53 protein-coding genes and 1 other annotated feature (2 of these 54 running past the window's edge) are annotated in these 57,671 nt (G+C 50.1%); of the genes, 21 read left to right on the top strand and 32 right to left on the bottom strand.

Annotated features, from left to right (window positions below):
* From LCH85_11715 to LCH85_11680, 8 genes are all read right to left on the bottom strand, one after another.
* Positions 1 to 940, bottom strand: the 5' portion of a protein-coding gene (locus LCH85_11715; GenBank protein ID MCA0352652.1) for a HAMP domain-containing protein. It extends 296 nt beyond the left edge of the window; only the first 940 of its 1,236 coding nucleotides appear in the window; it begins with the start codon at positions 938 to 940; its stop codon lies beyond the left edge, outside the window.
* Positions 941 to 1,021: 81 nt separating this feature from the next.
* Positions 1,022 to 1,261, bottom strand: coding sequence for a hypothetical protein (locus LCH85_11710; protein MCA0352651.1), 240 nt, complete (start codon positions 1,259 to 1,261; stop codon positions 1,022 to 1,024).
* Positions 1,262 to 1,327: 66 nt separating this feature from the next.
* Positions 1,328 to 1,627 carry an AzlD domain-containing protein gene (locus tag LCH85_11705; GenBank protein MCA0352650.1) on the bottom strand — a complete coding sequence of 100 codons (300 nt, stop codon included), beginning with the start codon at positions 1,625 to 1,627 and terminating at the stop codon, positions 1,328 to 1,330.
* Positions 1,624 to 2,310 carry an AzlC family ABC transporter permease gene (locus LCH85_11700; protein ID MCA0352649.1) on the bottom strand — a complete coding sequence of 229 codons (687 nt, stop codon included), beginning with the start codon at positions 2,308 to 2,310 and terminating at the stop codon, positions 1,624 to 1,626. The genes LCH85_11705 and LCH85_11700 overlap by 4 nt, the downstream gene beginning before the upstream one ends.
* A gap of 63 nt (positions 2,311 to 2,373) precedes the next feature.
* On the bottom strand, positions 2,374 to 3,228 hold the full coding sequence (locus LCH85_11695; GenBank protein MCA0352648.1) for an alpha/beta hydrolase: 855 nt from the start codon (positions 3,226 to 3,228) through the stop codon (positions 2,374 to 2,376).
* A gap of 23 nt (positions 3,229 to 3,251) precedes the next feature.
* Positions 3,252 to 4,145: a DUF2085 domain-containing protein gene (locus LCH85_11690; GenBank protein ID MCA0352647.1), complete on the bottom strand. Its 894-nt coding sequence runs from the start codon at positions 4,143 to 4,145 to the stop codon at positions 3,252 to 3,254.
* Between the two features lie 38 nt (positions 4,146 to 4,183).
* Positions 4,184 to 4,735 (bottom strand): TlpA family protein disulfide reductase, encoded by a 552-nt coding sequence (locus LCH85_11685; protein MCA0352646.1) that lies wholly within the window; start codon positions 4,733 to 4,735, stop codon positions 4,184 to 4,186.
* Positions 4,736 to 4,737: 2 nt separating this feature from the next.
* Positions 4,738 to 4,992, bottom strand: a complete 255-nt coding sequence (locus LCH85_11680; GenBank protein MCA0352645.1) for a thioredoxin family protein — start codon at positions 4,990 to 4,992, stop codon at positions 4,738 to 4,740.
* A 71-nt stretch (positions 4,993 to 5,063) separates the two neighbouring features.
* On the opposite strand from LCH85_11680, the gene LCH85_11675 reads away from it, so the two are divergent.
* From LCH85_11675 to LCH85_11665, 3 genes are all read left to right on the top strand, one after another.
* Positions 5,064 to 5,858, top strand: coding sequence for an alpha/beta hydrolase (locus LCH85_11675; GenBank protein MCA0352644.1), 795 nt, complete (start codon positions 5,064 to 5,066; stop codon positions 5,856 to 5,858).
* A gap of 63 nt (positions 5,859 to 5,921) precedes the next feature.
* Positions 5,922 to 6,638 carry a carbonic anhydrase gene (locus LCH85_11670; GenBank protein ID MCA0352643.1) on the top strand — a complete coding sequence of 239 codons (717 nt, stop codon included), beginning with the start codon at positions 5,922 to 5,924 and terminating at the stop codon, positions 6,636 to 6,638.
* Positions 6,639 to 6,747: 109 nt separating this feature from the next.
* Positions 6,748 to 7,386, top strand: a complete 639-nt coding sequence (locus LCH85_11665) for a carbonic anhydrase (GenBank protein MCA0352642.1) — start codon at positions 6,748 to 6,750, stop codon at positions 7,384 to 7,386.
* A 3-nt stretch (positions 7,387 to 7,389) separates the two neighbouring features.
* On the opposite strand, the gene LCH85_11660 is transcribed toward LCH85_11665, so the two are convergent.
* Positions 7,390 to 7,881 (bottom strand): peptidylprolyl isomerase, encoded by a 492-nt coding sequence (locus LCH85_11660; protein MCA0352641.1) that lies wholly within the window; start codon positions 7,879 to 7,881, stop codon positions 7,390 to 7,392.
* 568 nt (positions 7,882 to 8,449) lie between these two features.
* Between LCH85_11660 and LCH85_11655 the strand changes: the two genes are divergently transcribed.
* The gene (locus tag LCH85_11655; GenBank protein ID MCA0352640.1) at positions 8,450 to 11,284 is read left to right on the top strand and encodes an SUMF1/EgtB/PvdO family nonheme iron enzyme; all 2,835 of its coding nucleotides are present in this window, start codon (positions 8,450 to 8,452) and stop codon (positions 11,282 to 11,284) included.
* Positions 11,285 to 11,491: 207 nt separating this feature from the next.
* Here the strand turns inward: LCH85_11655 and LCH85_11650 are convergent, their stop codons facing one another.
* Positions 11,492 to 12,817, bottom strand: coding sequence for an alpha-L-fucosidase (locus LCH85_11650; protein MCA0352639.1), 1,326 nt, complete (start codon positions 12,815 to 12,817; stop codon positions 11,492 to 11,494).
* Positions 12,818 to 13,206: 389 nt separating this feature from the next.
* Between LCH85_11650 and LCH85_11645 the strand changes: the two genes are divergently transcribed.
* Together LCH85_11645 and LCH85_11640 are read left to right on the top strand one after the other, a co-directional pair.
* Positions 13,207 to 13,797: a TetR/AcrR family transcriptional regulator gene (locus LCH85_11645; GenBank protein ID MCA0352638.1), complete on the top strand. Its 591-nt coding sequence runs from the start codon at positions 13,207 to 13,209 to the stop codon at positions 13,795 to 13,797.
* Positions 13,798 to 13,829: 32 nt separating this feature from the next.
* Positions 13,830 to 14,954, top strand: coding sequence for a DUF418 domain-containing protein (locus LCH85_11640; protein MCA0352637.1), 1,125 nt, complete (start codon positions 13,830 to 13,832; stop codon positions 14,952 to 14,954).
* 109 nt (positions 14,955 to 15,063) lie between these two features.
* Here LCH85_11640 and LCH85_11635 read toward each other — a convergent pair whose 3' ends face one another.
* The 3 genes from LCH85_11635 to LCH85_11625 all read right to left on the bottom strand — a co-directional run bounded on the left by LCH85_11635 (position 15,064) and on the right by LCH85_11625 (position 17,854).
* A complete protein-coding gene (locus tag LCH85_11635) occupies positions 15,064 to 16,047 on the bottom strand; it encodes a TerC family protein (GenBank protein ID MCA0352636.1) in 984 nt (327 codons plus the stop codon).
* 524 nt (positions 16,048 to 16,571) lie between these two features.
* Positions 16,572 to 16,778 carry an exodeoxyribonuclease VII small subunit gene (gene xseB, locus LCH85_11630; protein ID MCA0352635.1) on the bottom strand — a complete coding sequence of 69 codons (207 nt, stop codon included), beginning with the start codon at positions 16,776 to 16,778 and terminating at the stop codon, positions 16,572 to 16,574.
* Between the two features lie 11 nt (positions 16,779 to 16,789).
* Positions 16,790 to 17,854, bottom strand: a complete 1,065-nt coding sequence (locus LCH85_11625) for a type III polyketide synthase (protein MCA0352634.1) — start codon at positions 17,852 to 17,854, stop codon at positions 16,790 to 16,792.
* A gap of 329 nt (positions 17,855 to 18,183) precedes the next feature.
* Here LCH85_11625 and LCH85_11620 point away from each other — a divergent pair, with 329 nt between their 5' ends.
* The 4 genes from LCH85_11620 (at position 18,184) to LCH85_11605 (ending at position 22,254) form a co-directional block, all read left to right on the top strand.
* Entirely contained in the window at positions 18,184 to 19,575 is a 1,392-nt protein-coding gene (locus LCH85_11620; protein MCA0352633.1) for a MurT ligase domain-containing protein, read from the top strand.
* Positions 19,576 to 19,596: 21 nt separating this feature from the next.
* A complete protein-coding gene (locus LCH85_11615) occupies positions 19,597 to 20,007 on the top strand; it encodes a cupin domain-containing protein (GenBank protein MCA0352632.1) in 411 nt (136 codons plus the stop codon).
* 220 nt (positions 20,008 to 20,227) lie between these two features.
* The gene (locus LCH85_11610) at positions 20,228 to 20,386 is read left to right on the top strand and encodes a hypothetical protein (protein MCA0352631.1); all 159 of its coding nucleotides are present in this window, start codon (positions 20,228 to 20,230) and stop codon (positions 20,384 to 20,386) included.
* On the top strand, positions 20,383 to 22,254 hold the full coding sequence (locus LCH85_11605) for a hypothetical protein (GenBank protein ID MCA0352630.1): 1,872 nt from the start codon (positions 20,383 to 20,385) through the stop codon (positions 22,252 to 22,254). Before LCH85_11610 ends, LCH85_11605 begins: the two co-directional genes overlap by 4 nt.
* A gap of 50 nt (positions 22,255 to 22,304) precedes the next feature.
* Here LCH85_11605 and LCH85_11600 read toward each other — a convergent pair whose 3' ends face one another.
* The 5 genes from LCH85_11600 to LCH85_11580 form a co-directional block, all read right to left on the bottom strand.
* A complete protein-coding gene (locus tag LCH85_11600) occupies positions 22,305 to 23,315 on the bottom strand; it encodes a GHMP kinase (protein ID MCA0352629.1) in 1,011 nt (336 codons plus the stop codon).
* Positions 23,316 to 23,448: 133 nt separating this feature from the next.
* Entirely contained in the window at positions 23,449 to 23,907 is a 459-nt protein-coding gene (locus tag LCH85_11595; protein ID MCA0352628.1) for a hypothetical protein, read from the bottom strand.
* Between the two features lie 873 nt (positions 23,908 to 24,780).
* Positions 24,781 to 25,482 (bottom strand): SDR family NAD(P)-dependent oxidoreductase, encoded by a 702-nt coding sequence (locus tag LCH85_11590; GenBank protein ID MCA0352627.1) that lies wholly within the window; start codon positions 25,480 to 25,482, stop codon positions 24,781 to 24,783.
* Positions 25,475 to 26,095 (bottom strand): GTP cyclohydrolase I FolE, encoded by a 621-nt coding sequence (gene folE, locus LCH85_11585; GenBank protein MCA0352626.1) that lies wholly within the window; start codon positions 26,093 to 26,095, stop codon positions 25,475 to 25,477. The genes LCH85_11590 and folE overlap by 8 nt, the downstream gene beginning before the upstream one ends.
* Positions 26,096 to 26,156: 61 nt before the next feature.
* Complete coding sequence (locus tag LCH85_11580; GenBank protein MCA0352625.1) at positions 26,157 to 26,978, bottom strand: 6-carboxytetrahydropterin synthase; 822 nt, start codon at positions 26,976 to 26,978, stop codon at positions 26,157 to 26,159.
* A gap of 418 nt (positions 26,979 to 27,396) precedes the next feature.
* Here LCH85_11580 and guaA point away from each other — a divergent pair, with 418 nt between their 5' ends.
* The 5 genes from guaA to LCH85_11555 all read left to right on the top strand — a co-directional run bounded on the left by guaA (position 27,397) and on the right by LCH85_11555 (position 33,697).
* The gene (gene guaA, locus LCH85_11575; GenBank protein MCA0352624.1) at positions 27,397 to 28,941 is read left to right on the top strand and encodes a glutamine-hydrolyzing GMP synthase; all 1,545 of its coding nucleotides are present in this window, start codon (positions 27,397 to 27,399) and stop codon (positions 28,939 to 28,941) included.
* Positions 28,942 to 29,009: 68 nt separating this feature from the next.
* Complete coding sequence (locus LCH85_11570; protein MCA0352623.1) at positions 29,010 to 31,643, top strand: LuxR C-terminal-related transcriptional regulator; 2,634 nt, start codon at positions 29,010 to 29,012, stop codon at positions 31,641 to 31,643.
* A 32-nt stretch (positions 31,644 to 31,675) separates the two neighbouring features.
* The gene (locus tag LCH85_11565) at positions 31,676 to 32,698 is read left to right on the top strand and encodes a hypothetical protein (protein MCA0352622.1); all 1,023 of its coding nucleotides are present in this window, start codon (positions 31,676 to 31,678) and stop codon (positions 32,696 to 32,698) included.
* A gap of 30 nt (positions 32,699 to 32,728) precedes the next feature.
* Positions 32,729 to 33,337, top strand: coding sequence for a hypothetical protein (locus LCH85_11560; protein ID MCA0352621.1), 609 nt, complete (start codon positions 32,729 to 32,731; stop codon positions 33,335 to 33,337).
* Between the two features lie 12 nt (positions 33,338 to 33,349).
* On the top strand, positions 33,350 to 33,697 hold the full coding sequence (locus LCH85_11555) for a hypothetical protein (GenBank protein ID MCA0352620.1): 348 nt from the start codon (positions 33,350 to 33,352) through the stop codon (positions 33,695 to 33,697).
* Here LCH85_11555 and LCH85_11550 read toward each other — a convergent pair.
* The 9 genes from LCH85_11550 to LCH85_11510 all read right to left on the bottom strand — a co-directional run bounded on the left by LCH85_11550 (position 33,689) and on the right by LCH85_11510 (position 46,843).
* The gene (locus tag LCH85_11550) at positions 33,689 to 34,216 is read right to left on the bottom strand and encodes a peptide deformylase (GenBank protein ID MCA0352619.1); all 528 of its coding nucleotides are present in this window, start codon (positions 34,214 to 34,216) and stop codon (positions 33,689 to 33,691) included. The two genes, LCH85_11555 and LCH85_11550, sit on opposite strands and share 9 nt — an antisense overlap.
* Positions 34,217 to 34,235: 19 nt before the next feature.
* Positions 34,236 to 34,517, bottom strand: coding sequence for a hypothetical protein (locus LCH85_11545; GenBank protein MCA0352618.1), 282 nt, complete (start codon positions 34,515 to 34,517; stop codon positions 34,236 to 34,238).
* On the bottom strand, positions 34,517 to 37,267 hold the full coding sequence (locus tag LCH85_11540) for a protein kinase (GenBank protein ID MCA0352617.1): 2,751 nt from the start codon (positions 37,265 to 37,267) through the stop codon (positions 34,517 to 34,519). Before LCH85_11540 ends, LCH85_11545 begins: the two co-directional genes overlap by 1 nt.
* 195 nt (positions 37,268 to 37,462) lie before the next feature.
* Positions 37,463 to 38,086 (bottom strand): class I SAM-dependent methyltransferase, encoded by a 624-nt coding sequence (locus LCH85_11535; protein MCA0352616.1) that lies wholly within the window; start codon positions 38,084 to 38,086, stop codon positions 37,463 to 37,465.
* Positions 38,087 to 38,217: 131 nt separating this feature from the next.
* A complete protein-coding gene (locus LCH85_11530; GenBank protein MCA0352615.1) occupies positions 38,218 to 39,405 on the bottom strand; it encodes an acyl-CoA dehydrogenase family protein in 1,188 nt (395 codons plus the stop codon).
* 411 nt (positions 39,406 to 39,816) lie between these two features.
* Positions 39,817 to 43,302 carry a tetratricopeptide repeat protein gene (locus LCH85_11525; protein ID MCA0352614.1) on the bottom strand — a complete coding sequence of 1,162 codons (3,486 nt, stop codon included), beginning with the start codon at positions 43,300 to 43,302 and terminating at the stop codon, positions 39,817 to 39,819.
* On the bottom strand, positions 43,299 to 44,537 hold the full coding sequence (locus LCH85_11520) for a response regulator (protein MCA0352613.1): 1,239 nt from the start codon (positions 44,535 to 44,537) through the stop codon (positions 43,299 to 43,301). Before LCH85_11520 ends, LCH85_11525 begins: the two co-directional genes overlap by 4 nt.
* 37 nt (positions 44,538 to 44,574) lie before the next feature.
* On the bottom strand, positions 44,575 to 45,513 hold the full coding sequence (locus LCH85_11515; GenBank protein ID MCA0352612.1) for a carbohydrate kinase family protein: 939 nt from the start codon (positions 45,511 to 45,513) through the stop codon (positions 44,575 to 44,577).
* A gap of 16 nt (positions 45,514 to 45,529) precedes the next feature.
* Complete coding sequence (locus LCH85_11510) at positions 45,530 to 46,843, bottom strand: SPFH domain-containing protein (GenBank protein ID MCA0352611.1); 1,314 nt, start codon at positions 46,841 to 46,843, stop codon at positions 45,530 to 45,532.
* 363 nt (positions 46,844 to 47,206) lie between these two features.
* Here LCH85_11510 and LCH85_11505 point away from each other — a divergent pair, with 363 nt between their 5' ends.
* Complete coding sequence (locus tag LCH85_11505; protein ID MCA0352610.1) at positions 47,207 to 48,286, top strand: isocitrate dehydrogenase; 1,080 nt, start codon at positions 47,207 to 47,209, stop codon at positions 48,284 to 48,286.
* A gap of 259 nt (positions 48,287 to 48,545) precedes the next feature.
* The gene (locus LCH85_11500; protein MCA0352609.1) at positions 48,546 to 50,717 is read left to right on the top strand and encodes a tetratricopeptide repeat protein; all 2,172 of its coding nucleotides are present in this window, start codon (positions 48,546 to 48,548) and stop codon (positions 50,715 to 50,717) included.
* 185 nt (positions 50,718 to 50,902) lie between these two features.
* Here LCH85_11500 and LCH85_11495 read toward each other — a convergent pair whose 3' ends face one another.
* The gene (locus LCH85_11495; protein MCA0352608.1) at positions 50,903 to 51,562 is read right to left on the bottom strand and encodes a DUF4386 domain-containing protein; all 660 of its coding nucleotides are present in this window, start codon (positions 51,560 to 51,562) and stop codon (positions 50,903 to 50,905) included.
* Between the two features lie 292 nt (positions 51,563 to 51,854).
* Positions 51,855 to 53,180, bottom strand: a complete 1,326-nt coding sequence (locus LCH85_11490) for an acetyl ornithine aminotransferase family protein (protein MCA0352607.1) — start codon at positions 53,178 to 53,180, stop codon at positions 51,855 to 51,857.
* 343 nt (positions 53,181 to 53,523) lie between these two features.
* Positions 53,524 to 53,681, top strand: a sequence feature (ribosomal protein L10 leader region).
* 18 nt (positions 53,682 to 53,699) lie between these two features.
* Here LCH85_11490 and rplJ point away from each other — a divergent pair.
* From rplJ to LCH85_11470, 4 genes are all read left to right on the top strand, one after another.
* Complete coding sequence (gene rplJ, locus LCH85_11485; protein MCA0352606.1) at positions 53,700 to 54,224, top strand: 50S ribosomal protein L10; 525 nt, start codon at positions 53,700 to 53,702, stop codon at positions 54,222 to 54,224.
* Between the two features lie 85 nt (positions 54,225 to 54,309).
* Positions 54,310 to 54,702, top strand: coding sequence for a 50S ribosomal protein L7/L12 (gene rplL, locus LCH85_11480; protein ID MCA0352605.1), 393 nt, complete (start codon positions 54,310 to 54,312; stop codon positions 54,700 to 54,702).
* Between the two features lie 140 nt (positions 54,703 to 54,842).
* Entirely contained in the window at positions 54,843 to 55,340 is a 498-nt protein-coding gene (locus LCH85_11475) for a hypothetical protein (GenBank protein MCA0352604.1), read from the top strand.
* Positions 55,337 to 56,125 carry a PfkB family carbohydrate kinase gene (locus tag LCH85_11470; protein MCA0352603.1) on the top strand — a complete coding sequence of 263 codons (789 nt, stop codon included), beginning with the start codon at positions 55,337 to 55,339 and terminating at the stop codon, positions 56,123 to 56,125. Before LCH85_11475 ends, LCH85_11470 begins: the two co-directional genes overlap by 4 nt.
* A gap of 46 nt (positions 56,126 to 56,171) precedes the next feature.
* On the opposite strand, the gene LCH85_11465 is transcribed toward LCH85_11470, so the two are convergent.
* From LCH85_11465 to eno, 3 genes are all read right to left on the bottom strand, one after another.
* Entirely contained in the window at positions 56,172 to 56,552 is a 381-nt protein-coding gene (locus tag LCH85_11465; protein MCA0352602.1) for a RidA family protein, read from the bottom strand.
* Positions 56,553 to 56,573: 21 nt separating this feature from the next.
* A complete protein-coding gene (locus LCH85_11460) occupies positions 56,574 to 56,948 on the bottom strand; it encodes a YraN family protein (protein ID MCA0352601.1) in 375 nt (124 codons plus the stop codon).
* Between the two features lie 64 nt (positions 56,949 to 57,012).
* Positions 57,013 to 57,671, bottom strand: partial view of a phosphopyruvate hydratase gene (eno, locus tag LCH85_11455; GenBank protein ID MCA0352600.1) — the 3' portion only. The gene runs 628 nt beyond the window's last position; the window shows 659 of its 1,287 coding nt (coding positions 629-1,287); its start codon lies beyond the right edge, outside the window; it ends in the stop codon at positions 57,013 to 57,015.

Here is a 57,671-nt window from a genome sequence, read left to right as displayed (position 1 = left end):
CGCCGATTAATGGCACCACCAACATGCGCTTGCCAACAGGCAAAATCGGCACACTCATCGAGCGAATAATTGCCCGTTGATTTTGGATGGTGTCGAGTTGGGCGGCGGCATCGCTGCGGGCAATTTCGGCCTCATGGCGAGCTTGATCAACCCGCTCAACCTGATCGCGCAAGGCTTGCTGCTCGTTGTTAATGCTATCGAGCAGATGATTGAAGGCGACAAACACATCGCCAATTTCATCCAGGCGTTTAACTTCGGCCCGTTGGGCATAATCGCCGGCAGCCACAGTTTGGGCAGTTTTTTGCAAAGTGCGAATTGGCTTAAAGATCATATGATGAAATAAGATCGTCATGCCAATCAGGGCAATTACCCCAATCACGCCCAGCACATTCATATAGCGCAATGGATTATTCGAGATATTAGCGCGGCGCTGAACGCCTTCTTCGGTGACTAAATCGCGGTAGGTTTTGAAGCGCGTGTCGAACGATAAATTCAAATCGCGCACTTGATCAAAGCGGCGTTCGATTACGCGGGGGTCGTCGGTGGCAGAGCGATCGATAAAGGTTTGGGTATCTTCAATAATTGATTGCACCGAGCGGCGCAGCGTCACATAAGCTGCTTGAACAGGCTGATTTGTATCATCAGTTAAGCCATCCATCACGCCAATTAAACGCTCAGTTTCGCGTACCCAACCAGTTCGCGAAAGCAGATATTGATCATCTTTGGTTTGCAAAAATGCAAGAGTATTTTGGGTGATGCCTTGGGCACTAGTTTGCAGCCGCAACAATGAATCAAGTTGCGGAATCGTTTGATCGATCAGCGCCTCGACATCAGTGCGATACTTGCCCAGTGACCAGCGAGCAATGATATTGGCACTGCCCACCACCATCACCAGAATGATCAGGCCTAAGCCAAAACGTTGACGAATCGATGAACGCATAATGCCTCAATGTAAATAGTGTTGATATGATCCATGCGATTATGCTGTTGTTGATTCGTTGTTGAGCGTTGCAAGAATGGCCTACAAGACCATTTGGGCAGCTCGCCCGGCAACTAAAAAGCAAAACAGCGCAACGGCGACTGTCCAACCGACTCCACCCAAAACTGCGCCGACGCGAGCACCAGCGCTAGGTCGGGCTTCCACCAAACGCGGGATAATTTCTTTGGTCAGGGTGCGATAGCCAGTGGCTAACAAAATGGCTCCTAGCACAAGGTGCGCCAAGCCAAACCCCAGAATGCCCAAACTGCCAATCAGCTGCATGGTCGTCTCCTTTGTCGATCAAGGATGCTGCTCTTCTATTTTACGGGAGAACTGCCTGCCCTGCAACTAATTCAGCAACAAAAATACGATGAAACCAGCTACGAGGGTTGGTATGACTTGACGTGTATACCAAGCCACGATGATCGCAATCCCCCCAGCGGCCATTTTAGGGCTAAGCAGATCAATCTGGGCATTGTTCAACGCTAATTCGCTGGCAATAATCGCCGCCAAAACCGCTGCAGGCACAAAGCGTAGACCCCGCTTGATGATCTCTGGTACATTGGCGTTGCCAAACAAGGCAATGAAGGAGTAGCGAATTCCGAACGTAAGTAAACCGATAATCACAATTGTGAGCCACTGACTCATGCCCGTTTTCCTTCCAGCCCTAAACCGACCCCAATGCCCACAATCGCTGCCACAATCAAGCCCAATTTATAGGGCAAGCCTGCTGCTAGCACCGCCACACTCGCCCCAGTCACCGCTGCGCCAATCACCGCTCTATCGCGTAAAGTCGGGACTAAAATACCAATGAAGGTCAGGGCTAAGGCGATTTCCAAGACTGGCATTGTGCCAATTTGGCTACCAACCAAGAGGCCAATTGCTGTGCTGAGCTGCCATGAGAACCAAAGCATAAAGCCTGCCCCAAAGAAGTACCAATGGCCATACTCTGAGTCATTGCGGTCTTGATAGCCGGTAATTGCCACAGCATAGGCCTCGTCGGTCAGCAAATAGGCCAAAAGGATGCGCCAAGCGCGTTTAAGTTGTTGCAAGTAGGGCGCAACCGAGGCACTATACAAGGCGTGGCGCAAATTCACCACCGCTGCGGTCAGAATAATCGCTAGGTTGGGTACGCCTGTGCCAAACAATTGAGCCACGATCATCTGCGAGGAGCCAGCAAAAATAATTGTGGACATGGCTTGGATGAGCCATGGCGATAAGCCAAGTTTTAATGCAGTTACGCCGTAAATCACCCCAAATGGCACAACCCCTAAAACGATCGGAATTTCGGCTTTAATTCCGGCGAACCATGCTTGATATTTTGGATGCATACAGCTTCCTTGGCTAAAAAAACAGCAGGCTGTTGAATCAGCCTGCTGAAACATCGACCGAAATTAGAGGCTTTGCAGAAAGGCCTGCACGCCTTGGCTGGCTAGCTCGGGTTGCTCGATAAAATAGCAATGGCCGCTGCCAGGAATTAATTGAAATTCAGCATTGGGAATGATCTGCGCCAGCAAGCGCCCGTTGCCAATTGGCACCAAAACATCGGCATCGCCATGCTGCACCAGCGTGGGATGCTGGAGTTTAGGCAGACGCTCGATTGTGCTGTGGTTCATAATTGCGCTCCATTGGCCCATAAAGCCATGAGCTGGCCCATGATTTTGCATGCCCACCTCAATATATTCCTCGATCACGTCGGGATGAGCTTCGACAAAGGCGGGAGCAAAATTAAAGCGCACACTATCTTGCATAACTTCGTGGGCAGTTTTTTGCGTGCCACTCAGCATCAGTTCTAAAACCCAGGCTTCGGGCGCGAGGTTGCTGGCTTCAGCATGAAACTCGGCGGGCAAGGCGGGAATATTGGCAGGATCGCTGGCGTAATGCGGTAGCGTACAGCCCAAAACCAAGCCTTGTACGCGCTCAGGGTAATTCAAGGCCACATGCTGGGCGATCATTCCACCCATCGAAACGCCCCAAACGTGCGCTCGCTCAATCCCCAGATGATCCAATAAGCCAATCGCATCGGCAGCAAAATGCTCCATGCTATAGGCGGTGAAATCGGTGGGAGCAGTGGTTTGGCCAACCCCACGATTATCGTAATAGATCACCTGAAAATGCTTGGTTAAGAACGGCAGTTCCTTGCGCCACCCATCGATCGTGCCGCCCAATCCCATAATCAAGAGCAAGGGTGCGCCTTGCCCAGCGACTTCATAATTAAGCGTGATGCCATTGATTGCTGCCTGGGGCATGCCAAAGTACCTCCAAAAATCTACTAAGCGACTGAACGTTCCATAATGATCCGCAGCCATGCCAATAACCCAAACTCAGCGGCAGTCATAAAGCTAGCAAAAATTGCTGGCCGCGCCAGTTGGCTCAAACGCACAACTGTATTTTCGCTGCGGGTGATCATGGCGATGATCATAATGTTGACGATAAACATAACACTTAAAATGCCAACCGTGCTGAAAATTGCCAACGGATAGGCGATAAAGGGTGAAGCTAGTTGGGTCAGTACAAACAGACAAATTGCCACCGCCACTAAAATCGCATAATCGCGCCAACTGCCAATAATTCGTTGATCGTGGCGGGCATTGGCTCGCACACTGATGTTGAAGGCAAATAGCAACATCGACCCCATGCTAATGCCCATGGCCAAGCCTGAGAGGATGCGCAAAATTGGCTGCGGTGTGTAGAGATTGTAGTTGCCAATATCAAGCAACAACGAATTAAAGCCGTCGCTGCCCATCCAAGCGACACTCAGCACCAGCACAATCCCAATTGCCAAAGGTGGTAGTTTGGCGGCGCGGCCACGGCCCAACAAACTGAGCGTGATGATTGTAGCCAAGAAACCGCTGTACAAGCCAGTATTACGCTGACAGAGTGGCATCATCGTGCCGCCAAGGCTCAGGGTATGCTCCTTCGAGCAAACTCCATGCACCACCCAACTAAGTTTCTCGGTGAAATTGCCAGGAATTAAAAATAGCCCAGCAATCGTTAATGTGATTAACACCCCGATCAAGCCCCACAAGGCTGGGCGTTCATCGCGTTCGGGCAAGGGCTTGGGTTTACGCGCCTCTTGGATAAGCACTTCGCGCTCGGCTTTACGGGCTTCAACTTGTTGCTTGGCCTTTTCAAGCACTAAACGATTGAGATCACGTTCATTCATGATCGGGCTACTCCTACTACTTAGGGTTGTTTTATGGCTTAGGGTTGCCCAAAATCGCTGATCAGCTTAAGCGTTTGCGAGCGGCTGATTGCTCCAACATGGATTTTCTGGACCAACCCATTGGGATCAATAAAGTAGGTTGTGGGCAAATAGTTAACATTAAAAGCTTGGCTAATGCTGCCATCGCGATCCAGTGGCAATACATAGCTTACCCCAATTTCGCTGGCAAAACGCTGCACAACTTCAGCATTTTCATCTTTGTTCACACCAATAAAGACCACATCTTGGCGTTCGCGGGCGATTGCCTCGAAATCGGGCATTTCGGTGCGGCACGGTACACAGGTGGTTTGCCAAAAATTGAGCACCACAACTTTGCCACGAAAATCGCTCAGCGCGACCTTTTTACCTGCCTGCTCATAGCTTAGCTCAGGAATTTGCTCGCCAATTTGAACTGTGCCTTCGGCCAAACTCAAGTTTTGGGCTAAGCTGACATTGGCGGCTGGCAGGCTTTGTGCTGTGGGACTAGCTTGACTGGCACATGCGGCCAGTAACAAAAGCATACATCCAAACGAGGCTAAACGGCCTATCATTATTAAACTCCTTGATCTGGATTCGGTATAGAGTTGAGTGCATTGCGGATGGTAGTCTCATTGAACGGATAGTACCAAGATTGGGCTGCAATTTGCAGCACAGGTATCTTATACTTATAACGCTCATACACTGCTATATCATCAAGAATATTGATACACACAAGCTGAGCTTGAAACTCCTGCGCTAGCGCTTCAAGCCAATGCTCGGCTTCGTCGCATAAGTGACACCCGGGACGCATATAAAGCTGCCAGTTCATGATGACCCTCCTAGCATGCTATTGTACCGCGTCCACGATCAACGAGTGTATTTTTTGGAAGGAGCTAGCTCATGCCGCCGATTGACGTTCGTGGTCGTAGTTTGATGTACGATGATGGTGGTGATGGCGAGGTGGTGTTGTGTATTCATGGTTTTCCATTCAATCGTTCGATGTGGGATGAGGCTCGCTTGGCCTTGGCTAGCCGCTATCGGGTGCTTAGCCCCGATTTACGTGGCTTTGGCGAATCAAGTGGCAGTGAGAGTTGGACGCTCGATGATCAGGCCAACGATTTAATTGAATTATTGGATGGTCTAGGCATTGATCGGGCTGCGGTGCTTGGTTTATCGATGGGTGGCTATATTGCGCTGAATTTGGCGCGACGCTATCCTGAGCGTTTGTGGGCAATGGTGTTAATTGATACCAAAGCCACATCTGACAATTACGATGCTAAGCAAAATCGTTTGAAAACCGCTGAGACCGCTCTCCGCGAAGGGGCGGCCCCGATTGCCGCCCAAATGTTGCCCAAATTGCTCAGCCCCGCCAATGCTGAGGATCAGCGTTTGATCGAGAGGCTCAACGGCATGATGCTCACGACCAATCCTAAAACGATTGCCAGCGCAGCCCATGCCATGGCCAGTCGCCCTGATTCAACGCCCTATCTTTCGACGATGGCGCTGCCAAGCCTTGTGATCGTTGGCAACGACGACCAAATTACCACGCCTAACGATGCCCATGCCATGGTCGCAGCTTTGCCGCACGCCAGTTTGGTGACGATTCCTGATGCTGGGCATATGAGCGTTTTGGAGCAACCAGAAATTGCTTATGGTGCAATTCGGGTCTTTTTGGAGCAGGCTCAACATGGTTGATTGGCGCAAGCGTTAGGGCTATAATGGGCAAGTTTGATTCTAGCTATCTAAGGAGTAGCACTCATGGATGTGCGCAAACTATCGCGACGACAATTTTTAGGTGTGTCGGGAGTTGCGACGTTAGGTTTATTGGCTGGCTGCGGTGCTGAAGAAACCATCAAGCCTGCGGCAACCGCTGAGCCAACTGAATTTAACGCCGATAGTGCTTTACAACTGCTCAAAGATGGCAATGCCCGTTTTGTGGCCAATCTTACGGTTGACCCCAACCAAGATCCCAATCGGCGTACAACGACGGCCAAAGGCCAAAAACCTTTTGCCACAATTGTTGGCTGTGTCGATTCGCGGGTTGGGCCAGAAGTGGTATTTGATCGCGGGATTGGCGATTTGTTTGTGGTGCGCACAGCTGGCCAAGTGATTGATGACGTGGCAATTGGTAGCATCGAATTTGGGACTGCTGAGTTGGGCATTCCCTTGGTGATGGTTTTGGGTCATCAAAAATGTGGTGCCGTAACCGCTACGATCGAATCGGTTGAAAGCAATACTCCTGCGCCCGATCAAATTGCCTCAATCGTTGAACATATTCGGCCTGCGGTTGAAGCCGTCAAAGCTTCTGGTCAAGAGCCAAGCGATTTAGTTGATGCAGTGGTGCGTGAAAATACCAAATTAACCGTGGCTGCCTTGAAAGCAGCGCCATTGTTGGCCCAACTTGAGTCTGAAGGCAAGGTCCAAATTATCGGCGGCTACTACCATTTAGATAGTGGCACTGTCGAATTTTTCTAGGCTTGGGTCATTAGATACGTATCTTGGGTAGCGGAACCATAACAGTGTTGGAGCCAAGGCTTGATATGCTGGTAGCAATGATGCTTTGCATACAAGGAAAGGTTTTCCGATGGCTCCACCTGTTGTTTTGCCAGATCTGCAAACATTGACCGTTGATGCGGCGGCGGCGCTGGCTTATTTACTGGCCGGGAATGCTCGTTTCGTCGCCAACCTCCCACTCGAGCCTCACCACGATAGTTTATACCGCCAACAACTAACCCAAGGCCAACACCCATTTGCCATGATCCTCGGCTGCGTCGATTCACGGGTGATTCCCGAATTATTGTTTGATTGTGGTTTTGGCGATTTGTTAGTGATTCGCACGGCAGGCCATGCGATCGATGAAGTAACCGTTGGCAGCATCGAATTTGGCGCTGATGTGCTCGAAATTCCGTTGCTAGTGGTGCTTGGTCATGAGCATTGCGGCGCTGTCAAAGCGACGATTAACATGCTTGATCAGCATCAAACTGCGCCCGATCGCATTGCTGTTTTAGTTGATCATCTGCGTCCAGCGGTTGCTGAAATTGATATTCATGCTCCCGACCGCTTGGATGCAGCAGTTCGGGCGAATGTGGTGCATACTGTGGCTGAGTTGCAGCAGATACCATTGTTGGCTCAGCGTGAGCAAGCGGGCCTGTTGAGGATTGTAGGGGCATATTATAGTTTGGTGAGTGGCGCAGTCGAATTATTGACTACGCCACTTGATTAAGCACTATTTTTCTTCAATCGTAACCGTCAAGATCGCATCGCCAGGTGCGCCACCCATATTTGGATCGCGAGGCGTGATTTGATCAACGACATCTTGACCAGCAGTTACTTGGCCGAAGATGGTATAAGCATCAGGGGTCAAGTGCAAAGCTGGAGCCAAGGTGATGAAGAATTGTGAGCCATTGGTATTAGGGCCAGCGTTGGCCATCGCCAAAACCCCAGCCTTATCGAAAAGCAAATTGCTGGTGGTATCTTCATATTCGTTGACAAACTGATAGCCTGGGCCACCCATCCCAGTGCCAGTCGGATCGCCACCTTGAGCCATAAAGCCTGGAATCACGCGGTGGAAGGTCACATTATCGTAGAAACCATCGCGAGCCAAGAACACAAAGTTATTGACCGTGCGTGGAGCATTTTTGGCGTTGAGTTCAATCACAATATCGCCTTTTTGAGTTTTGAGGGTCGCGATATATTGCTTGTTAACATCAATCGTCATGGCTGGTTCGCTGGCATATTGCTTCGGCATGCCAGGGCTGCTGGTGTTGCTACCATCGCTGGGAGCGGTGGTTGGGCGGCCAGTGCTCGCCTCGGTTGGGGCTACTTCAGCAGTTGGGGCGGTGGTTGGGCGCGTTTCGATCGTTGGAATTGTGGTTGATTCAGCTGAACCACAAGCGGTTAATACTAGCGCCAACAGCGCAATCGTGGTTGTTCGTCGCATCGGTTAAGGCTCCTCACAGGACATAAAAAATCACCGTGGGATTATAGCAGGGATTAGAGGTTAGGGATCAGGGGCTAAGTTTTGATCCACGAAGGACACGAAGTTACACGAAGTTTGTTTTTGATCCACGAAGGACGAGGGGTGAGGGATGAGCGTTCAGGGATCTGGTTCATGCAGCGTGTTTCAATTCGCTGACCCCTAGCCCCTGAATCCTGATCCCTCACCCCCTCTGCGCTAAATGCCAGATTGCTAATCCCTCATCCTTCATCCTTCATCCTTTACATAGCTACATCCTTCATCTACAATCAAACAAAGGCTGCCCCACGCTTGAAAGAAGGTTTTGTCTATGTCTGATCACACCACTGGTTCAGTCAATGCTGATGGTTCAGAGTTTCATGGCCCAGTCGTCGGGGTCAATTTAGGCACGATTATCTATGGTCGCCAACCTGAGGAGTTGGAACGTCAGCGTTTGGTGCGCTACTTGGAGCAACTTGCCAATAGCCATCGTAAAATGCGGGTAGTTGGCCTGAGTGCCTCACGCCTCGAATCAGGGATTGAGCTTGCTTCGGTGTATGTTATGCTGGCTATGCAGGGGCACTATCGAGTCGTTCGCGAGTTAACGATTGATGAATTAGCCCGACAGCAACAAGGCACGTTTAAAATCCCTGAAGAATTGGGTGCAGATCGCTGTTTGCCAGATCAGGCAATTGTTACGGTCAACAACAATCGATCGGGTGAAGTAGCATTGTTTCGCGCTGAATTAGCTACCGAAACGGTCGCCCAGCATCAACACTTAGTTTTGTGTGGTGTGCCTGGTAGTGGCAAATCAACCTTTGCCAAACATTTGGTTTGGGCCTTAGCCCAGCGTGGTCTTGATCAGATTAATCAGCAAACCAGCTTGCTTGGCTGGGCTGATAACCTGTGTTTATTGCCGATCTTTATCCCGTTACGCCGATTGACGGGAGCCTTGGCTGGTAAAGATTTGGGCTTGAACGCCGAGCCAAAAATTGGCTTGCTACTCGATGCAATTGAGCACTATCTGCATAACCAATATGGCTTAGATGAGCCGCGTCAACTTTTAGCTGCTGGCTTGGCTCAATCAGCCAAAGTGCTATTTTTGTTTGATGGCTTGGATGAAGTTCCACTAGAAGCTAATGAGCGTAGCCTTGATCGAGCTTCTTTGCTGACATTGCTACGAATTTTTGCCGATTGGAAACCCAATGCGCGGATGCTGATTACCTGTCGCTCACGGGCTTGGACACAAGAGTTTAGTAATATCACTCAATGGCCGATGGTTGATTTAGCTCCTTTTACAGGCGGCCAGATTACCCACTTTATCAACTATTGGTTTCCTCAATTAGTTGCCAATGGGGTAATTGGCAGCGATGATGCCCAACGTTATAGCAAAGAATTATTGCAGGCTTTACACGACCCCAAGCGCCAAAAACTACGCCAGATGGCCGAAAATCCCTTGTTGTTAAGCATGATGATTTTTGTGTTGGCTGAAAATGGCGTATTGCCCCGCGACCGTCATAGCCTCTACGAACAAATGTTGGGCCAATTGCTGGGCCAATGGGATGCTAAACGTGAGGGTCAGAATTTAGGCCAAGCCATTGGCGACGAACGAATTACCAGCCAAGAACTACGCAATCGGGTACTCGATCATATTTGTTATCAAGCCCATTTGCAAGCCACCTCTGAAGATGGTCGTGGGCGGATTCCGAGTCGGGAGCTAAAACTTGAATTGATGGAATATTTCGATTTAGTAAAAGTTGCTGATCCTTATCGCGCTGCCGAGCGCTGTATTGCTTATATCGATCAGCGCAGTGGCTTGTTACAGCCTGAAGATACAGGCAATGTCTATGCCTTTGCCCACTTGACCTTGCAAGAACATAGCGCGGGCCGCCATTTGCTCTTTCATGAATCGATCAGGCAGATTTTGGCCTTACGGCGTGATGACCGTTGGCGTGAGCCGATTTTTTTGGGCGTTGGTTGCCTGACCAGCGAAAGTTTGGGTGCAAGTAAAATCAGCGAATTATTGACGGCCTTGATCGATCAGTATGAATACCATAGCGATCATCGTAAACATCTATATGCGTGGTATCGTGATTTGGTGCTTGCTGCTGAGTTGGGAGCCGACCGCGATTGGGGTTTGTTGAGTGGTGCAGGGATTGATGTTCGGCGGATTAAGCGCATCCTACGCGAGGGGCTAGCTCAATTGCTAAATGACCGTGAACATGGCCAAGCAGCACTCGATTATTACCAAGGCACGCCAATTGAACCATCACCATTGTTGGTTAGAGAACGCCAGAACGCCGCCGAACTCTTAGCTGGCTTGGGCGACCCACGCTACCCCGTGAGCTTGGAGCAATGGCAACAGGAGACCCATCAGCTATCACAGCAATTTGGCCGTGAAGGCAATCACTACTGGCGCTATGTGCCTGCAGGCAGTTATAAAGTCGGCGGCTGGGATGAACAGGAAACTTACACAACTGTTGGGCTTGAACCCTACTGGGTTGGGCGCTTTATGGTTACAGTCGAGCAATATCAAGCCTTTATACAAGCTGGTGGGTATCAAAACGATGATTGGTGGTCGAAGCATGGTTGCGAATGGAATCATAGAAATCAGCAGATAAAGCCATGGGCTTGGGATCGCCAAATCCAAAACAAATATCTGAATCAACCAGTCTATGGGGTGAGTTGGTATGAGTCAGTGGCCTATTGCAGTTGGCTTAATCAACAACTTAAGCCTTGTCTGCCACAGTTCTATCAAGTTTGCTTGGCCAGTGAAGCTGAATGGGATGTTGCTGTATTTTACAATGATCAAGCCAATCGCCAAACTTACCCATGGGGCAATCAATCAGCAACCCCTGAGTATGCAGTTAATAACCAGAGCGATACCAATCGACCACTATCTGTTGATTTAGGGCTGATAGGGCAATCCGCCTGTGGAGTTGCTGATAGTACTAGTGATTTGTGGGAATGGTTGACAACGCCTTACAGTAAGAATTTCGAGTGTATCCAACAAATACTGAACGATAGCCTAAGAGAAATGGTGCTAAGGGGTATTTCATACAATGACAATAGTAGAACCGCTTTAGGTTTGAATCGAGTTCGATCTCATCCCTTTGGTGATATATATCATGTTCGTGGCTTTCGATGTGTTATTGCGCGGCGTTGAGGGTGCGTGAGAACATAGAACATAGAACATAGAGCATAGGGGCGAAACCACGAAGAGCGCGAAGCTTATGTTTGATGCACGAAGGACGAGGGACAAGGGATCAGCGGTCAGGGATCTGGTTCATGCAGCGTGTTTCAATTCGCTGACCCCTAGCCCCTGAATCCTGATCCCTCACACCCTCTGCGTTAAATGCTTGGTCCCTAACCCCTAGCCCTTAATCCCTGATCCCTCGTCTAACTCCAACGCCACGACGGTCGCGGTTTGGTTGGGCAATTGAGCCGAGGGCCAGTTCAAAAATACATCGTCGGCATAATCTTTGGCAATCCACGGCAATTCGAGTTTAACCTCGGAGTTATCGGCGATTAGTCGAGCACGTTTGACCTTGCCATTCAAGCCGCGAAAATTAATTGGGCCAATACCCCGCTCGTAAATATGGGCATAAATGGTGGAGCCACGTTGGGTATAGCGCCCCCACTCCGGCTTTTCCAGTTGGCTCCGACCACAACCATAAATACTTTCGCTATGCTCGGCCATCCACAATCCAACTTCTTGTAAAATCTGCTGGCACTCAGCCGGAATACGGCCCTTGGCATCTGGCCCAACATTCAGCAGCAAATTACCATTTTTGCTCACGCACTCAATCAATCCATGCACGACTTGGCGCGACGATTTGAAATCGCGGTCGCTGGCCGAATAGCCCCAATGCTGATTGAGCGTGATACAGGCTTCCCAAGGCACCGAACGCCCAAGCTGATCGACCAAACCAGCTGGCGGAATCAACTGTTCAGGACAGGCAAAATCACCAGCATAGATTTCAGGATTTGGTGTGCCAAAACTATTGTTGCCTTCGCCACTAGCCGCCAAACGATTATCAATAATTAAATCTGGTTGTAACGAACGGGCTTTGTTGATCAACTCGCTGGCTCGCCAAGCCTCACCATGCAGATCACCATACGAAAAATCAAACCACATAATATCAATTTTGCCATAGTTGGTCAGCAATTCGGCGATTTGGCCATGCATGTAGTCGAGGTAGCGCTGAAAATCACGTGGCTGATCGCGATAGGCCTCGTTGCCACGCATCGGATGATATTCATCGTCGAAGGCGGGATAATCGGGGTGATGCCAATCGAGCAGCGAATAATATAAGCCAACCTGCAAACCCTCAGCGCGAAATGCCTCAACATATTCGCGCACCAAATCGCGCTGAGCTGGGGTATTTGTCGATTTATAGTCGGTTAGTTGACTATCGAAAAGGCAAAAGCCATCGTGATGCTTGGCGGTCAGCACTGCATAGCGCATGCCAGCTGCCTTGGCCAGCTTGGCCCATTCGCGTGGCTGATACTCAGTTGGGTTAAATTGCTCAAAGTAGGGTTGATAGGCTTCGTTGCTGATTTTCTCTAGGCTGCGTACCCACTCGCCCCGCGCCGGAATGGCATATAACCCCCAGTGGATAAACATGCCAAACCGCGCTGCTAAAAACCATTCAGTGCGCTGATTTCGCGCCGTAATAAGCGGATGTTCATGGGTCATCACGATTGATTCCTTTGCTAAACTTATTCGTGTGATAACGTTATCATAGCGATTTTTGGCCCTGCGCCTAGCCCAAAACACGCAGAAATTCTTGATAAAGCCAGAAGGCAGAAATCAAAAGGCAAAAGGCAGAAATCAAATAGTAGGGATTAGGATTCAGTGGTCAGGGGTCAGCAGCTTGAAACACGTTGCATGAACCTGATCCCTAACCGCTGATCCCTAACCCCCTCGTCCTTCGTGCAATTCGTGGCTAAAAACTTAACGTTGCGACCTTCGCACTCTTCGCGGTTTTGATTCCTTCGTTGATTACTCTAGACAAAATAGATTCTTTCTTATAAAATGCGAATGAACGTTCATTCGCATTTTCCTAGCTAGGAGTTAATTTGGTTATGGCTACAAAAGCTGAGGCTCGGCAGCGCGAAATTTTAGATGCAGCAGCGATCTGTTTTGCGCGGCGCGGCTTTCATCAGACCACCATGGACGATATTTGTCGCGAAGTTCAGCTTAGCCCAGGCTCAGTCTATCGCTACTATCGCAGCAAAGATGAAATTATCGCGGCTTTTGTTGAAGACGATAGCCGCGATCTGAGTGACTTGTTGCGTCAAGTTGGTGCTCTGCCAAATTTATGGCAAGGGCTGGATTGGCTGGTTGATCAGTTGGTGGCAGCCATTAGTTCGCCGCTGTATGCAGAGCTAAGTGCCGAAATTGGCTCGGAAACTATGCATAATCCACGGATTGCCAACTTGGTTCGGCAGAGCGATCAGGCCAATCATCAAGCATTGCTTGAATTATTCAGTCTGGCGCAACAGCGTGGGCAATTAGCAACCAATTTAGATTTGCCGCAGATCGCCGATTTAATCATTATGCTGATCGATGGCCTAACTTGGCGCAAGGGTTTGTATCCGGAACATGATTTAACCCTATATGCCACTGGTCTCAAACACACGATTAAATATCTGTTGTCTGGCACTCGATTTTAATTGTGGGAGTTTGTGGCAATTGGAGAGGTATTATGGCAATTGTAGCTCATTACAAGACCACAAATGTGGTCAAAGATTCGCAACGGATTGTTGGTTATGACGTAGCACGGGCTTTAGCAATTTTGGCGATGGTGATTGTGCACTTCGCATTAACCTTCGTCAACATTGAACAACCGACAACCAATGGCCTGCTCAGTTTGATTGTGCAGTTTTGCGAGGGTCGTGCCGCAGCCTTGTTTGTCGTTTTGGCGGGAGTTGGCTTGAGTTTGATCGCCCGCACCCACGCCAATCCTAGCCCTGAGGCAATTCAAGCCAAACGCTGGACGTTGACCAAACGTGGCCTATTTCTGCTTGGCTTGGGCTTGCTCAACCTCACAATCTGGCCAGGCGATATTTTGCGGGTGTATGGGGTCTCGTTTTTGCTGATTGCTTGGCTGTTTCAAAGCTCAAATCGGCGCATTTTGGGCTTGGCCTTGGGCTTTATGCTGGCCTTTGTTGGCCTGATGCTGCGCTTCAATTTCAACCAAAACTGGGATTGGACAACCCTCGAATATACCAATTTATGGACGATTAAGGGCGGATTGCGTAATCTGTTTTTTGATGGCTTCCGCAGCGTGTTCCCTTGGACTAGCCTGATTTTCTTTGGTATATGGCTTGGCCGCCAAAACGTACAAGTTGCGCAAGTGCGTTGGCGCTTATTTTGGCTTGGGCTAGGCGTGGCACTGGGAGCACAAATTGGATCGATTGGGTTAACCTACGTTTTTAGCAACGTTTGGCCAATATTGGGGCAAGCAGATGCCGAATTATTGTTCAGCACTGGCTCAATTCCACCAATGCCCTTATTTTTGCTCTCGGCAGGTGGCGTGGCCTTGGCAATCATTATGAGTTGTGTACAGCTAAGTGAATTATTTGGTGCTAGCCGCATCATTCGTGGCTTGGCGGCAACTGGCCAATTGGCGCTGACATGGTATATCGGCCATGTGGTAATTGGCTTGGGTGTACTGACCAGCCTTGGTCTGTATCAAAATCAAAGTCTGGCAACCGCGCTATGGTTGGCCTTGGGCTTTTTCGGCTTAGCAGTTGGCTGCTCAGTTTGGTGGAAAGAACGCTTCAAGAATGGCCCATTGGAAACAGTGTTGCGCTGGGCCACCAGCTAAAATCAACAATGCCAATGGCCCATTGGAAACAGTGTTGCGCTGGGCCACCAGCTAAAATCAACAACGCCCCCAATCTTGCCATCGATCGGGGGCGTTGCATCAACTTGGATTAGACTTGGCTATCGGGTTTGATTACAGGCTTGTTAGTAACTGGGTTATCCAACGGCGTATCGACCCCTTCGAGGCGTTTGGCACGCATCAACGAAGCGATGACCGAAATTGTCAACACACCGAGAATCACGCCTAAAGAAATATAGGTTGGGAAGTGATAGAACTTGACAATCAACATCTTTACACCAACGAAGGTCAAAATCACAGCCAAACCATATTTGAGGTAGTAGAATTTATCGACCACCCCAGCCAACACGAAGTAGAGCGAACGCAAACCAAGAATCGCAAAGACATTCGAGGTATAGACCAAGAAGGTATCAGTGGTCACAGCAAAGATCGCTGGAATCGAGTCAACCGCAAAAACTAAGTCGCTGGCTTCGACCAAGACCAAGACCAAGAATAATGGCGTGGCCATCAATTTACCAGCGTGGCGCGTAAAGAAGTGCTCACCATGATATTCTGAGGTAACTGGGAAGATTTTACGCACTAATTTGACGACTGGATTGGTATCTGGGTCGAGGTGAGTTTCGCCTTGGCGAGCCATCTTAATCCCGGTGTAAATCAAGAAACCACCAAAGATGTAGAGAATCCAATTAAATTCTCGAATTAGGGCGGCTCCGACGAAGATCAGGATTGCCCGCATGAGCAATGCACCGAACACACCCCAGAATAAAACGCGGTGTTGATATTTGGCGGGCACTTGGAAATAGGAGAAGATTAGCACAAAGACGAAGATATTATCAACGCTGAGCGATTTCTCGATCACATAACCAGTCAAGAAATCAATTGCGACCTTACCACTTTCAAAGTAAGCTAAACCGCCAGCAAACGCGAGCGCCAGTGAAATCCAGACGACGCTCCAAATTGCTGCTTCTTTGACTGAAACTTCGTGTGAATTGCGATGGAACACGCCCAAGTCGAGCGCCAGCATCGCAAATACAAAGATCGTAAATCCAACCCACGGCCAAATTCCAATATCCATCGAATGCGCCTCCGCTGCTTGTTTTGGCCAGTGGTGCGAGGCATAAAAAAACGCCGCGCAAGACCACACGGCACGAATAAGAAAGAAACGTGTCGTGATGGTCTTGCCGACGTGAACATTCATTGATCACGTGCAAATAGCCGGGAGCGATGAACTCCGTACTGACGACTATTTGCCCCGAAAGGCGGGTGGCTACTCCCCATGCAGTTCGTATTTTGCTACCCATCAACTCTACATTGAGTTAGGTTTGATGTCAAATAGTTTTTTGCAAGCAACGTGCCATGAATAGAGCAAAGACTGTAGGGATCAGGGGTTAGGGGTTAGGGGTTAGTTTTTGTAACCACAAAGCAATAATCATTTTGTGCCGCTTCGTGGTTATATAGAATAGGCATCAGAGATTGAGGGCTAGGGTTAAAGCCAACAGCGCTATAATTCACCATTTTGAATCCTGACTGCTGACCCCTAATCCCTCGCTCTTTGTGCCCTTCGTGTTCTTCGTGGTTAAAAACTGACCCGTGATCCCTCTATTCTGCCGTAACCAACTGCCCATTGATAATTTGCTGGACGCGTAGCTCGGCGTTTTGTAACAATTGATTGCACTGGGCTGCCAGAGCCATGCCGCGTTCGTAGTGGCTCAAGGCTTGTTCCAACGGCAAATCACCAACTTCGAGCGCATTAACCGTTTGTTCCAACTCATGAAAGACCGTTTCATATGCTGGCTTGTTTGACATAATTAATCTCCTTATTGACCACGAATTAAGCCCAATTCGGCACTAAAGCCAGGCCCGAACACCGCCAACAAGCCTAATTCGTCTTTGGCTAGTGGTTGGGCTGCTAAGGCTTGCTGCATCACAAAGAAAATAGTGGCCGATGACATGTTGCCATATTCGCGCAAGACTGCCCGTGAAACTGCCAAATCAGCGTCAGCTAGCTGCAGCGATTCTTGGTAAGCCTGCACGACCTTGGCCCCACCAGGATGCAATAAATAGCGCCCAAGATCAGCTTGACTCAGACCATGTTGGGCCAGAAATTGCTCCAACAAAGGCCGGAATTCCTCGCGCACGATCGAGGGAATGCGCGAGGAGAAAACGACTTCAAACCCCGAATTGACCACATTCCAGCCCATAATTTCGGCACTATCGGGATAGAGATGACTCAGTGTGCCGACAATCTGGCCCAAGCCTGGCTGGCGGGGAGCTACTTGATCGCCTTCGAGTAATACGGCGGTTACGCCATCGCCAAACAGCGACGTGGCAATCAAGTTGCGCTTAGAAAAATCATCGGCGAGATAGGTCAGCGAGCAAAATTCAACATTTATTAACAAGACCCGCTGGTTTGGCTCAGCGCGGAGATAATCGAAGGCCGTGTTGAGACCGCCCAAACCGCCAGCGCAGCCCAAGCCCCAAATTGGCGTGCGGCGCATTTGGCGCGGCATGCCAAGCCGATGGATCAAAAGGGCATCAAGGCTGGGTGCGGCCAAACCAGTTGTGGTCACCACAACCAAATGATCAATATCGTTTGGTGTAAGATCGAGCGGTTGCAAACAGGCTTCAATCGCTTGGCAACTCAAGTTTAGAGCTTCTTCAATAAAAACATTGTTGCATTCAGCAAAACTACGTGGTTCATGCCACCATTCCAAAGGTCGTACCAAGTAGCGCGTATCAATTTGGGCATGCCGAAAAATCGTCAGATAGCGCTGAATTTCGGGAAACGCCGGGGCAAAGCGTTGGGCAACCAACTCTTGCACCGCTCGTTGCGGCACGCAATACTGGGGCACACCTAGCCCAATTGCTTGGATTCGTGGCATCATCGTTCCTATCTACTAGAGGCTGCTTACCCGCTGAAGCAGTTGGCCGTTTAACTATAGCATGGGCTGAATCAGAACACAGAGCGTAGCGCATAGCGTTCAGGGATCAGGGGCTAGGGGTCAGGGGCTAGGGGTCAGTTTTGAAACCATGAAGATCGCAAAGCTATGATTCAACATCCTGAATCCTGACCTCTGAACCCTCATCCCTCGCCCTTTGCGTCCTTCGTGGTTTCGGCCCTTCGTGTTCCTTCGTGGATCAATCGTTTTCTTCATGGTTTTATGCTACTCTATGCACAGCAAATATGGGCTGGTTGGGATCGAGGATAACCATGACAATACGTGAGCATGTTGGATTAAGTGTTGCCCAGTTGGCACAATGGGCCAGCCGCCAATTTGGCTTTGGTGGCGGCACCAATTTACCTGGCCGAATCGCTCGCTGGGTTGCGCCCGATGTCTTACGCCATCAAACTAAGCGCTTAACTGGTGGGGTGGTTTTGGTTTCAGGGACTAACGGCAAAACCACCACGAGCCGAATGATCGCGGCAATTTGTAGCCAACAGGGCCAACCAGCCTTGCACAATCGGGCTGGGGCAAATCTAATTACTGGGCTAACTGCGGCGACACTTGATCTGGGGATTTGGGGTCAGCCTGATTATCAACGGGCCTTATTTGAGGTCGATGAAGCGCATCTGCCTGCGGCGATTGCTGAAACTCAGCCCCGAGTCGTTTTGCTGCTTAACCTCTTTCGTGATCAGCTTGATCGCTATGGCGAGGTTGATACCTTAGCCGCTAAATGGCAAAAAGTGTTGGCTACCTTGCCAAGCACAAGCACTGTAGTCTTGAATGCTGATGATCCTGCCGTCGCCGACTTGGCAACTGGGTTGCAAGCCAAGGTGCTCTTTTACGGCCTTGAAGATGTTCGCCATGGCAATGATGCTTTGCGCCATGCTGCCGATTCGATTTTCTGTCGGCGCTGTGGCCAGCCCTACCACTATGAACCAGCCTATTATGGACATATTGGGCGTTATCATTGCCCGGCTTGTGGCCATCGGCGGCCTGAACCCCAAATTAGCCTACGCCAATTGGAATTGGATGGGACGCGCGGCAGCATCTTACGAGTCGTCTTGGAACAGAATCAAGGCCAGCAAGCACTCGAATTAAATTTGCCCTTACCTGGCCTTTACAATGCGCTTAATGCCTTGGCGGCGATTGCGGCAACCAGTGCCTTGGATATTCCTTTGTTGACGATTCGTGCCGCTTTGGAGCAATTTAGTGCCGCCTTTGGTCGGATTGAACGCTTCGAATATCAACAAAAACAGGTCTTGATGGCACTGATTAAAAATCCAATTGGGGCCAGCGAAACTGTGCGCATGATTACTAGTGGTAGCCAAACGCCGTTGAACTTGCTGCTTGCAATTAACGATAAAATCGCCGATGGAACTGATGTTTCATGGCTTTGGGATGCTGATTTTGAGGCCTTGGTTGGGCATACCCAACGCATCGTTGTTAGCGGTACGCGGGCCGCAGATATGGCTAATCGCTTGAAATATGCGGGAATTGAGCCAGCGCAATTGCAAGTTGAGCCAGATTTGGCCCAAGCCTTTGATCTGGCAATTGCCAACGATGCTGAATTAACCCTGCTGCCAACCTATACGGCCATGCTCGAAATGCGCGAGGTTTTAGTTGATCGTGGTGTGCTTAAGCCATTTTGGGAAAGTTAATCATCAAGGTGGGAGCTGTTTATGCAGGAACAAGCGAATTGTGTGATTATTCGGCCAACTGAACAAAGCGCCTTTGCTGGCAAGCAAGGGCTGGATTATTTTGCGGGGATTGCTGCTGAAACTGCTGGTTCTCAAGCAATTTGTATGCATATGCTGCGCATGCCTGCGGGGGCACGTGCCAAAGCGCATCATCACGAAAGCCATGAAACCGCCATCTATATGTTAAGTGGCACCGTCGAAATGTATTATGGGCATCAGTTGGAGCAGCATGCGGTGGTTCATGCTGGCGAGTATGTGTATATTCCGGCTGGAATGCCCCACTTTCCCTTTAACCCCTACGAGGCCGAGGCCGTGGCGATTATCGCCCGCACCGATCCCCACGAACAAGAAAGTGTGGTGCTGCGCCCTGATCTAGAACAATTTAGGGCTTAACAATTGGCCTCAGAGTACATGGCCTAAACATCGTTATGGGTTGATATTTAATCTCTGACTTGTGAAGCCTATGTTCTATGCTCTATGCTCTATGTTCTATGGTATAATAGCCAGTACCGCATCGCCAAGATGGGGTCATAGCCATTTGCGCCTACTGTAATGACTCTTGATTAGAACCACGCCCTAGCAATTTGGGGCATGGTGGAGAACACAGACCGATATGCCAATTGATGTTAAATCAATTCGACTCGGTGAAACTGGCTTGGAACGTCTGATCCAATGGTTGCGGACATCCAACCAGCCTCAAACGTTAGAAGCGATCACCGCGAAATATGTCGAAATTTTGCGCTCGCTGGTGGTTGAGGAGGAAGGGCGATGAGTAACCCAACCAATGCACCAGCTCAACCAACATGGAATGGCAGCAGCGAGCAGCAAACGCTGGCCGAACGTGCCTTCAATGTGATGATGCTGCAAAGTGCCTTTTTTCCCGAAAATGTTCCGGTTCGTCAAACTGTAGCCAATTTGGCCGCATTTATTGCTAGCCAAGATGGGGTTGATGCAACAGCCTTAGAAGCAAGTATCAGCGCCGCGCTTGAAGCCAATAGCCAAATTTTTCGGCGGATTGACGATGGCGAACGTGTGGTTTATGCCACTACCCGCCTCGGCTACTATACCGAACCGCAAATTGATACACGCCATACGTTTGCCAAACGGCTGCACGAGCCAGAAAATCCCTTGCCAATTGATGATTTGAGCGTGGTGATTACCCGTACTCGCCCAGCTTTAACGACGATTGAGCCAGTGTTTATCTCGGATTACTGGCAACAACGCTCACCAACGACTGGTGAAGAAGGCGAAATTATCAACGTTGCGCCTATTTCTACTAGCAGCGATGTTGAGCTTGACGAAACCTTCGAGGATGAAGTTGAACCAGTTGCCGTAGCACCAGTTGTGGTTGCTCCTGCAGCTGTGGTTGAAGCCCCAACTCCGGTTGTGGCAGCTAATTCAACCACCTTGGTCTTGCCTGGTGGCGCTGCCCTCGATTTTGCCCAATCGGTCGAACATATTTTGGCCGCCCATGGCAGCACATTCCAAGCAGCGTTATCGGCAGCAATTGATAATGACCCACTGCGCCGCATCGTGGCCTTTGGTGATGAATATTTTGCTGAAGAAAACATCCCAACGCTCAGCAAAGGCGATCTGCGCCGCATCCGCGAGTATATCGTGGAGCAAGGCGAGCCAATGCCCGATACATCAATTCTCAGCGATGTCTACTATCGAAATCCCCGCGATAACGATTATGTGACTTTCCGCTTTGCTTTGAACTATCGGCTGAATCGCGAAAAAGATTTTGAATTTGTTGGGGTGCAAGGCGCACGTTTGTGGAGCGCCAAGGGCTTACCAGCAGTTGGCACTAAACGCTTGAAAACCAGCGAGCTTGGTCAGTTTTATAGCTTCCTCGAAGAAACACCTCACTTCGATGATAGCTTGAAGCAAACCAGCCCCGATGATATCAAACAAAACCGCCAATTGAGCCGCTTCCTGAGCTTCTTTGAATGGGAATATGGCGTGTTGCCCTACGATGCAGCAATGAAGGCGCTTTTGCCACAGCCATTGTTGCCCGAACAACGCACCGCCATTTTGCGGATCGAATCGCCACAGCACTATAGTTTCTATTTGGCTGAATTGCGTTACCCAACCGCCAACCGCGGTGGTTGGTTGCATGGCCTCGAAGATTTCTTCAAGGAACATTTGGTGCCAGGCGCATTGATTACGCTTTCGGCGACCGATGACCCAAGCGTTTGGACGCTGCAATATGAAGAAACCAGCGGCGCTGATGTGAAGTTGCTGCAACAAGACGATAAAAAAGGCCGCTATGCCTTCGTCAAGCACACCTTCTACTGCGATGCTGATAACGATTTGATTGCCAGCCAAGAGCGCTTGCCACGGCTCAAGAACATGAAAGTGCTGACTCCAGGTGAACGCCGCCGCTTAGCTACCACTGCTGGCTATGTCTTGGAGCAAGTTGGCCAACCTCGCCCAGGCGATCGGGCTGGCTTCGAGCTGAGCATCGACGATCTGTTCTTGGGGGTCAATGTCCAACGTCCGGCAACTCGCAGCTATTTGCTGGGCGAATTGGCCGAGGAGCAAGATTTCCTCGTCGAGGAAGCGGCAGTTATCTACTTCCCGCCACCCGAAGATGAAACCAGCGTCGAAAACAAAAACTTCGTTGAAGACGATGAATAAAACAAAAACGGCTGAGGCAACCACCTCAGCCGTTTTTTGATCGATCACGATTAATCGTCTTCTTCAACACTCCAAGCATGCACGCCTTGCTTGGTGAATGAGAAGGGTCGTACAGTCACGCCAGCTTCAATCAAGGCCGCTTCGAGTTGCAACCGCTTGCTGAATGGCACGCAGAAACACATAAAGCCACCCCCACCAGCGCCCGATAACTTGCCCCCCCAAGCCCCTTGGCGTAAGGCTAAATCATAAATTTCGTTGACGATTGGCGGCGCGATATGTGGTGAGAAGGCTTTTTTAATTTCCCAAGCATGGTGCAAGAGCTTGCCAAATTCTTTGATCTGGCCACGCCGCAAGAGCTTGGCCCCTTCATCGACCATGGCTTTGGTTTCATCGTGCAGACGCAAGGTTTCGCCCTCGGTCACCCGCCGCACTTGGTCTTGTACCAAATTATGGGTCAAGAGCTTGCGATCACGCACATAGCCAATAATTAAGCATGATTCTAATTCCAACAGGGCATCTTCGCTGGTCGCAACCCGTTCGATAATTACCTGCGAACCACCGAAGTGCTGTACGGCCATGCCGCCAAACACCGCCGTATATTGGTCTTGGCGACCACCTGGAATCCCCAAATCGACTCGTTCGATGCGATAGGCCAGTTCGGCCATTTCGTAGGCATCGAGTTTGAGATGGTAGGCAGTATCGAGCAATTTGAGCATGCTCACCACCAAGGCCGAGGAAGAACCTAAGCCTGAACCTGGTGGCACATCGCTGAACATGGTAATTTCCACGCCATTGATCTCAGGATGCGCATCGATCACTGCTTGGGGCAATGAGAGCTTGCCATCCCATTCACGCCCAGTTACCGCCCGACTAACGGCACTCAGATCAAGTGAGCGAATCGTAATTCCAGGCTGATCGATCGGCTTGAGCATACAGCGCACATATTTATCAATCGTACAATTGAGCACCTTGCCGCCATGTTCTTCGGCATAGGGGCTAACATCAGTGCCCCCGCCGAAAAAACCAATCCGCATTGGTGCTTTGGCTTTAAACAATTTCACACGCTACTCCTTGAGCTATGCCAGAACCGAGCGGCACAGCGATGAGGGTTGGTTATTGGCACAACAAAACGCCATCGCAAGCAATGGCGCTTCATGGTAGCAGATTTTGGCGATCTGCAAGTTTATTCGGCAATTAGCGTAAGCGTTTAGCCTCGTTTAAACCGTGTGAATAGAGATATTGTAGCCATGTCCGGGCATTCCACGCGCCAAAATCGTTGTGCTCAACCACATCGCCAGCTGGTTGCTCAAGCGCAAAGCGTTTGGCTAAGGCGATCGTTTCTTGGCGGGTTGCCTTAAAATCTGCCAGCAACTGAGGCCATGAACGATCCTCGGCTGGCGCATACACATCATATTCATCACGACTAAATGGCTCACCAAAACAAACTTTGAGCCGTTGTGATCCCCAACGTTCGATGCCCACGATATGGCGTAATTGTTTGCGATTTTCGGGTAGATCAGCAGCATTACTCGCTCGCTGCTCAATCGTTGTGCCACTTTCAGTCAAGAGCTTCTCGTAATCGCCATAGGAACGTTGTTTGGATGGACGGATGAAGAACAAATAGGAAACCACCTTCAGAATCAAATTTCGCATAGCACCCTCATTGCATAGGATTTGGGGCTAATAGTAGCTTAAATTGAGAACATAGAACATAGAACATAGAGCATAGAACATAGAACATAGGAGTTGGGGATTGGGTGTTGGGGGTCGAGGCAAGGATTCAGGGGCCAACTTTATAACGCAGATGCGCAGAGTGATGGAGGGGCCAGAGATCGGGGATCAGGGGTCAGGAAATGCGGGGGTGAAACAGGAAATAGCTAGGGCATAGCAGAATAATCACATCCATCTGTGTCAATCTGTGGCCAAAAGCTCAACTTCGTGTCCTTTGTGGTTTCGGCTCTTCACATTCTCGACATCCCAAACCCAATCCTTACGTACCACAATAGTACTTTATGGCTACATCCCCCCTTTGTTTAGGCAGATTGTTGAGGCGAATGACGAAATTGTACGCTATAAGCCACTAAAACGACGAAAAAACTCGACTTATTGAGTAAAGTGTTGGAATTGAGGCTTAAATGGGTGATTTATTAAAATTTTTTGATGACACATATGGGGGAAGCGGGGTGCTATCAAGCTATGGACTGTCGCTTGATTGAATCAATGGAATAAGCTTGGTATGATACATCCAGAGTAATCGAACTGAACATCGTAGTCGCCCAGCAACCTAACATCGTCGTAGTACACATCATCGCACATCGTCGCACCAACCAAACTCGTTGCAGCACTCATCGCACTACTACATTGCAGCACGACATTCCAGCACGTTGTCGCATCGTTCTAGCTCATTGCACTCGACATCGCACTACCATCGCACATCGCAGCCTTTCAGTTTGATGCTCGACCATTCTCAATCTGGGACTTCCAGAGTAAGCCGAGGCGGCATTTACCGCCTCGGTTTTTTGTTGTTTACAATTTCCCGACCACATGGCCAATACTGATCTCGTCGATCAGCACATGGCTGGGTTGGCTCAAAATATGGGCGACCGCGTTGGCAACTTCGCTGGCTTGCAACATATTTTGGCGGTTCCAACTGCCCGCCACGTCGTTCCACAAGGCAGTATCAACCGCCGCCGAAACGACTGCCGTGACTCGTACTCCCTGCGGGCGTAGCTCCTCGCGTAAAGCCTGTAAAAAGCCCATCAAGCCAAATTTGCTGGCTGAATATGCCGCCCAACCTGGAAAACCACTCTTGCCAGCAATCGACGAAATCGCAATAATTTGGCTGCCAGCCTTGAGATAGGGCAAGGCCGCTTGGCATACCAAAAAGCTAGCAGTTAAATTTACATCTAACGATTGTTGCCATTGTTGCAAACTTAACGTGCCAACATCGGCCACATGAGCCACGCCAGCCGCCAAAATCAGCCCATCGATTTGGCCTTGGCCTGCTTGCTGCGTCAGATCAATCGCCTGTTGCACAATCGCTGGATCGCTAGCGTTGCCAACTACCACCTGCGCCGTGCCACCAGCCCATTGGATTTCAGCGGCAACTGCTTGCAATTCAGCTGCGTTGCGTGCCAGCAAGATCAGCTGGTTATTGGCAGCACAAGCCAAGGCAATTGCGCGGCCAATCCCACGGCCAGCCCCAGTAATCACAATTGTTTTAGTCATCGGAAAAATTCGCCGTGATATGACCCATAAATTCAGCGCGAATTTGCGGATCGGTTTTAAACACACCTTGCAACGATTGGGTGATCATGCGAGCGTTGGCCTTTTTAACGCCGCGAATCATCGAGCACATATGCGCACCTTGTACCACCACCGCTACGCCGCTCGCATCGATCGTTTGCGCCACAAAATCGGCGATCTCGCGGGTTAGGCGTTCTTGCACTTGCAGCCGTTTGGCAAACATATCGACAATCCGTGGGATTTTCGAAAGCCCAAGCACTTTGCCATTCGGCACATAGGCAACGTGGGCTTTGCCCCAAAATGGCAGCATATGATGTTCGCACAGCGACGAAAACTCAATATCACGCACCAAGACCATTTCGTTATATTCGACCGTAAAAATGGCATCGTTAATCAACGCCACCGGATCAGTATGATAACCAGCGGTCAGCTCGCTAAACATTTTGGCAACCCGATGTGGGGTGCGTTGCAAGCCCTCACGATCAACATCCTCGCCGAGACCTTCGAGAATGGTTCGCACGGCGGCTTCCATATCTTCGCGCACTGCTGGTGCTGAGTTGCCATTGAGTCCATTGCCAGAGTAAATAAGCGTCATCTGATCCATCCTTTGCATTAGTAGTTCCAGAACCTCATCCACGATTCAGGGTTGCCGCTGCTCAATGCTGGCTGAGCGGATAATCAAACACATTATTGGCGGTTTCCCATAGCCGCAAATGCTTTAATTGCGAGCCAAACAAGGCTTCGAGGCGTTGCCACAGCACCACCACAATATTTTCAGCAGTCGAGGGCTGTTCGGCAAATTCGGCAACCTGATAATCAAGATGACGATGATCCCAGTTGTCAAGCACACTCTGCACACGCCGATCCATATCCACCAAATCAATCACCATGCCGGTTTGGGCATCAATCAGACCATCAACTGTAACCTCTAGTTGATAATTATGGCCATGACCATTGGGATTATTACACTTTCCATAGATTTCACGATTGGCCTCATCGGTTAAGCCTTGGGCATGCAAGCGATGCGCCGCTGAAAATTCATAGCGCCGATTAAATGTCGCTTGCTGTTGCTGCCCAAAATATTCAGCATACAAATCGCTATTTTCATACAAACGTAATTTAGCTAAACGTACTCCTTTAGGCAATTGCGGCTCGATCAAGCCCCATAAAACCCGTACCAGATTTTCGGTTGTCGGAATCACTTCACGAAAGTAGGGGGTATCCTCATTGAGATGTTTATGATCAAACTGGTCTAACACCGTTGTTACCAGGCGCTTCAACTCAACCATATTCATAACCATCCCAGTGATCGGGTCAACCGCCCCAGCAACCGTCACAAATAACTCGTAGTTGTGACCATGACCATAGCGATTGGTACATTTGCCGAACACCGCCTCATTTTGTTCTAGGCTCCACTCCTCGCGCCAATAGCGATGCGAAGCCGAAAAATTAAAGCGCCGTGTTGCAAAAACATCCATGGGCAATTCATCCTTATTTTAACTACCAATCCCCCAGCTAACGATCACGTAGTTTTTATTATGCCATTGAAATTCATACGTCTCAATGTTTTTTAAGGATGAACTTGTTACATAGAGGGATGAGGGGCCAGTAGTCAGGGATCAGTTTTTGAAACCGCAAAGGAAAAGCATTGATCCACGAAGGATACGAAGTAAGACAAAGGGCCGAAACCGCGAAGCACACGAAGCGTGCGAAGGCTGCTTATGCCAAAGCCCTAGCCCCTGATCTCTAGCCCCTGATCCCCGACCCCCAACAACCGATCCCCTATCCCCAACTCCTATGCTCTATGTTCTATGTTCTGCGTTCCTATGTTAAACTAGCCGCATCGTATGCTCAACCAAAATAACAACGCCGTTGTTGTGCCAAACTGAGGAAACAATGACACAGAACGAAGCAATTGTGGTGCTTGATTATGGCTCACAATATAGTCAATTGATTGTGCGGCGGGTTCGTGAAGCGGGCGTTTATAGTGAGTTAGTGCGGTTCGATGCCGACGAGGCTGCGGTTGCTGCGCTCAATCCCAAGGGCATCATTCTTTCGGGTGGGCCGAATAGCGTCTATGCCGAGGGTGCGCCGCAACTGCCAGCATGGGTTTTGGCCAGCAACCTGCCTGTGTTGGGCATTTGCTATGGTTTACAATTGCAGGCCCATCATTTGGGCGGCAAAGTCGAGCCTTCCAACGACCGCGAATTTGGCCATGCCGTGATTACCATTACCGCTGAATCGCCACTATTAGCCGATATTCCGACCGAACATTCGGTTTGGATGAGCCACGGCGATCGCTTGGAAACCCTGCCTGCTGGCTGGCATCCAATCGCGGTCAGTCCTAACTCGCCGTATGCCGCCGCTGCCGATGAAGATCGACGCTGGTATGGCTTGCAATTTCACCCTGAAGTCGTGCACTCACCCTATGGCAAGCAAGTGTTGCACAATTTTCTCTACCGCATTTGCGTGTGTGCTGGTAGTTGGCAGCCCAGCCACTTTATCCAAGAAGCAGTTGAGCGAATTCAGCAGCAAGCGCCCAGCGGCCAAGTGATTTGTGCGCTCAGCGGCGGGGTTGATTCGGCGGTAGCGGCCTTGTTGGCGCACCAAGCCATCGGCGAACGCTTGACCTGTATTTTTGTCGATAACGGGTTGTTGCGCCGTGGCGAGGCCGAGCAAGTTTCACGCACCTTCCGCGATCACTTCCAGATTGAATTGATTACGGTTGATGCCGCTGAAGAATTTTTGGCAGCCCTGGCAGGCGTGACTGACCCTGAGCAAAAACGCAAGATCATTGGCGAAAAATTTATTCGAATTTTCGAGCGCGAAGCCCGCAACCTCGATGACGCGGCCTATTTGGTGCAAGGCACGCTCTATCCCGATGTGATCGAATCGACAGCGCCAGATCGCAATGTGGCAGTCAAGATCAAAACCCATCATAATGTTGGCGGCTTGCCCGACGATATGAAACTCAAAGTGATCGAGCCATTACGCATGTTGTTTAAGGATGAAGTGCGAGCAGCTGGTTTGGCCTTAGGCTTGCCCGAAGATTGGGTCTGGCGGCATCCCTTCCCTGGGCCTGGTTTGGCGGTGCGTTTGCTAGGCGCAATTAGCTTTGAGCGCTTAGAAACCTTGCGCCATGCCGATGCGATTTTCCTTGAAGAATTGCGGGCAGCAGGTTTGTATCGCGCTACCCAACAAGCCTTTGCGGTGTTATTGCCAGTGCAAAGTGTCGGGGTGATGGGCGATTATCGCACCTATGCCGATACCATTGCGATTCGTGCAGTCAGCACCGAAGATTTTATGACCGCCGATTGGGCACGTTTGCCCTACGAATTGTTGGCCAAAGTCTCGAGTCGCATCGTTAACGAGGTGACGGGAGTCAATCGAGTGGTGTATGATATTTCATCAAAACCACCAGCCACAATCGAATGGGAATAATCTAAAAGCCCAGTCATTCTAGCAGCAGCATCGGCCACTTCGGTGGTCGATGTTGCCAAAAGAGCACTATGAGCGATTTGCATCAATTAGTTTTATTAACCAAGTTGGCAGCTCCCCAAATTCCTAGCACGTTGGTTGAGCGCCAGCATGTGCTTGATCGCTTGGCCTGTCGTGGGCGAGTGAGCTTAATTACCGCCAGTGCTGGTAGTGGCAAAACCACCTTGCTCAGTAGCTTGGCCAATGCTCGCCAGCGGGTGGCTTGGCTCACCCTCGATAGCAACGATAATGATGCAATTCGCTTTGCTCGCTATTTAATTGTGGCCCTGCAAACGCTAGAGCCAATGCTTGGCCGTAATGCAATGGCGCTGTTGAATGGCTTACAACAACCAGCGATTGAAGCGGTTTTGACCTTATTGATCAACGAAATTAGTGTGGCCCAGCCTGCCCCGATGCTGCTCGTGCTCGATGATTATCATTGGATTGATGCTCAGGTTGTGCATCGTGCCTTGGCTTGGCTGATCGATCAATTGCCTGCCCAACTCCACCTGATTATTGCTAGCCGTAGTGTGCCGCCCTTGCCCTTGGGTCGTTGGCGCGGCAAAGGCTATTTGACTGAGCTTGATGCCAGTGTGCTGCAATTCAATTCAGCTGAAACTGCCCAATTATTAGCGCAAACCCTTGGCGATTTGCCTGATCAAAGCACAATCGATTGGCTGACTGAACGCACCGAGGGCTGGGTCGCTGGCATTCAATTAGCCGCACTTTCGGCCAAGGATCGCGCCAATGTGCAACAAATATTGAGCGGATTTAGCGGCAGCCATCGTTATATTTTCGATTATTTGGCCGAAGAAGTGCTTGATCAGCTTGATCCAGCGACGCTTGAATTTCTGCTGGCTACCAGTATTGCCGAGCGTTTGACTGGAGCTTTATGCGACCAACTGCTGGATTGGCAGCCAGGCACTGGGGCGCAGATGTTGGCGCAATTGGCCGATGCTCAGCTCTTTTTGGTGGCGCTCGATGATGAGCGACGCTGGTATCGCTATCACCATTTATTTGCCGAATTTTTGCGTTTTCGGCTCCAGCAGCTTGATCCACAAGCGCCTGCCGAATTTTTGCAACGTGCCAGCGCTTGGCATGCGGCCAACAACGATCTAAACAGCGCAATCAACTATAGCCTTGCGGCCAACGATCATCAACAAGCCGCCAACTTGATTGCCCAGTTTGGCCGTGATGCCTTGATGCGTGGCGAAGCTTTGAGCGTGCGCAGTTGGCTCACGCGGTTGCCAGCGATTCAGCTTAGCCAATCGAGCCATTTGGCCTTGATTGCTGCTTGGTCGCAACTATTGACAGTTGATATTTTAGGGATTGAAGAACATCTCCAACAGGCTCGTGCCCATCTCGAAGCCTTGCCCCAAGCTGAACAAGCGCGAGCCAACGCCGAAATTGCCACAATCGAGGCGGTGCTGTTACGCTTTGGCGATAACATCGAGCATTCGATGCAGCATTCGCAGGCCGCGCTCGAACTAGTTGAACACGACGATTTAGTATTACGCGGGATTTTATTGGGCAATTTGACGGTTTCGGCGCGTTTGACTGGCAACTTAACCATTGCCGTGGCCGCAGCTAGCGATGCAGTTGCGATCAATCAGCGTAGCGGCAACACCTTTGCTATGCTCTTGGCAATCGCCGATCTTGGCCAGATTCAGGCCCAACAAGGCCATTTACGCAAAGCTGCCGCGACCTATCGGCGTGGCATCGAGCTAGCCAGCGAACGTGGTTGGCATCAAGTGCCAGCCTTGGGCTTGATTCATGTTGGCTTGGGCGAAGTTTGCTACGAATGGAATCAGCTTGAGGAAGCCCAAATTCATGCTGAACAAGCGATTGCCATTGCTCAAATTAATGGCTATTTGGATATTGCCACCGATGGCTATCGTTTGCGGGCGCGAGTTGAGCATGCCAACAACGAGCGGCGCAGCAGCCAAGCCTCAATTGAGCAGGCCTTGCATTTTGCCCAGCGCAACAATGTTGGACGCTTTATCAACGAAGTTCAAGCCTCGCAGGCGCGGATGGCCTTGATTTTGGGCGATGTAGCGACAGTGCGGCGCTGGGCGCAGACCGTGCAGCAAACGACATGGCAATGGCAGCAGGTTAGCGCGGCCAATACCTACGCCCGCTGGTTGATTGCCAATAACGATCCAGCTCAAGCTTTGCAATTAGCCCAAGCATTGCTCGAACAAACGCTCAAATTTGGGGGCAATCGGCTTGAATGGCTGCTAACGTTGGCCCTCGCCTATGCCGCCCAACATAATCTCAAGCCTGCCCAAAGCCAGCTAGAGCAAGCCTTGGCGATCAGCGAACAAGAAGGAGCCTTGCGCACATTTATTGATGCTGGTGCTGGCTTGGCCCAATTGCTGCGAGAAGGCACAAGCTATGCGGCGCAACGCGCGGCGATTGTGGCGGCAATGCTGCAACAAAGTAGCACCGCCAGCGCCGCCCAAAGCCTCAACGAACCACTGAGCGAACGTGAAATCGAAGTGCTGAAATTATTGGCTTTAGGCCATAGCAATGCTGAAATTGCCGAGCGCTTGGTCATTGCTATTGGCACAGTTAAACGCCATGTCAACAATTTGCTGGGCAAACTGAATGCCCGCAGCCGCACCGAAGCCGTAGCCATCGCCCGCGACGAAGGCTTGCTGCATTAACAAATCAAGACAATGAGTGAAGGGAGAACACTATGGGGCATCGAGCCAATTTAGTTATCGTGACCGAAAACGGCTATGAGCTTTACTATGATCATTGGCTCGCCAATACCTTGCCGTTTCAGGTTTTTTGGGGGCCAGAGCATGCGCTCAAGTTGATTCGCCTGCAAGCCCAACGCGAGCCTGATCAATGGACAAATCCTGTGTTTGCTGAAGGCGGAATCTTAATTGATCCGTTCGAGAAGGTTGTTCTGCTCTTTGGTGGCACGTATATTTCGTGGGATCTCTCGTTCCAAGCAGTTTTTATCGAATGTATGGGTTACCGATGGCCTGGCTGGACAATTCAATGGGCACATCGTGAACTGTATGATATTGCTGATTATCTTGGAATTCTATACGATTTTTGCCAGCGATTCCCGCCTAAAGAACTAGCTGCCACTTTTTTCGCTAATGCCAAAAAACCAACGTTTGGATTAATTTCACTGGATGAGCGCTATTCTATTTTATTAAGTATCCGATTTAATGATGATAAGGTATATTTCTTTCCTTTAGACGACCGTATAAACGATTTGCTCTACAGTAATCTAGCAGATTTTGATGTTTTGCAACAGCATTTAATTTATCAGGAATTTGATCTGGCAGTGAAGTATGAGGAGTTGGTTGACTGTTTGCATCTTGATATGCAACAACAACAAATCCATGTATGGGACCCATCACTGGATATAAATCTCCATTTTCCACCACATCATTGGCAAGGCTGGAGCTTACAGCACCATGGCGGTGATTTTAGCTCCTATGCATCCATCGTGAGTCAACGAGTAAAACTACCAAATATCGACTATGCTCATCGTTTCGAATGGCTACGTTATGAACTGTTACAAGACCAGCGTAACGGAGCATATTACTCGATCTTGCGTGATCTTAGCCAAGATCATGATCAGTCGATTAAATTACATGCTAATACCTTGTTGCATCGCGAATATCACTTGCCCTTGGAACAACGCGAGATATTATTGGCAGAGACCGAAGCAGTATTTCGCCAAGCACATGGTCTATAATACCAATGTGATTAATCGGAGGGCTTGGCGATGCGAGCGGCTGTATTAACCGGATTTTTAGGAACTGGCAAGACGACCTTGTTGTTGGCGGTTGCCAATGCCTTGGCCGATCGTGGCGAGTATGTGGCGATTATCGAAAACGAGCGTGGTAGCGTCGGCATCGATGGGCGCTATCTGCAATCGCAGGGCATGACCGTGCGCGAGTTGCGAGCGGGCTGTGTTTGTTGCGATTTGGCCTTGCCCTTGCAAATTACGGTGCAACGCTTGAGCGAACATTATGAGCCAGATTGGCTGCTGCTCGAAGCTAGCGGCATTGCTAAGCCCGAATTGCTCAAAGCCAGTTTGCAACACCCGATGATTAGCCAGATCAACTGGCGCTTTATTGCTTTGGTCGATCCGGTGCGCTTTGGTAAAATGTGGCACGATAGTTATGGCTTGGGTCAATTATTGCGCGGCCAAATTAACATCGCCGATGTGATTGTGTTGCCCAAAAGCGATTTAGTTGAGCCAAGCGTGCTTGAGCATGTCGCAGCCGAGATTCGCAGTTTGCGCCCCGATGTGCCAGTAATTCCGTTTACCGCTGATGATCCGGCGGCCACAACCTTGATGGTGCGGGCATTTAGTGAGCCACTGCGCTAGAGGAGCCAGAGCATGCTAGAAATTGGCGCGGCAACTATTGTTGCTCAACTCGCAGTTTCGCCAACAACCTCAATTCAAGCGCTATTTGAGGCCGCCTTACAAGCTGCCGATGAGTGCATTTGCACCGCTGCGCCTGAGTGGTTGGGCCATTGCAAATTGCTGTTGGATACAGGTGATCAAGTTTGTTATGTTTCGCGAACTGAGGCCAACGGGCATAATTCGTGGAGCAACCCACCCAAACCCTTGGATGCTACGACCAAGGCTGAGGTTACAATCTATATTGCGGTCTATGGCATTGATGATCGCCATGCGCAACTAGCGGCTCAAGCAGCCCAAACTATGCTCACCGCATTAATGTGATTCGCGTTCGCGGCTAATATAGCGTTTTTCATATTCTTGGGTGGTGCAGAGGCTGTGCAAATCAGGGCCACGATCAAGCCAAACGAAGCCATCAAGATGATCCATTTCGTGCTGAATAATGCGTGAGAGGCTGCCACTCGCTTCGATCCGTTGTTCCTCGCCCGCCAACGTATAGGCGACCACGGTTACCCCAAGTGGGCGTTGCACCAACCCCCAAATGCCAGGAAAGCTAAAACACGATTCATAGCGCTCATCTTCCTCACGGCTCCAGCGCTCGAAACGCGGGTTAACTAGCACTAAATTGGTGTCAGGGGTATCGATCAAAATCAAGCGTTTGAGCACACCAATTTGGGGTGCGGCAATACCTCGGCCATAGCCAATTCGTTGGCGCATATCGGCCAAGGTATCGCGCATATCATTCAAAATGCGGGCCACTTCGGGGCTAGTTGGGTCGGCAAATGGAGTTGCTGGCTGGCGTAACAACGGATTTCCAAGCTCGATCAGTGGGACAACCGCCATAGCAGGCTCCTTGATTCGGTTAAAAAAGTTTGAAACGGCTAAACGCCCAGCCTTGAAACAACAATAAGCCCCCAACCACCGCAAACACCAAGGGATAGGCAATTTTGACAATATCCATGGCGATTACTACACCCGCCCAAAGTAAAATAACCGCCCCAACGATCAGGCTCATTCGGCCAAACAAACGGCGTAGGTCGGTCACGCGGCCTGTTTTGTTGGATAAAAAGGTGGTGGCTGCGGCCATCCAGATGATGCCGCAGCACATGAATACTGCTGGAAGTGCCAGAATAATTGGTCGCATTACTTCATCTTATCCAAAATAGTTTGCAATTCGGATTGATCAACATAGGCCACTGATTCTAACCCATCTTGCAAAACTTGGCGAGCCTCGTCGATATCGCCTTTGGCTTGATAGCAATAGGCTTTGCCAATATAGGCATTTTTCAACGAGGGATTATAATCGAGCGCCGTACTATATTGATCGATCGCTGCATCATAATCTTTGTTATTGTACAAGATATTGGCTTTGCCGAGGTAGGCCGTTGCATAATCGGGCTGGAGATTAATCGTTTGTTCGTAGAGCTTCAACGCTTCATCGTAGTAGCGCGTGTCGTAGTAGGTATCGGCTAAGCCAGCAATCGCATTTGGATATTCAGGATCGCGTTCCAAGGCCTTTTTGAAGGTTGCGATGGCTTTGTCAGTATCTTTGGTGTCGTAGAGATAGACATAGCCCAAATCGACATAGACTGATAGCCACGATGGAGCTTCGGCTATCGCCGCTTCATAATCGCGAATTGCTGCTGCATAATCGCTCTGTGGGTCGCTAGAGTTGTTACGACCCAGCCACCAGTTGGTCAATGCTCGTCCATTCAAGGCGTTGGGGTCACGCTGGTTACGCTCAAGCGCTAGGTCAAAAAACTGCTGAGCTTCTTCATATTTACGCTCGTAAATTTGCGTCCAACCCTTGCCGGCAAAGGCCAAACCATAATTCGGGTCAAGCGCTAGAGCATCATCGAATGATTGATAGGCCTTTTCAAAGCGCTGAGCTGCGGTTTCATCTTCGCCGAGGTGCAGGGCAACCCGCGCTTGTTCGGCATAAAAATAGCCAATATTATTACGCAGCAACGGCAATTGCTCTTGCAACCCAATCGCCCGATTGAAATTATCAATGCCATCGACGACAAATTCTTTGCCAGCGCCAGCGTCGCGGCTGGTTTGATCTTGGTAGGTGACCCATTGAACATAGCCTTTGGCGCTGTAGGCCATCGCTTGCTCAAAGCGCGAACGATTGGTCGCAAGCTCAATCGCTTTATTGGCATCGGCCAAGGCTTCGGCCAGCAAATCTGCATCGCCTTGCTCGTTGCCGACATCAGCTCGTGCAGTAGCTCGTGCCATATAGGCTAAAGGATGATTCGCATCCAAACGCACGGCTTCTTCGGCTTCAGCCAAAGATTCATTAAATTGACGATTATCGGAATGCACTTGGCTGAGCCAAGCATGAGCGCTAGCTTGGTTGGCATCAATTGCAATTGCTTGACGAATTGCTTGATCCGCATCAGGCGTTTGGCCACGCATCAGATAGGTAATGGCTAGTTTTTCGTGGGCCTCGAAGCTCTCATCATCAGCAGCGGTTGCTTCTTTGTAGAGATTGATTGCTTCGATCAAGCCGCCACGGCGTTCAAAGGCAGCATCGCCTTGCGCAATAATATCTTCGGCATCACTGCCAGAAGCCAAAATCACCCCAACTACAACTGCTACCAATAGCAAAACCCCTACACCAACCCAAATCGTCAATTTTTGTTTGTTACGCAGAACTGAGGTAGCACCTGTATAGGCAACTGGGCTGGGTTGGCTAATTGGCTGTTGGTTATATTGCGCTGGCTGGGCTGCATTTGGCATGATTGCTGGCCGAGTAGCTTGGGTATTGGCCGCGACATAGCCATCATAGGGCGATTGGCTATGAATCACCACTTGTTGATTGCTGGGATTGGTCGGTGGATAATTCGGCATTACCTGCTGATTGCTCACTGGCGTTGGCGGGTAATGTGGCGCAACTGGCTGTTGATTGCTCAGCGGCGTTGGCGGGTAATGTGGCGCAACTGGCTGTTGATTGCTCACTGGCGTTGGCGGATAGACCTGTGGGCTACTCGGTGGCGTTGGCGCATATTGGGCTGGCTGATTTTGGGCAAACGGTGTTGTCGCAGGGACATTTGGCCGTGCACCATTGCTTGCTTGCCGCAAAGCCTCGAAAAAAGCCGCCGCCGTTGGATAACGTGCCTCAGGCGTGCGAGCCAACGCCTTCATCAAAACATCTTCGACCGCCGATGGCATGGTCGGAATCAGATCGCTGGGAGCGCGTGGTGCACGAATAACCCGCGCCAAAAGCACAGCCTGGGCATTATTGGCGACAAATGGCATCTGCTTGGTCAGCATTTCGTAAGCCATAACCGCCAAGGCATAAAGATCGCTGGCAGCGCCAACCGTCAAGCCCTGAGCCTGCTCAGGCGACATATATTCCGGCGTGCCCATCACTGTGCCAACTTGAGTTAAGCCCGAATCGCTGCTCCCACCACGAGCCAAGCCAAAATCGGTCAGGTAAACCCAGCCTTCTGGCGTGAGCATCACATTCGAAGGCTTGATATCGCGGTGAATGACACCCTTGCGGTGGGCATAATCGAGCGCCTTGCCAACTGGCTCAAGCAACTCCAGCACCCGATGAACCGACATTGGGGCTTCTTGCTCGATATTTTCCTTGAGCGTATTGCCCTCAATATATTTCATGACGATGTAGTAAAAGCCTTCAGCTTGGCCAACTTCGTAAATTGGCACAATATGGCTATGTTCAAGCCCTGCGGCGGCCCGCGCCTCTTGCTGGAACCGCGCAATATAGCTTTGATCAAATGTCATCTCTGGTGGCAACAATTTGAGCGCCACAGTACGATTCAGGTTTTCTTGGTAAGCACGATAAACCATGGCCATGCCGCCTTGGCCAAGTTTATCGACAATTTTGAAATGATTAAGCATGCGCCCAATCAACTGGGGATCTTGCATATAAAAAGACCTCACAATAACTCATTGTGTCGGCTCAGTCTAGACGATCTCAGGGCTTTTGTGAATAGTTGGGCTGGCTTGGCAAGCTGAGATTCTGCTGAGAGTATGTTGGCGCTTCTACGTGATTGCGCATAGTGACGTTGCAAGCGCTGCAATTAAATGGTGATTGCTAGCACAATCTCTGCCAGCGTTCGCTTATTTGTGCCAACTCAGCGTTAGCAAGCGTGGCGCTTGATTGGCATCATCGGCATGCCAATATTCGTGCAATTGGCTGAGTTGTAAGCCGTGCTTCGTGGCAGCTCGCCCAAAATCACTGATATGATGAGTAAACGCTGGAACTTCAATTTGGCCGTGCTGGCCTTGAAAACGCGCCTGCGAGCCTTGATATTGGCGAAATGGATGTAGTTCGGAGATCAATAATTGACCATTAGTCTTGAGCACTTGGCTGGCTTGGGCAAAAAAGTGATCGAGATCAGCTAAATGTTCAAGCACCAAATTGGTTACGACTAGATCGAAATAAGCACTGGCAACGGGCCATGCTTTGGTTAAATCAGCTTGCTGAAACTGCACATGCTGAGCATTAATTTTGCTGCGTGCTTGCTCCAACATGCCGCTTGAAAAATCTAGTGCCACAACTGCTGCGCCAATTGTGCTAAAAAACTGGGTATTTTTGCCAGTACCACAGCCCAACTCCAAAATTGCTTGATAGCGCTGGCCTTGCAAAAGCTGTTGCATCACCTGTTGATCAAGGTCGCGAGTGCGGTTGTGATCGCTATCGTAGCTGCTAGCCCATTGGTTATAGGCCTGTTGAATTGACATTGCTTTGCTCCTGTATCAAGCCTTGAGCATAGCAGTGGCAATGATCTACAACATCGGCCCTATGATGCACTTTAAAGCCCAATCGCAGACCTAGTTGGCCTGCGATCAGAAGCTTGGAAGGCAATTGTAATTTAGACGAAGGCTGGTACGCCGGTAATTTCGCGACCAACGACGAGGGTATTGATTTCGTTGCTGCCTTCGTAGGTATACACCGCTTCCATATCGGCAAAATGGCGGGCGATATGGTTTTCGAGCAACAAGCCATTGCCACCAAAAATTTCGCGGCCTAGGGCTACAATTTGGCGTGCTTTGGCTGAATTGTTCATCTTGGCTAGTGACGATTGACCATCGGTCATCAAGCCTTGGTCACGCAAGACGCTCAAGCGCCAAGTGGTTAATTCCATCGCCACCACTTCTGCCAGCATTTTAACTAATTTTTCTTGAATTAATTGGTAGCCAGCGATTGGCTTGCCAAACTGTTTGCGTTCTTGGCTATAGCGCAAGGCCATTTCATAGGCAGCTTGAGCGTGGCCCACGCCTTCCCATGCTACGCCAAAACGGGTGTTGGCCAACACAACCGCTGTATCTTTGAATGATCGCGCTTTTTCGAGGCGATTACTGGCCGGAATTCGACAATTTTCGAGCTTGATTTCGGCATTCCATAGGGCGCGTTTGGCAATTTTGCCATGCATCACAGTTGCTTCAAAGCCTGGAGTACCTTTTTCGACCAAGAAGCCCGTCACTTGGTTGGTGGCCTCATCGCGTGCCCAAACAATAATTACATCGGCAAATGAGGCATTGCCAATCCAGCGTTTTTGGCCGTTGAGCACATAGTGGTCGCCATCCAGCCGTGCAGTAGTTTGAATATGCGAAGCATCTGAGCCGTTATCTGGCTCGGTCAGGGCAAATGCCCCAATTTTTTCCATCGAAGCCAATTTGGGCAACCAATGTTCTTTTTGGGCTTCCGAGCCGCAATAATAGATGCTCGACATCGCCAAGCCGCTGGTTACGCCAAAAAAGGTACAAACTGAGCCATCAACTTTGGCCATTTCGGCAGCAACCAAGCCAGTTGCCACGCTCGATAAACCTGGGCAGCCATAGCCCTGAATCGTGCCGCCACAGACTTTGAGTTCAGCTAACTTGGGAATTAACTCGAACGGAAATTCGCCCTTCTCCCAATATTCGTTGATGATCGGCTTAACTTCACGCTGCATAAAGCCACGCACCCGATCACGTACTTCACGCTCTTCAGGCGTTAACAGCAAATCAAATTGGTAGAAGTCCAAGGCGGGGTCGGCGGTGTGCTCTTGCATCGTCATTGATGGATTCTCCTTATATGATCTTGCGTCGGATCGAGGATGACGCACTGCGTTATTTACTATACCACACTTTTTGAAAATCAAAAGGCAGAAGTCAAAAGTCAAAAAATGACAGGAATGAGGAGCTAGGGGCCAGGGATCAGGTGCTAGATAGCGAAGGATCATCCATCAAATCTGTGGCAAAAAAACAAACCTTCGGGCCTTCGTGTACTTCGCGGTTTCAGGCCTTCGTGCTCTTCGTGCTCTTCGTGGATCAAGATTTTAACGCAGAGGCGCAGAGAGATGGGCTATAGGCGATTGGCTATTGGAAGATCAATTTGTGAAATTCGTGCAATTCGTGGCAAAAAAACAAACCTTCGCGGCCTTCGTGGGCTTCGCGGTTTCATTCCTTCGTGTCCTTCGTGGATCGGCCTACTGACCTAAATCGCGCAGACGTTCTTCGGCTTGTAAGCGCCAACGATCATCGGGGCTGGCTTGTTGGCTGATCAAGCGATAGGCTTCACGCGCTAGATCGATTTGGTTGGCTTCTTCGGCAGTTAGGCCTTGGTAGTAGCGGGCCTCATGAAAATTGCCATTCAAACTCAAGGCTCGTTCAAACGATTTAATCGCATCATTAGTACGGTTTTGGGCGCGATAGGTTCGGCCAAGCCAATACAAAGCGGTTGGGTCATTTTGGTTGCGCCGCACCGATTGATCGAGCGCTTCTTCGGCGGCTTGTAGGTTGTTTTGGCTGAGATACAGTTTGCCTTGCAAATATAATGCTTCGCTATTTTGCGTATCCAATTGGGCAGCCCGACCATAATCGCTAATCGCGGCGGCCATTTGGTTTTGGCGCTCGTTGAGTTTACCGCGCTCAAACAAGGCCCGCGCATCGTTTGGCCGATAATTCAAAGCTCGATCAAGCAAACGCCGCGCCTCAGCATCGTATTCAGCAGCCTGCGCTGGATCATAGGCATAGCTGTTAATCGCCATGTTGCAATAAGCCCGGCCAGCCCCAAACAAGGCCTCAGCATTATTCGGGTCAGTCGCCAGCACCAGATTAAATTCATCAAGTGCCCGTTCATAGAAACCTTGCTCAACCAAGGCCTGGCCCAGCCAAAAATGGGCATTAGTGCTATTGGGTTCGCGGGCGAGGGCTTGATTATAATAGCCAATCGCCACTTGCCACTCGCCCCGATCGGCGGCAGTGCGGCCTAAACCAATGTACGCCGGAATAATTGTCGAATCGTTATCCAAAATTTCGTTGTAGGCCGTAATTGCCTCATCAAATCGCCGTTCGCGCCGAAAACTCTCGGCTATGCCAAGCTGCGCTTCGATGTAAACGCCATCGGCATCACGGGCAATCGCTGCGCGTTCTTGTTCACGAGCTGCTTCAAAACGGCCTTGTTCAAGGTAGGCTTGGGCCAAATAATGGCGCGATTCTGGCACATTTGGGTTGAGCCGCACCGATTGTTCCAAGGCATCGGCGGCCTCGCTATAACGCCCAATCTCCAAAAATTCGCGGCCCATATCCTCAAAATTGCGTGGATCTTCGCCGCCAGCGTCGATTGCGCGTTGGTAGGCCGCAACGGCATTATCCGGCTGATCGAGATACCGCGCATACAATTGGCCTAAGGCCAGATGTGCCTCAACATAGCTAGTATTAATTTCAGTTGCAACTTGATAGGCTTTTTCAGCTCCAGCATAATCGCCACGGTTTTGGCGCAAGCGGCCAATCTCGTAGGCCGCGCTAGCATTGCTGCCATCAACATTCAACGCCCGCAAGAAAATATCTTCGGCTGATTGATCTTGGCCTGCTTGAGCATAGACCTTGCCTAATTCAACTAAGGCTTGGCTGTTATTTGCATTCGCCAAAGGCAAAAGCGTCACTTCAGCATCGGCCAATGCCCCAAGCTCGCGCTGAGCAGTACCTAGGGTAATCCGTGCGCCAAGGTTATCAGGGCGATTAGCCACAATCCATTGTAGATAGGGCAACGCGGCGGCCCATTGTTTATCGCCAACCTCTAAGCGAGCAGCCAAAATATAGCCAGGCGTAAAATTTGGGGCAGCAGCAATGGTTTTTTGCAAATAATCACGCACTGCTTGGTTGCGCTCAGGGCTTGGGCCTTCGGTATTAAAACGGGTGATCGCCAAGCCATACCAGCCCTCAGGCCGATTGGCATTGAGTTCGCTGGCTTTGGTGTAGTAATCCATGGCCGTTTTCGGCGCACCCAAAATTCGATGCACCCGCCCCGCCTGAACTAAAATTGGATAATTCTGGTCTTGGGCTTTGGCTAGTGGGTCGATGACATTTTGAGCTAATTCCAGCGGCGGATCATCACCAAACATATCATCCCACATGCTGCGCAAGCGGCCTTTTTGCTCGACCGAGGCGGAAATACCCTCTTCGGTCATTGCGACTGCTTGCCAATAGCGCACCTGATTGAGCAATTCAAAGGCTTGGCGCGAATGAGCTTCGTGCACCCGACCCGATTCTGGCAAGCCTGCTGCATCATCACGGGCGGCAATTTGGCGTTGCTCGGTCGAAATCGTTTCAAGCGTAACAACCGCACTATCAAGCCGTTGGCGCACAATCGTCAGGGTGTCGCGGGGCAATGGCGGCACAATCTCCAATTCCCACAGCGGCTGATCGCCATTGTTGACCAATTGAGCTACTTGGACTCGCGCTGTCATCAATTGCACCAATGGATCAGCACTCGCATAGCTATTCAGATTATTGATGGTTTCGATTGCCTGCGCCAATTGATTGGCTTGTAATTGCGCCTCGACCAAGGCTAATTTATTGCTGATACCGTTGGGATTGAGCTTGACCGCTAAGGCCAACTCACCAACCGATACCGCTGGATCAACCCCACGCAACGCCAACAAACCACGATTCAAATGTAGCGCCGTGAGATCGCTATTTGTGCCCTTGAGCCGTTCTTGGGCGGTGTTGAAGGCTTGAGTTGCCTCAGAAAAACGGCCCTGTTCCAGCAAGACAACCCCAAGGTTATTCCAATATTCGGCTTTATCAGCTGTTTCTAAGGCTCGCCGAAAATCGCCCTCGGACAAGCTCCATTGCTCTTGCAGAGCGGCAATCGAGCCACGAATCCCTAAGAGCAAATCAGGGCGTAACGGTCCATCCACGGCATAGCGATCAAGCAAGCTATTGATCGCTTGGATCGCTTGATCGTATTCGCCCATTTGATAGAGATCGATCACGACCAAAATTTCACCGAGCACAGCTTGGGCATTAAATGGCTGGTCGGCTAAACGATATACAAGCGGCAAACTCAAGCGCTCGCGTAACCCTAACGAGCGATCATGCGGCAAGGGTTGGCGCGGAGTCCAGAGCAATTGCGGCTCGATGCTAGCACTATTGGCATCACCACCAGCGACAATTGTGCCCCAAATCACCAGATCATACTTAGGTCGATCGGCCAAATTCCAAGCACTTTGGGCATCGGCAATCGGAGTTTTGAGCACGGCAAATTGCAAATCATTGGCGCGTACTTGCCAAGCCTCAACCATGGTAGTGGCGGCGGCAAAACCTTCTTGGGCTGGTTGGCCTGCGCTGCTCGTAAATGGCGAAAGAATCACCTTAGCGTGGACAGTTTCAGCAACTGGGCTACCAAAAAGGCCCAATAAATTCAAACTCAGAAAAAAAGCAATTAAGATAATCAGGAAGAAAATAACCACACCCATACTGCCGCGCGATTGAACTTCATCGCGAATACGGACCGCCCACGAGCGCTGGGTGCGCAAATCGCGAGCACGCAAGGTTGGAGCAATGGCTCCAGTTGAGCGGGCAGACGGGCGGCGCTGGCGAATCGCAATCAAGCGCTGCACATGGCCAGTCCGATACAAGTTATAGCCAAATAGCCCACACAACAAAATGACAAAAATCCATCCGATCATCGAGCCTCCAGCCGCACCAAGTGCAAAGCCAACGATAGATACTCGTGAATAGGAATGGTCGGCTTCAAACCAGTCTGAATTTGAAGCTGGGCAAAACCTTGTTCATAGCTTGATTGATTGAGTTTTAACGTAATTTGTGGCAAGCTCTGCCAACGTTCGGGTACATGCGGCACGACATCGCGATAGCCTAACACCAAAGCATCCGGCATAATTTCGCTATCGGCCTCGATTACAAATAATGATTGTTGCTGGAGCAAATCGTTCAAGATATCGACTAGGCCAAAATCTTGGGCAATAACCCCAATTGTTGGGCCACGTTTACGCCGATCTTGTTCGATCGTCTGTTTTTGCGCCCGCCGATCAACCACATAGACGCTGCCAGTTTGTTGTTTGGCAACCCGCTTCATCTCGGCAGCGGTGCGACTCAGGTCGTGATAGGTTTGTTGCATATCTTCGCGATGCAGCACCACGCCAACCGAGAGCGTCTGGATCGGCACCGGTTTGTTGCTACTATTGGGATCGTACAAGGTCAAAATCCGCTGATCAAAGCGCCGAATCAAATCTTCGCAGAGGGCATTGACATGTTCCGATGCCATAATCAGGGCAAAATCATCGCCGCCAATATGGCCAATAAATAGCCCTTCATCGTTGTACTCAGCCTTGATTTCGGTCAAAATTGTGGCCAATAGCTTGATCACCAAATCGCCACGGGCAAAACCATAGCTATCGTTATAGGCTTTGAAATTATCCAAATCGAGGTACAACAGCGCAAAGGCTTGTTGTTGGCGCAAGCGATGGTTAACTTCTTCTTCGATCAAAATATTGCCGGGCAAGCCCGTCAATGGGTTGAGTACAGGGCGGCGAGTCGCCCGCAACAATTGAGCACGAACTCGCGCCAGCAGTTCCGGCATTTGAAACGGCTTGACGATATAATCATCAGCGCCCAATTCAAAGCCCGTCACTACGTCCTCAATCGCAGTACGCGCAGTGAGCACAATAATTGGAATATGCGCCAGCCGCGTATCGTTGCGCAGCTGGCGAATCGCCTCATAGCCATCGATGCGAGGCATCAAAATATCAACAATCATCAAATCGGGAATTTGCAGTTGGGCCTTGGCTAACAGGTCGCCGCCATCGTTGGCAAGAGTAACCTCATACCCATGCTCAACTAGAATCAGTTCAAGCAATTGGCTTAGGGCTTCGTTATCGTCAGCAACGAGAATACGTTCAGGCATACTGTTCCCAAGGCAGCACCTAGCAAGAATACTAGGCTCAGATTAACAACTGGGCGTACAAACTCTCTAGGCTCAAATCGCGGCGCACGGTGTCGGGCGAGGCCACGGTTAATGCGGCGGCACTTGCTCCCAAGCGCACAGCTTCATCCAACGTCAACTCATTCATCAGGCCAAATAAGACGGCAGCAGCCAAGGCATCACCAGCTCCGGTGGCATCGACAACATCGCGCACCAAGGTTGGAATATGGCCATGACCATCGGCTGTGGCATATACGAGGCCTTCACGGGCTAAAGTGATAATCGCAATTTCCACGCCAAGCCGCACTAATTCTTTGGCCGCAGCCGTCGCCTCAGCGGGCGAAGTTACGGGCAAGCCAGTTAATGCTTCAGCCTCACGCTCGTTGGGCGTAATTAAATACATGCCGCGCAAACGATCACGGTAGCGACCTGCTAAGCCATAGGCAACTGGCTCGAAACAGACTGGAATATCTTCTTCGGCACAAATTTGCAAAATTACATCGGCAGTTGCCCGCGCCAAATTAGCATCAATAAAAACTGCATCAGCGGCCCGTAAAAGCTGCACATTATCGTAAATGTAATCGGGCGTTAATGCCCGCGCACAGTGGCTATCATCAAGCGCCGTATACAACAAGCCATTGCAATCGAGCAGCGCCAAATAGGCTGCCGAATGTTGATCCTCTAAAATCATCATGGCATCGGTATCAACGCCAGCATCTTCAGTTTGTTGGATGATTAAGCGCCCAAATTCGTCGTTGCCGACGGCGGCAATCAGGCTGCTTTGCGCCCCCAAACGGGCCAAATTTTCAGCAATATTACGGGCAACGCCGCCAACACTAATTGTTAAACGGCCTGGATTCGAGGTTTTTTCAATCAATGGCTCCAGCAAACGCCCTTTGATATCCAGCCCTGCGCCACCAATAACCACCACGCGCCAATCTGTATCCAAATGTTCCATGCCAGATAACTCCTAACTAGCTTGATTTTTCGTGTTCGGTCAGATTGTGATCGCGATAGGCTTTACGTTTTTCGTGTTCATCAAGCGCCACTGTCAGCAAGCGCTTCAAATCATCGGGCTTCATGTCAGGGTTATCACCAATGATCGTATTCATCCAATCTTGCAGCATTTGCAAGCTGGCAGCATTATCAATTTCGCTGCGTTGACGTTGAATTTCGAGTTCAGTTTCGGCCAATTTCTTGCGTTGATAGGCTTCGGCATCGGCCATTGCGATTGTGCGTTTGGCTTCTTGTTCAGCTAAACGATTGGCTGTTTGAATTTCCAGATCAGCCGTGATCGCCCGATAGAAGGCCTTAATCCGATCGGGGTTAAGCACAACTTGGGTAATGCCAATATCGAGTACTTCAATACCCCATTGTTGTACTTTTTCTTGCACCCGATTTTTCAATTGGGCGGCAATTTCAGCACGGCGGGCCGAAATATCTGCCGGTGCAAGCTTACCATAACTGCGTTTTTCAGGATTATAAAAGGTATTATCGTGAATAATTGCCCGTAAATCTTCTTCAACATCGCGGCGTAATTGCGATTGAATCGCTTCGATCCAAAAATCGGCACTCATGCGCACTTGCATCACGTCCATATTACGCCGATCGGCAATTTCTTTAAAAATATGGTCACGGTTGGGATAGTTGTAGGGTAATTTTAAAAAGCCTTCATAGCGCATTTCGACGGGCATGCTTTCGCCCTCTTCAGGAAAGCGCTGAATAATTCGCGATTGGGTATCAACCATAATTTTATCGACAGTATGCAGCGAAGCAGTATCGACCATTTCAATTTCAACATCGGTTTGGATGTTGTAGGTTGGCATCACGGCTACGCCAACTTCGAGGGCGGGCACAATTGGCGAATGCAAGCCTGGCGGGCGAATAATGTGCTGATGATCCATGCGACGTTGAATCAGCAACACTTCGCCTTCTTCAACATGCTGGCCAATTCGCGCGGTCATGGCCAAGAAGATCATATAGACCCCAGCCAAGAGCACTGGAGCGCACATTAAACCTAGTAAATTACCATTTAAGGCTTGTTGACCAAGCAAGGCTGCACATGAAACAGCAGTAATGCCAGTTAATGTGCCCAACATATTGCGAGCTGATTCACGCTGGGCCACAGAGCCGCCACTAAACGCCAAAAAAAGCCCAATCAGGACAATTAACAACAGAATTATCCCAACCAGACCTTGATTTGCTTGATTTTGCGCTGGCCCAATATAAATAAATAAACAGCTTACCAGCAGGATAATCACGAGGACAGAGGGCGATAAACGGCTCATCGTTGGCCTCCCATGCAGTTAAGCCGCAAGCCAGTAGCAAGGCTCAAAAACTATTAACAACTATTGCGGCTTATTATACACGATGCTTGCAAGCAGGCGTAAGCGAGCGGTCAGGGGCTAGTTGGCAACCGTGAAGAACACGAAGGTTCAATTTTTAGCCACAGATTGTCACAGATTGTTGTGATTATCGTGGATTACCAAACGCCTGAATCCTGACAACTAGCCCCTGATGGCTGATCTCTATGTTTTATGTTCTTTGCTCTATGTTCTTTGTTGTAAGCAGCTTTTGACAGCAGTGACTCAGACTTGTATCCTTAGGTGAAACAAAGTTTTGCACCAAAACCTACTAAGGAGTTAAGTTTAATGAGTAAGCCAACGATTGTTGTCCTTGAGGGCGATCAAACGGGGCAAGAACTGCTTGAAGAAAGTCTGCGCGTCCTTGATCCTGCGGTGACGGGCGTTGATATAGAGCTAAAGCGCTACGATTTGAGCCTCGAATCGCGCCGAGCAACCAATAATCAAATTGTGTTGGAAGCAGCTCAAGCCATGAAGGAAGCTGGTTTTGGCTTGAAGGCGGCCACAATTACCCCTGAAAAAGCTGGCGATGTTGGTAGCCCCAACGCGATTCTGCGCGAACAAATCAATGGTACGGTGATTGTGCGAACAGGCCGCCGGATTCCAGGTGTGCGCCCAGTTGGTGGTGCGTATGCGCCAATCTCGGTCATTCGTATGGCGGTTGACGATGCCTATGGTGCCAAAGAATGGCGCGAAGGCGAAGGCGATAATGAAGTTGCTTATCGCACTGAAAAAATTACCCGTGGCACGTGCCGCGCCGTTTCAGAATATGCCTTTATGCATGCTCGCCGCATGAAAGCCAAAGTTTTCGGCGGCCCCAAATACACGGTTAGCCCAGTGTATGAAGGCATGCTCAAAGAAGAAATGGATGCTGCCGCCAAGCGCTATGCCGATGTGCGCTACGAACCACAATTGATCGATGCAACCTATGCCTTGCTCTTGACCAACTCTGGCGATCCAATGGTGATTCCAGCCCTGAACCGCGATGGCGATTGCTTGAGCGACTTGGTATTGCAAATGTTCGGCACGATTGCTGGCGCAGAATCATTGCTCTTGGCCTTCGACAAAGATTTCAAAGTTAATGTTGTGATGGCTGAAGCGCCCCACGGCACGGCTCCCAGCTTGGAAGGCAAAAACGTTGCTAATCCAATGGCAATGATTTTGGCTTCGGCGGCCTTGCTTGATTATATTGATACCCCTCAAGCCAACATGGCTGCTCGCGCGATCAGCGAAGCCACCTTGGAAGCTGTTTACGATGGTGTGCGGACTGCCGATTTGGGTGGCCATACCACCACCAGCGATTTCACCGATGAAGTGATTCGTCGCGTAAAAACCAAAATGGAAGTTTGGCCATCGCTCGGTAACTAAACCTAAACCGTTCGCTGCCAGAAATTGTGGTCAACTTGCGCATTAGAAAGCACACTGCAACGGCGGAGTGTGCTTTTGTACTATTCGGGGATCAGTTGTTGGGGGTCGAGGATCGGGCTTGATCCACGAAGAGTAGGAAGCTGAGGCTATAGACTCTTGGCTATTGGAATGGTTGCAATCCCACACCATGTTCCGTTCGCCCAGAGCCTTTCGCCAATAGCCCACGATTCTCTGTCTTTTGACTTTCAGAGGAATTGCCATGACCAACAGCATTAGCGATTTTTTTGGCTCGAACAATGCTGGCTTTGGTGATGTGAATATTGATGCGGTGGTTGCGGGCAATAACAATCAAATTAATAAATATTTGCAATTGCCAGCCCAAACCGACCCTTTGCCAGCCGCTTTGGCTTGCTTCGCACTCTTGCCCTTAGATCATTTGCCTGAACGCAGCCAATTGCCACCACATTCGGTTATGCCCTATCAACCGCTGAGTGATTTTGTGGGGCGTGAAGCTCAGCTCTATCAATTGGCCCAAGCGATGTTACGCCCCGACCCAACCCTAATTACGCCAACTGCTTTTGCCACAGGCATGGGCGGGATTGGCAAAAGTAGCCTAGCCCTAGAATTTGCCCATCGCTACGGCAATTATTTTGCTGGCGGGGTATTTTGGCTGTATGCCGCCACCAACGAAACCCTGCAAGCCAGCCTTGAGCGTTGCTGGGATAGCCTGAAACCAGACGAGTGGCGTTATGAAGTTAAGCCTGAAACGCGGCTGCAAGTGGTGCGTGAATTATTTAATCAGCCGATTCCACGCTTGTTGATTTTCGATAATTGTGAAGATCCAGCCTTGTTCGCGGCCTATCGGCCCCAGGCTAGCAGTGGTTGCCAAGTCTTGGTTACTAGTCGGCGCAGCCAATGGCAAGGGGCAAATTTAATTACACTTGATACCTTGCCACCACTCGAAAGCCGCCAATTGCTACAACAACTAGCCACCCAACCGAATATCAACAACTATCTCAGCGATGCCGATGCTGATCAGTTGGCCGAATTGGTGGGGCATTTGCCTTTAGCTTTGCATTTGGTTGGCTCAAGCTTAAAATTTTATTTTCGCAAGCCTGCTGCTGAGTATATTGCAGCCCTGAAAAACCAACGGATTGTCAGCTTGCAAGCGATGGTCAAGCCAACTAGCAAGCTCCAGCAAAACTCAATTAACCATTTTTGGAGTGTGCGCGATACAGTTGAAGTCAGCTATCGCCTATTGCCTAATGAATCCAGTCAAGCTTGTCGGCGTTTATTGTTGATGATGGCCTATTGTGCGCCGAATGTGCTGATTCCGTGGGAGTTATTGCAAGCTGCTAGCAGCTACGACGATGATAGCTTAACCGAATATCTGTGGGAATTAGCCCAAGCGGGATTTTTTAATGACCCAACTCAACCGCGTTTACATCCGCTGATGGCTGATGTAATTATTGATCTTGATGCGGCGAATGAGCCTGAATGGTATGCGGCGGTTGAGCAAGCATCGATCACGCTTAGCAAACGTTATCATGATCAATGGGCAATGCAGGAAATTGAAATGTTGCTGCCCCATCTTGAATACGCGCATCAGCAAGCGCTGCACCGCCCAACCTACGATGGACAATTGGCCTATCAAACCGGGCTTTGTTTACAGCGCCAAGGTAAATATCCTCAGGCAGAGTTATTGTATCGCGCGGCACTTGGGCGGAAACAGCAAGCTAGCGAAACATTAATCATTAAGTATAGATTCAATTTAGCCAGTATTCTTGGCAAGCAAGGCAGCTATAATGAAGCTAAGCGACTATATCGTGAAATTTTAGAACTCTATGAACAAGTGCTTGCAGAAAACCATCCTGATAGCATCATTGTTAAACATAATTTGGCTGGTATTCTTGGTGAAGAAGGTGCTTATGCTCAAGCTGAATTGCTGATTCGCGATATCTTGGCGGTTCGTGAGCAAACGTTTGGTCGCAATCATCCCGATACTTTAGCCACTGAACATTCTTTGGCTTGGGCAATCGGCCATCAAGATCGTTATCATGAGGCTGAGCAACTTTATCGTAAAGTCTTAGTGCTGCGTGAATTACTGCTTGGAGCTAACCACCCTGACACATTAGCCACGAAACATGGCTTGGCTTGGGCGTTGGGATACCAAGGTAACCATGCTGAGGCTGAACAAATCTATCGCGAGGTACTCATGATCCGTGAGCAAACGCTAGGCATGTTGCATCCTGATAGCTTAACAAGTAAATATAATTTGGCCTGCGCACTCTCTAATCAAGATCGTTATCGTGAAGCTGAGGCATTGTTCAAACAGGTCTTAATCGAGCGTGAAAAGGTTTTGGGTAAAAATCACTCAACTACCCAGGCAACCCGAGAGTGGCTTGAGCTTGTGCGCAGTAAATTGGTTTGAGGCTATAGGCTAGAGACTTTTGGCTATCGGAATTATTCCAGTTCTACAAAACGTTCCGATAGCCCAGAGCCATGTGTTCTCTACGTTACAAATATGATCCACGAAGGACACGAAGCGCAGGAAGCGTTATTTTAGTTACAGATTATGCTGCGCTGCCCTATCGCCTGATCCCCGATGCCTGATCCCTATGTTCTATGCTCTATGTTCTTTGTTCTAACTAAAACTACTCCAACCCACAAAAACCAGCCGATCATGCCGATACCGAAGAGCGTGCCGACTGCGGCGATCGCTGGAATTGTCATTGCAATGCCCGATGCGCCAATCAGTAAGCCAAGATAATTGAGCGCTTTGGGTAGGCGTTTGGTTTGCAAGGCTGCAATACTGATTAAGCTGACCCAAACGCCGCCAGGTAATTCGATTGCTCCACCCAGCCCGCTGGCCACCGCCGAAATTGCCGTCGAAACAGCGAGGGTTTGCTCGGGGTTCTGCTGCTGAAGCTCGGCAATAATTTTGATATTGTTGACCAACAACATACCACTGGAAAGAATCGTGGTCGCCCAAATGATGCCCATTGCTGTGGTTACCTGGATCAACAGCGAATTTGCTTGCTGCAGCCGATGATGCAGGGCGATTGCCAGCGGAACCATCCAAACTCCGGCGACCAAATAAATAATCAGATACCACAGAGCCATCAAGTTTTGATGTTCGATCAAAAAGGTGATCTTTTCAGCTTGGCTGGCTTCGAGGAAGGGGGCTAAAAGGGTGAAGACCATGCCAATGCCGATAATATAGGCAAACCCGTTGATCAAGGCGGCAATGCCACCCCATTTTTGTGTGCTATGCATCGCGTACTCCAACTAGAGGCTAGATTTCTGCGGTTGAGCATACAAAAAAGGGTTAGATGCAATCAGACACCAAAGTGTTGTTGTGCGGTGTTTATCGTCGGCGAGGGGGCGAGAGTTTCCACAAAATGATCCACGAAGGACACGAAGCGCACGAAGCACTATTTTTTAGCCACGAATTACACGAATTGCACAAATTGATCTTCCAATCGCCGCCTCGTGCCAATAGCCATCTTTTCATCTATAAAAAGACCCCTTGCCTGCAATGAGACAAGGGGTGGGTAAAAATTAGGGCTTATTTTGCGCCCAGCGCTTGCAAGGTGTCGTTCAACAAATTGATGCCTTCATCAACTTGGTCTTTGGTCAGCACCAATGGCGGGCAGAAGCGAATGGTCGATTTGCCACAGGTCAGCAGCAACATGCCACGGCGGAACGATTCTTCCATCACGGCGTTGGATAGATCGCCATGGGGATCTTTGTTGACGTTATCTTTGATGAATTCCATGCCGATCATCAAACCACGGCCCCGTACATCGCCGATACATTCGTAGCGATCTTCGAGTTCGTGCAGCCGTTGTTTGAAGTAGCCACCAACCTCGTTGGCGTTAGCCATCAATTCTTCTTCGGCGAGGCACAAGGTTTCGTAGACGGCTCGCATGGCCAAAGCGTTGCCACCATAAGTATTGCCGTGTGCGCCTGGTTTCCAAACGCTGCTAATTTCTTTGCGAGCAACCATCGCGCCAACTGGCACGCCTGAGCCAATGCCTTTGGCGCTGGTGATGATGTCGGGCACGATGCCTTCGTATTCAACTGCCCACATCTTGCCCGTTCGGCCAACGCCGCTTTGCACTTCGTCGGCGATCAACAAAATGCCATGGCGATCGCAGAGGTCGCGCAAGCCTTGCCAGAAGCCTGGAGCTGGCACAACATAGCCGCCTTCACCTTGAATTGGCTCGGCGATAATTGCCGCTACATCGTCGGCAGGGGTGGTGGTGGTAAACAAGGTCTTTTCGATAAAATCCAAGCAGATTTCGGCAACGCGCTCTGGCTCAACGCCCCAAGGTGTGCGATAGGGGTTGGGATAGAAGGCGTGGAATACACCAGGCATCAAGGGGAAAAAGCCTTTGCGTTGGTAAGGCTTCGAGGCGGTGATCGATAAACTACCATATGAGCGGCCATGGAACGAGCTATAGAAGCCGATTACATTTTGGCGTTTGGTGTAATATCGCGCCAATTTGATTGCTGCTTCAACTGATTCGGTGCCGCTATTGGCGAAAAATACTTGCCACTCGCCAGAGCCAGGCATCAACGACGTGATTTTTTCGGCAGCCTTAACCATTGGCTCATTATAAAAATCCGTCCCAGCCATATGAATAAACTTGGATACCTGATCTTGCAGAGCTTGCACCAGCCGCGGGTGGCTATGACCAGTTGAAACCACCGCAATCCCCGCATTCAAATCGAGATAGCGATTACCATCAACATCCCACACTTCACAACCAAGGCCACGATCCATCACAAAAGGATAGACCCGCCCACTACATGGGGCCATTACCGCCGTATCGCGATCAACTAGGGCAGTTGCGCGGGGGCCAGGAATCGTCGTCAGCAGATCAGTCACGGGGAACTCCTTAAACAGGTTGATAGGCGACATTGCCAAAATACCCACCGTTGGCACAGTGATAGGTATTACTACCCATTCTATCCGAGCCATTCTAGCGCGTCAAAGGTAAATCAAAAGTCAAAAGGCAGAAGTCAAAAGGCAAAATGGGGGTCAGGGGCTAGGGGTCGGGGATTGGGCTTCTAATCGCAGAGAGGGATGGCACTAGGCTCTAGGCTAGCGGAACATTTTTTGGAATTTCCAAGGATCTCTCAATCCAATAGCCAAATCTTCGTGCCCCTTCGTGTCCTTCGTGGATCAACAACGTTTTGACGAAACCTGCAAAGCCTGCTATAATCTCGCTTCGGTACAAGAAATACCACCGTAGACAGCAGGTGCGTTCACGCTTAATGATGCCAAGCATCGCCCGCCGAGGTAGCTGATAGATTATTGCAATCTTCCACACATTTGTGTGCTACTGCCTCTGCGTGTCGTTACACTCAGGGCTTTTTTATTTGCCTGTGAAAGGAGGTGAACGGAATGCCAACACAAGCTAAGGTTGCAACCGTTGCCGAATTAACCGAACGCCTAAACCGCGCTCAAATGCTTTTAGTTGCCGACTATCGCGGCTTGACAGTTGCCGAATTGAACGAACTTCGCAAGAAGGTTCGTGAAAAAGGCGGCGAGGTGATTATTGCAAAGAACACCTTGACCCGCTTGGCAGCACGCGAAGCAGGTAAAACTGAAATTGAAGAATTCTTGGGTGGCCCAACCGCACTGGCATTTTCATACGATGATATTCCAGGTGTGGCCAAGGCAATTGATGATTTCTTCAAAGCATCGAAGAAAGATATTAAGGTCAAAGGCGGGATCGTCGGTACCTCAAAAATCACTGGCGCAGATGTCGAACGGGTGGCCAAAATGCCAACCCGCGACGAAAGCTTGGCCAAGATCTTGGGCGGTATCAATGCTCCAGCAAGCCGAATTGTCGGTGGCTTGAAGGGTGTTATGCGCAATATTGCCTACATCCTCGGCGCACACGCACAAAAAGGTGCTGAAGGCTAATCGCATTCGTTCGGCGAATCGCCTAGCCTTTTCGCCAAATCAACTTTGAAATCCCTATTTTATTGCTTTGGAGGCAATTACACTCATGGCTTCAGAAAAAGTAACTGCATTGTTGGAAGAACTCAAAGGCTTGACCTTGGTTGAAGCTGCTGAATTGGCGAAGGAAATGGAAGAAGTATTCGGTGTTTCAGCTGCTGCTCCAGTAATGGTTGCTGGCGTTGCTGCTGCTGGCGATGCTCCAGCCGCTGCTGCTGAAGAACAAACCGAATTCACCGTTATCTTGAAGGGCGCTCCAGCCGACAAGAAAATCGCGATCATCAAAGCCGTTCGCGAAGTTGTCGCTGGCTTGGGCTTGAAAGAAGCCAAAGATTTGGTTGAAGGCGCTCCAAAACCAGTCAAAGAAGGTGTCAGCAAAGAAGAAGCCGAAGCTGCCAAGGCTGCTTTGGCCGCTGCTGGTGCAGAAATCGAAATCAAGTAAGTTTTTACTTGGCTTCCAGCCGACGTTTGGGGTTTAGCCCTCAAACGTCGGTTTTTTTGTTAATTTCAGGTGTGTCGCCCGCCATTCTGCCAAAATTGGATTAAACTGAGGAGAAGGCTTTTTTTCAGTTGTGAGTTGCCATGCTTGTTGTTGTTCAACTTATCAAAACGCGTTGGACAGTGCCCCTCGGCCAACGTCCGCCGCAGTTGTGTCAAGGCACACCTGAACGTTTAAGTGTTATGCCGCTTCCCCCCAATGGTTTTGTCCAAGGCGCTGTGTTGCATCACGCCGAATTCGATGAAACGAATGCCTATACCCGCCCAACCCGGGCCAATTTGCGCACCTATAGCGATTTGCGCCATTTGTACCATAATGGTTTGGGCTTGCGTTTGAATCCAATTCCGCAGCTTGAGGTGCTGTTGCGCTTGCCTGAACAAACAATTTCAACCAGTTTGATGCAGTTGGCGATTGGCGAATGGGGCCAGTTGAGTTATAAAACCCGTTTTGGCTTGGAACGTGAGGCCACCTACACCAAATATGTCTTCAATATTACCTACCGCGCCTATCTCGACCCGTTTGTGTTTATGCGCGGCAGCCCACAGCATACCATTCACTTGCCGTTGGAGCAGACTCCATGAGCCTTGAGTATCTGTTGATCGGGGCATTAACTCGCGATCGTACATCAATTGGCTGGCAGCAAGGTGGCACTGGCACATTTGCAGCGCGAGCATTAGCCGCTTGGGGGGTTGCAACCACGATCATCACCCCAGCCCACGCCAAGATCAAATTTGATTTGCCGAGTACCAGTACACTTGTGCGCTTGCCTAGTCGAGCGACTGCCACCTTTGAAAATCGCTATCAGGGTGATGCTCGCACGCAGTGGCTGCATGCCGCGCCAACCCAATTGGATTGGGCGAATCTTGCGCCGCATTGGCAACAAGCCAGCTTAGTGCATCTTGCGCCCTTGGCTCAAGAATTAACTACAATTCCGCCGCGCAAGCTTTTTCCGCGGGCCTTGATTGGCTTGACGGCTCAGGGTTGGCTCAGGCATTGGGATAGTTCAGGCCGAATCCAACCAAAACGTTGGCAACCAACTCCAACTGAGCTAGCTCAAATTGATGCTTTGGTGGTGAGTGATGAGGATGTTGCTGGCGATGTGCAGCTCGTTGCTGGTTGGGCGCAACACTGTGGTTTGGTCGCAATGACCCAAGGCTCACGCGGCGCAACGATTTGGGTTAATGCTGAAGCCCAGCATGTCGCAGCTTATCCGGTGCAAGTGAGCGACCCAACTGGGGCTGGCGATGTATGGGCAGCGGCTTGGTTTTGGCGCATTCAACAGGGCGATTCGGCTTTGCAAGCTGCCGATTGGGCTTGCCAACAAGCCGCCTTGCACATTAGTGGTCACTTGACTAGTGCCAAATAACTCCCGCTCTTGAACAAACCAAGAGCGGGTTAAGTACAGGCTTAATCTAGCGCAACACAATCACTTCGACTTCAACTTGCACATCGCGGGGTAAACGCGCCACTTGCACGGTCGAGCGAGCTGGTGGGTTTTCAGGGAAGTATTCGCCATATACGGCATTAACGGCGGCAAAGTCGTTCATATCAGCCAAGAAAATCGTAGTTTTGACCACTTTTTCAAAGCTGGTGTTGGCTGCCGTTAGCACTGCCCGAATGTTTTCCATCACGCGGCGGGTTTGGGCGGTTACGTCGCCCTCGATCACTTGGCCAGTTGCTGGGTCAAGCGGAATTTGGCCTGAGCAGAACAATAATCCATCAATGGCGATTGCTTGTGAGTATGGGCCGATGGCGGCAGGAGCGTTGGGCGTGCTGATAACTTCACGGGTCATTGAAAACTCCTTGATAGCTGCTTATTCAATTGAAATTGCTTGAAAATGTTCAAGTTGGGGTTGGCCACGGGAGAGCGTAATCGCAATGGCATCGATGCGATAATCGCCGAGCCATGGGGTTTGGTTGGCATCGAGGGCTTGGAGGTAGGCTTGCAGCAACCGCGCTAAACGTTGGCGTTTTTTGAGGGTTAATGATTCGGCGGCGCTGCCATGGGCTGTGCCTCGGCGCGTGCGTACTTCAATAATCACCAAGGTTGTTTGATCATAGGCGATCAGATCGATCTCGCCCCAACGACAATGCCAACCACTGGCAATCAGTTGATAGCCTAATTGTTGCAGATACGCAGCCGCGTATTGCTCGCCCCAACGCCCAAGTGCTTTGCGATCATCGGCCATGCTTGCTCCCCCTAAAATAGCAAGCGGACACGCGCCGTTGCGTGTCCTGAATGGTCAGTATCGATTAGCCGCGTTTGACGGCGAAGGCGCTCCAGCCAGCGAATTTGGCTTGGCTATCGAGTTCTTCTTCGATCCGCAGCAATTGGTTGTATTTGGCTACGCGGTCGGTTCGCGCTGGCGCACCAGTTTTGATTTGGCCAGCGTTGGTGGCAACCACCAAATCGGCCACAGTTACATCTTCGCTTTCGCCTGAGCGGTGGCTGACAATTGCTGTCCAACCAGCACGTTGCGCCATTTGAATTGCGTCGAGGGTTTCGGTCAAGGTACCAATTTGGTTAAGCTTGATCAAAATGCTGTTCGCTGAGTTTTCTTTGATCGCACGGTTGAGCCGTTCGACGTTGGTTACCAACAAATCGTCACCGACCAACTGCACGCGATCGCCGATGCGTTGGCGCAACAACGACCAAGCACCCCAATCGTCTTCGTGCAAGCCGTCTTCGATTGAAATGATTGGATATTTGTTGACCAGATTTTCCCAGTAGCCCACCATTTCTTCGGAGCTAAGTTTGCGGCCTTCGCGGGCCAAGTTGTAGATGCCATTTTCGTAGATTTCGCTACATGCTGGATCGAGTGCCAACATGACATCTTTGCCTGGGGTATAGCCAGCCTTTTGAATCGCTTCGACGATTACTTCGAGAGCGGCTTCATTTGATGGCAACGATG

Source organism: Chloroflexota bacterium (assembly GCA_020161265.1).
Lineage (GTDB): Bacteria > Chloroflexota > Chloroflexia > Chloroflexales > Herpetosiphonaceae > Herpetosiphon.
Note: the sequence above shows the minus strand (reverse complement) of the source record. Positions and strands in the feature narration are given on the sequence as shown.

Bases quoted from the DNA above. Each gene is read 5' to 3' on its own strand.
- LCH85_11615 (MCA0352632.1), top strand. From the start codon at position 19,597: ATGCAGGAACAAGCGAATTGTGTGATTATTCGGCCAACTGAACAAAGC.
- xseB (MCA0352635.1), bottom strand. From the start codon at position 16,778: ATGTCAAACAAGCCAGCATATGAAACGGTCTTTCATGAGTTGGAACAA.
- LCH85_11700 (MCA0352649.1), bottom strand. From the start codon at position 2,310: ATGCATCCAAAATATCAAGCATGGTTCGCCGGAATTAAAGCCGAAATT.
- LCH85_11685 (MCA0352646.1), bottom strand. From the start codon at position 4,735: ATGATAGGCCGTTTAGCCTCGTTTGGATGTATGCTTTTGTTACTGGCC.
- LCH85_11690 (MCA0352647.1), bottom strand. From the start codon at position 4,145: ATGAATGAACGTGATCTCAATCGTTTAGTGCTTGAAAAGGCCAAGCAA.
- LCH85_11645 (MCA0352638.1), top strand. From the start codon at position 13,207: ATGGCTACAAAAGCTGAGGCTCGGCAGCGCGAAATTTTAGATGCAGCA.
- LCH85_11650 (MCA0352639.1), bottom strand. From the start codon at position 12,817: ATGACCCATGAACATCCGCTTATTACGGCGCGAAATCAGCGCACTGAA.
- LCH85_11710 (MCA0352651.1), bottom strand. From the start codon at position 1,261: ATGCAGCTGATTGGCAGTTTGGGCATTCTGGGGTTTGGCTTGGCGCAC.
- LCH85_11670 (MCA0352643.1), top strand. From the start codon at position 5,922: ATGGATGTGCGCAAACTATCGCGACGACAATTTTTAGGTGTGTCGGGA.
- LCH85_11510 (MCA0352611.1), bottom strand. From the start codon at position 46,843: ATGAGCCGTTTATCGCCCTCTGTCCTCGTGATTATCCTGCTGGTAAGC.
- LCH85_11520 (MCA0352613.1), bottom strand. From the start codon at position 44,537: ATGCCTGAACGTATTCTCGTTGCTGACGATAACGAAGCCCTAAGCCAA.
- LCH85_11560 (MCA0352621.1), top strand. From the start codon at position 32,729: ATGCGAGCGGCTGTATTAACCGGATTTTTAGGAACTGGCAAGACGACC.
- LCH85_11555 (MCA0352620.1), top strand. From the start codon at position 33,350: ATGCTAGAAATTGGCGCGGCAACTATTGTTGCTCAACTCGCAGTTTCG.
- LCH85_11580 (MCA0352625.1), bottom strand. From the start codon at position 26,978: ATGGATGTTTTTGCAACACGGCGCTTTAATTTTTCGGCTTCGCATCGC.
- LCH85_11675 (MCA0352644.1), top strand. From the start codon at position 5,064: ATGCCGCCGATTGACGTTCGTGGTCGTAGTTTGATGTACGATGATGGT.
- LCH85_11705 (MCA0352650.1), bottom strand. From the start codon at position 1,627: ATGAGTCAGTGGCTCACAATTGTGATTATCGGTTTACTTACGTTCGGA.
- LCH85_11660 (MCA0352641.1), bottom strand. From the start codon at position 7,881: ATGACGATTGATGTTAACAAGCAATATATCGCGACCCTCAAAACTCAA.
- LCH85_11515 (MCA0352612.1), bottom strand. From the start codon at position 45,513: ATGGAACATTTGGATACAGATTGGCGCGTGGTGGTTATTGGTGGCGCA.
- LCH85_11570 (MCA0352623.1), top strand. From the start codon at position 29,010: ATGAGCGATTTGCATCAATTAGTTTTATTAACCAAGTTGGCAGCTCCC.
- LCH85_11625 (MCA0352634.1), bottom strand. From the start codon at position 17,854: ATGCCACGAATCCAAGCAATTGGGCTAGGTGTGCCCCAGTATTGCGTG.
- LCH85_11475 (MCA0352604.1), top strand. From the start codon at position 54,843: ATGCTTGTTGTTGTTCAACTTATCAAAACGCGTTGGACAGTGCCCCTC.
- LCH85_11595 (MCA0352628.1), bottom strand. From the start codon at position 23,907: ATGCGAAATTTGATTCTGAAGGTGGTTTCCTATTTGTTCTTCATCCGT.
- LCH85_11590 (MCA0352627.1), bottom strand. From the start codon at position 25,482: ATGACTAAAACAATTGTGATTACTGGGGCTGGCCGTGGGATTGGCCGC.
- LCH85_11640 (MCA0352637.1), top strand. From the start codon at position 13,830: ATGGCAATTGTAGCTCATTACAAGACCACAAATGTGGTCAAAGATTCG.
- LCH85_11460 (MCA0352601.1), bottom strand. From the start codon at position 56,948: ATGGCCGATGATCGCAAAGCACTTGGGCGTTGGGGCGAGCAATACGCG.
- LCH85_11550 (MCA0352619.1), bottom strand. From the start codon at position 34,216: ATGGCGGTTGTCCCACTGATCGAGCTTGGAAATCCGTTGTTACGCCAG.
- LCH85_11635 (MCA0352636.1), bottom strand. From the start codon at position 16,047: ATGGATATTGGAATTTGGCCGTGGGTTGGATTTACGATCTTTGTATTT.
- LCH85_11495 (MCA0352608.1), bottom strand. From the start codon at position 51,562: ATGCATAGCACACAAAAATGGGGTGGCATTGCCGCCTTGATCAACGGG.
- LCH85_11605 (MCA0352630.1), top strand. From the start codon at position 20,383: ATGAGTAACCCAACCAATGCACCAGCTCAACCAACATGGAATGGCAGC.
- LCH85_11465 (MCA0352602.1), bottom strand. From the start codon at position 56,552: ATGACCCGTGAAGTTATCAGCACGCCCAACGCTCCTGCCGCCATCGGC.
- LCH85_11610 (MCA0352631.1), top strand. From the start codon at position 20,228: ATGCCAATTGATGTTAAATCAATTCGACTCGGTGAAACTGGCTTGGAA.
- LCH85_11530 (MCA0352615.1), bottom strand. From the start codon at position 39,405: ATGACGATGCAAGAGCACACCGCCGACCCCGCCTTGGACTTCTACCAA.
- LCH85_11535 (MCA0352616.1), bottom strand. From the start codon at position 38,086: ATGTCAATTCAACAGGCCTATAACCAATGGGCTAGCAGCTACGATAGC.
- LCH85_11620 (MCA0352633.1), top strand. From the start codon at position 18,184: ATGACAATACGTGAGCATGTTGGATTAAGTGTTGCCCAGTTGGCACAA.
- LCH85_11665 (MCA0352642.1), top strand. From the start codon at position 6,748: ATGGCTCCACCTGTTGTTTTGCCAGATCTGCAAACATTGACCGTTGAT.
- LCH85_11505 (MCA0352610.1), top strand. From the start codon at position 47,207: ATGAGTAAGCCAACGATTGTTGTCCTTGAGGGCGATCAAACGGGGCAA.
- LCH85_11545 (MCA0352618.1), bottom strand. From the start codon at position 34,517: ATGCGACCAATTATTCTGGCACTTCCAGCAGTATTCATGTGCTGCGGC.
- LCH85_11500 (MCA0352609.1), top strand. From the start codon at position 48,546: ATGACCAACAGCATTAGCGATTTTTTTGGCTCGAACAATGCTGGCTTT.
- rplL (MCA0352605.1), top strand. From the start codon at position 54,310: ATGGCTTCAGAAAAAGTAACTGCATTGTTGGAAGAACTCAAAGGCTTG.
- guaA (MCA0352624.1), top strand. From the start codon at position 27,397: ATGACACAGAACGAAGCAATTGTGGTGCTTGATTATGGCTCACAATAT.
- LCH85_11525 (MCA0352614.1), bottom strand. From the start codon at position 43,302: ATGATCGGATGGATTTTTGTCATTTTGTTGTGTGGGCTATTTGGCTAT.
- LCH85_11565 (MCA0352622.1), top strand. From the start codon at position 31,676: ATGGGGCATCGAGCCAATTTAGTTATCGTGACCGAAAACGGCTATGAG.
- rplJ (MCA0352606.1), top strand. From the start codon at position 53,700: ATGCCAACACAAGCTAAGGTTGCAACCGTTGCCGAATTAACCGAACGC.
- folE (MCA0352626.1), bottom strand. From the start codon at position 26,095: ATGACGCTTATTTACTCTGGCAATGGACTCAATGGCAACTCAGCACCA.
- LCH85_11470 (MCA0352603.1), top strand. From the start codon at position 55,337: ATGAGCCTTGAGTATCTGTTGATCGGGGCATTAACTCGCGATCGTACA.
- LCH85_11695 (MCA0352648.1), bottom strand. From the start codon at position 3,228: ATGCCCCAGGCAGCAATCAATGGCATCACGCTTAATTATGAAGTCGCT.
- LCH85_11655 (MCA0352640.1), top strand. From the start codon at position 8,450: ATGTCTGATCACACCACTGGTTCAGTCAATGCTGATGGTTCAGAGTTT.
- LCH85_11680 (MCA0352645.1), bottom strand. From the start codon at position 4,992: ATGAACTGGCAGCTTTATATGCGTCCCGGGTGTCACTTATGCGACGAA.
- LCH85_11540 (MCA0352617.1), bottom strand. From the start codon at position 37,267: ATGCAAGATCCCCAGTTGATTGGGCGCATGCTTAATCATTTCAAAATT.